This is a genomic window from Streptomyces sp. NEAU-W12 (genome assembly GCF_026242095.1).
GTDB lineage: Bacteria > Actinomycetota > Actinomycetes > Streptomycetales > Streptomycetaceae > Streptomyces.
The window spans coordinates 113,300-169,589 of the sequence record NZ_JAPJDM010000008.1 but is presented as its reverse complement, the minus strand read 5'-3'; the positions used below and the strand labels follow the sequence as shown (position 1 = coordinate 169,589).

Sequence of the window (56,290 nt, the reverse complement as noted above, 5' to 3'; positions counted from 1 at the left end):
CTGGATCTGGACCGATCTCCTGGAGCCCAGTGCGGGTTGTGAACTGCCGGACTTCGTGCGGAAGAACCCCTCCTACCGGAAGGCGGCCCTGCTGAGTCAGGAATTCGCCGCCTGGTACAACGACCTCTGCTCACTCCCGAAGGAACTGGCGGGCAATGAGGTGCACAACCTCGGAATCAGCCTCATCGCCCATGAAGGGCTGACTCTCGAAGAGGCGGCCGCCGATGTGAGGCGCCGGGTCGAGGAATGCGTCACGGAATTCCTCGACGTCGAACAGGAAGCCTTACGCTTCGCCGACGGTCTCGACGACCGCACGGTGGGAGGAAAGGAGCGGGCTGCGGCCGTGCGCGCCTGTCTCGGAAACATGCGGAACTGGTTCAGTTCCGTCTACTGGTTCCACCACGAGTCCGGCCGGTACAGGGTGGACAGCTGGGACGACCGGTCCACGCCCCCGTACGTCAACAACGAAGCGACAGGTGAGAAATGACCGTCGAATCGGTGACTCCCGACGCACCGGACGCATCCGGAGCATCCGCAACGACCGCGGCATCCGCAACGACCGCGGCATCCGCAACGACCGCAGCGTCCGACGAGGCGGCCCGGGTGAGGCCCGACGCGACCGGGCCGCGCGTGGCACCGGTGGCCGGCGGAGGCATCCCCGGCCTCGGTCACGGCCTCACACTGGTCCGCGATCCGCTCGCCTTCATGTCCCGGCTGCGCGACCACGGCGACATCGTGCGGCTCAAGCTCGGCCCCAAGACCGTGTACGCCGTCACCACGCCCGCCCTCACCGGGGCGCTGGCCCTCAGCGCCGACTACATCATCTCCGGCCCCCTGTGGGAGTCGATGGAGGACCTGCTCGGAAAGGAGGGCGTGGCCACGGCCAACGGCCCGCTGCACCGGCGCCAGCGGCGCACCATCCAGCCCGCCTTCCGGCTCGACGCGATCCCCGCCTACGGTCCGGTCATCGAGGAGGAGGCCCACGCACTGACCGAGCGCTGGGTGCCGGGGGAGCCGGTCGACTGCACCACCGAGGCGTTCCGGGTCGCCGTGCGCATCGCCGCCCGCTGTCTCCTGCGCGGCGGTTACACGGACGAGCGGGCAGACCGGCTGTGCGCCGCGCTCTCCACCGTCTTCCGCGGCATGTACCGGCGGATGGTGCTGCCGCTCGGCCCGCTGTACAAGCTGCCGCTTCCGGCCAATCGCGAATTCAACCGGGCCTTGGCCGATTTGCATCGTGTGGTCGACGAGATCGTTCTTGAGCGCCGTGCGTCCGGTCAAAAGCCGGACGATTTGCTGACGGCATTGCTGGAGGCGAAGGACGACAATGGCGATCCGATCGGGGAGCAGGAGATCCACGACCAGGTGCTCGCGATCCTCACACCCGGCGGTGAAACGATCGGTTCCACGATCATGTGGTTGCTGCAGGCACTTGCCACGCATCCGGAACACGGCGACAGGATGCGCGACGAGGTTCTCGCCGTTACCGGAGGCCGCCCGGTGGCATTCGAGGACATCCACAAGCTCACGCACACCAACAATGTCGTCGTCGAGGCCATGCGTTTGCGTCCCGCTGTCTGGATATTGACCCGCAGGGCGGTCAGGGACACGGAGCTCGGTGGCTATCGCATTCCGGCCGGAGCGGACATCATCTACAGTCCGTTCGCAATCCAGCGCGATCCGAAGTCGTACGAGCGCAACCTGGAGTTCGACCCGGACCGCTGGCTTCCGGAGCGTGCGAAGCACGTTCCGAAATACGCCATGAGTCCGTTCAGCGTGGGCAACCGCAAGTGCCCGAGCGATCACTTCTCGATGGCCCAGCTCAGCCTGATCGCGGCCGCGCTGGCGACGAAGTTCCGCTTCGAGCACGTGCCCGGCTCGGACGGCACCACCCGCGTGGGCATCACCCTGCGCCCGAACCGGCTGATGCTGAGGCCGGTCACCCGCTGAACCGCCGCAGCCGGCGGAACGGTCACCTCCGGCGGGCGTTCACGCGGCCTCGGGGCCGCGGAACGTCCGCCGGTAGGCGTTCGGGGTCGTTCCCGTGACGCGTACGAAGTGGCGGCGCAGCGCGGCCGTGGTGTCGAAGCCCGTACGGCCCGCGACCGCGTCCACCGTCCCGTCGGTCCCCTCCGGCGGACGCTGGGCGAGCAGCACGCGCCGGCGCAGGATCCAGCGGTACGGCGTGGTGCCGGTCTCCTGCTGGAAGCGGCGGGCGAAGGTGCGCGGGGACACGGGGGCGCGGGCCGCGGGCTGTTCGACGGTGGCCTCCTCGTCGAGATGCCGCTCCCTCCACACCAGCACCTCGGCCACGCTGTCGCCGCCGGGCAGCGGCAGCGGGCGCTCGGTGTACTGGGCCTGGCCTCCGTCCCGGTGCGGGGGCACCACCGTGCGCCGGGTGATCCGGCCGGCGACCTCGGGGCCCTGCTCCTTGCGCACGAGATGCGGACAGGCGTCGATCCCGGCGGCGGTGCCCGCGGAGGTGATCACGGGGTCCTCGCCGAGTTCGGCGAGGAGTGTCCGGCGCCGCAGTGGTGTCCATGAAGACGACACAGGGGGAAGCGCTGATCGGAATCCTGACCGTTCTCGGTCTGCTCGTCCGGAGGGTCCTCCCCGCCGCCGTCGGTATCGCACACGACCGGAGGATCGACCGGCAGCTGAAACAGGCCGGGACCGGCCGCGCCGCCGCCGAGCGGCGCCACGCCCCCGCGCGGAGCGCCGCCCCGCACCGCACCGCACGCGCGGCATGAGACGGGGCGGAACCCGGGCCCGACGGGCCGGGGCCCGTGGCGGAAGGGGCGCCTGCCGCGCGGCGCCCGGCACGTGCTCCCGCCGCACCGCCCGAAAGCCCGGGTACGGCCCGGTACGTGGGCTTCCGGGCGGCACGCCGGGAACAGGCTCCCCCGAGCTCTCGGCTTCGCCCGAGCAGGGGGACCTCCACGACGCCGCGCGACCGGCCTCCGGGCGACGACGCCACCTCCGCGGCAGACCCTAGAAGTCCTCGTCCAGGTCGACCGTGCCCTCCACGGCGACCTGGTACGCGGACGGACGCCGCTCGAAGAAGTTCGTCAGCTCCTGGACCCCCTGGAGCTCCATGAACGCGAACGGATTGTCCGAGCCGTACACCGGTGCGAAGCCCAGGCGGGTCAGCCGCTGATCGGCCACGCACTCCAGGTACTGCCGCATCGACCCGGTGTTCATGCCCGGCAGTCCGTCACCGCACAGGTCCTGCCCGAACTGCAGCTCCACCTCGACCGCTTCGCGCAGCATGTCCGTCACCTGCTGCCGGAGCTCGTCGTCGAACAGGTCCGGCTCCTCCTCGCGGACGGTGTCGACCACGTCGAAGGCGAAGGACATGTGCATCGTCTCGTCCCGGAACACCCAGTTGGTGCCGGTCGCCAGACCGTGCAGCAGGCCCCGGCTGCGGAACCAGTACACGTAGGCGAACGCCCCGTAGAAGAACAGGCCCTCGATGCACGCGGCGAAGCAGATCAGGTTGAGCAGGAAGCGGCGGCGGTCGGCCCGCGTCTCCAGCCGGTCCAGCTTCTCCACCGAGTCCATCCACCGGAAGCAGAACTCGGCCTTCTCCCGGATGGACGGAATGTTCTCCACCGCCGCGAACGCGGCCGTCCGGTCCTGAGGGTCGGGCAGGTAGGTGTCCAGCAGCGTCAGGTAGAACTGGACGTGCACCGCCTCCTCGAAGAGCTGCCGCGACAGGTACAGCCGCGCCTCCGGGGAGTTGATGTGCTTGTAGAGGGTGAGCACGAGGTTGTTGGCCACGATCGAGTCGCCGGTGGCGAAGAACGCCACCAGGCGGCCGATCAGATGCTGTTCCGCGGGGCTCAGTCTCGCGAGGTCGGCGACGTCCGAGTGGAGGTCGACCTCCTCCACGGTCCAGGTGTTCCTGATCGCGTCCCGGTAGCGCTCGTAGAAGTCGGGGTAGCGCATGGGGCGCAGGGTGAGCTCGAAACCCGGGTCGAGGAGGTTCTGGGTCCGGGCGGTGTCCGTGGTGCTGGTCATCACTGGCAGGCCTCGCAGGACTCGGGGTTCTCAAGGGAGCAGGCGACGGCCTCGGGGCCGTCGGCCGGCTGCCGGGCGGGGGTGGGGGTGGGAACGGGGGCGGTGGCGGCGGTGGTCTGCGCCTGGGCCGCGCGGGCGATGCGGGTCGCCGGACGCGAGCGCAGGTAGTACGTGGTCTTCAGGCCCCGCTTCCAGGCGTAGGCGTACATCGAGGAGAGCCTGCCGATGGTCGGCGTCTCCATGAACAGGTTCAGTGACTGCGACTGGTCCAGGAACGGAGTGCGGTCGGCGGCCATGTCGATCAGACCGCGCTGCGGGATCTCCCACGCGGTCCGGTACAGCTCGCGCACCTCCTCGGGGATCCAGGCGACCTCCTGGACCGAGCCGCCGGCCTCGCGCAGCGCCTCGCGGGTCCGCGCGTCCCACATGCCCAGCCGCTTCAGATCGTTCACCAGGTACGAGTTGACCTGGAGGAACTCGCCGGACAGCGTCTCGCGCTTGAACAGGTTGGACACCTGCGGCTCGATGCACTCGTACACCCCGGCGATGGACGCGATGGTGGCCGTCGGCGCGATCGCCAGCAGCAGCGCGTTGCGCAGGCCGACCGACGCGATGCGCTCGCGCAGCGCCGACCACCGCTCGGGCCAGGCGAGTGCGGTGTCGTAGTGGTCGGGGTGCAGCACGCCCCGGGCGGTCCGTGTGTGCTCCCAGGCAGGCAGCACACCGTCGCGTTCGGCCAGGTCGGCGGAGGTCTCGTACGCGGCGAGCATGATCCGCTCCGCGATCCGGGCGGAGAGCCGCCGGGCCCGGGGCGAGTCGAAGGGCAGGCGCAGGGCGAAGAAGACGTCCTGGAGGCCCATCACGCCCAGCCCCACCGGGCGCCAGCGCGCGTTGGAGCGGCCCGCCTGCTCGGTCGGGTAGAAGTTGATGTCCACGACCCGGTCGAGGAAGGTGACGGCCGTGCGCACGGTCTCGTCCAGCCGCACCCAGTCCAGGTCGTCGGCGTCCCGGTCGACGAACGCGCCGAGGTTGACCGAGCCCAGGTTGCAGACCGCGGTCTCCCCGTCGCCGGTGACCTCCAGGATCTCCGTGCACAGGTTGGACGAGTGGACGACGTGGCCGGGCTCGGCGGTCTGGTTGGCGGTGCGGTTGGCGGCGTCCTTGAACGTCATCCAGCCGTTGCCGGTCTGGGCGAGGGTCCGCATCATGCGCCCGTACAGCTCCCGCGCGGGGATCGTCCTGCGTGCCAGGCCCGCGTCCTCGGCGGCCCGGTAGGCGGCGTCGAACTCCTCGCCCCACAGGTCGACCAGGTCCGGGACGTCGGACGGGGAGAACAGCGACCAGGGCGCGTCGGCGCTCACCCGGCGCATGAACTCGTCCGGCACCCAGTGCGCGAGGTTCAGGTTGTGCGTACGGCGGGCGTCCTCACCGGTGTTGTCGCGCAGTTCCAGGAACTCCTCGACGTCCGAGTGCCAGGTCTCCAGGTAGACCGCCGCCGCGCCCTTGCGCCGGCCGCCCTGGTTCACGGCGGAGACCGAGGCGTCCAGGGTCTTCAGGAACGGGACGATGCCGTTGGAGTGCCCGTTGGTGCCGCGGATCAGTGAACCCCGGGAGCGGACGCGGGAGTAGGACAGGCCGATGCCGCCGGCGTGCTTGGAGAGGCGGGCCACCTGGTGGTAGCGGTCGTAGAGGGAGTCCAGCTCGTCCTTCGGGGAGTCGAGGAGGTAGCAGGACGACATCTGGGGGTGCCGGGTACCGGAGTTGAACAGGGTGGGGGAGGAGGGAAGGTACTCCAGGCGGCTCATCAGGAGGTACAGCGCGGCGACTTCGTCCACCGGACGGACGTCCGCGTTGCCGGCGTCCTTCGCGAGGCCCGCGGCGACCCGCAGCAGGAAGTACTGCGGTGTCTCGACGACCTTGCGGGTCACCGGATGCCGCAGCAGATAGCGGCTGTGCAGGGTGCGCAGCCCGAAGTAGCCGAAGCGGTCGTCGGCCCGCGGGTCGATCAGCGCGTCGAGTCGGTCCGCGTGCCCCAGGACGAACGCGGCCGTCCGGTCCGCGACGAGACCCTCGCGGTGCCCGGTCGCGATCGAGGACGTGAACGACGTGACTCCCTGCGAGGCGGCCTCGGCGCGGATGCCGAGGGTCAGCAGCCGGGCGGCGAGCCGGGAGTAGACGGGATCCTCGGAGATGAGCCCGGCCGCCGCCTCGGTGGCCAGCTCGCGCAGCTCTGCCTCGTCCGCGTGCGCGGACCGGCCGCGCAGCGCGGCGGCGGCGACCCGGCCGGGGTCGGCGCCCTGGAGGTCTGCGGTCAGCCCGGTCAGGGTCCGCAGCAGCGCGGCACCGGGGCCGTCGCTCGTATCGGCCGCTGAAGCAGGATCGGCTGGCGCGATGGTCACGTGGGGCTCTCCCTCGCTCGGCACGGAGCCTCGGCAAGGGCAGGGGGCGGCACACGGGCACGCACACGCGCCGCGCGTCCACCGGCCCATTCCGCGAGGCCCGGACGTCTGGCACCTGGACCGGACGGCCGGGTGCACTGTCGGCAGGTCCTCGGACTCAAGCCCGTGCGGGCACGCGGGAAACGCGAACACGCACAAGTACACCGTTGCGGGACAGTTCCGGATTCGCACCGGATTCCCCTGCGGCGACAGCGAGCATGAGCATACATCTTGTGTCGGGTGCTGTCGGCAGTCCCATATCTTGTGTCCCGGCAGGTGTCGCGGCACAGGGACGCAGGGGCGTCAGAGCGCCGGCTCGTAGGTGAGCAGCGTGGTGTCGTCCAGGTGCGGAACCGGGTTCCAGTCCCGCCCGGGAGAGCGGACGGAACCGAGTCGCTCGTAGACACGGTGGGCCGCACGCATCGTCCGCTGGGTCGACAGCACGACCCGTACGCACCCCTCCGCGGCCCGTGCCCGGTCGGCACAGGCGCGGACGAGGGCCTCCCCGGCACCCTGGCGCCGGGCGGCACGGGCGACCGCGAGCATCCGGATCTCCGCCTCGCCGGGCCCGGCGATGTCGGCCATCGGCCCGCCGCGCGGTACGAACGTCACCCCGCCCGGCACTCTCCCCGCACCGCCCGCCTTCGCCCCGGCGAGCGCCCCGGTCCCCTCCACGGCGACCGGTATCTCGGCGGCCATCGGCCCGCCCGGCGACGTCCCTGAGCTCACCGAGGTACGCGTCGCTCTCCCCGAAGTCGACCAGCCCGTCGCGCGGACAGGCCTGCGCGGTGATCTCACCGAGTTCCTCGAACTCGTACGGCCCCACCGGCCGGATGGCGATGTCCGTGGGGCGAGTGTGCCCCACGGGTACGGCAGGGGGTCACCGGAGACATCCGGTGACCCCCCGCCGTACCGCGTACCGCGTGCCGCGTCAGTGTGTGCCCTCGGCGGCCGTATCGACCTTGTCGGCCGGGTCCAGGGGCAGCTCGGTGCTGACCCCCGGGTCGCCCGCGTCCGCCGTGTAGTCCTGCGGCCGGGTCTCGTCGACGCCCTCGGGAGCCTTGGCCGCCCTCAGGACGAAGGTCAGGGCGATCGTGACCAGAGCGTTGATCACGAAGGCGGTGAGGCCGATGTAGCCGATCTCGCCGATGCCCGGGATCTCCTGTGACGAACCACCGAAGTGCTTCTGCGTCGGCGAGGCCACCCCGTACGCCGCGACCGTGCCGTAGACCATGCCGACCGCCCAGCCCGCGAGCAGCGCCCAGCGGTGGAACCAGCGGGTGAACAGACCGCCCACCAGCGCCGGGAAGGTCTGCAGGATCCAGATGCCGCCGAGGAGCTGGAAGTTGATGGCGACCGTCTTGTCCATGGTGAGGACGAAGGCCAGCGCCCCCACCTTCACCAGGAGCGAGACCACCTTGGAGACCTTGGTCTCCTGCGCCGGCGTAGCGTCCGGTTTGATGAAGTCCTTGTAGATGTTGCGGGTGAACAGGTTCGCGGCCGCGATCGACATGATCGCCGCCGGCACCAGGGCCCCGATGCCGATGGCCGCGAAGGCCACGCCGGCGAACCAGGCCGGGAACATGTTCTCGAACAACTGCGGGATCGCCAGCTGCCCGTTGCTGACGTCGACCCCGGCCGCGATCGCCATGAAACCGAGCAGCGCCAGCAGGCCCAGCATCAGCGAGTACAGCGGCAGGATCGTGGTGTTGCGGCGGATCACCTCACGGCTGCGCGAGGACAGCGTCGCGGTGATCGAGTGCGGGTACATGAACAGCGCGAGCGCCGAGCCCAGCGCCAGCGTGGCGTACGTCCACTGGCCCGCCTCGGCCGGCACCAGCGAACCGCGCGGCGCGCCGGTGGCCGGGTTGGTCTCGCCGTACGCCTCGCTCGCCCTGGCGAAGATGTCGTCGAAGCCACCCAGCTTGATCGGGATGTAGATGATCGCCACCGCGATCACGAGGTAGATCAGCGTGTCCTTCACGAACGCGATCAGCGCCGGGGCCCGCAGACCCGACGAGTAGGTGTACGCCGCCAGCACACCGAAGGCGATCAGCAGCGGCAGGTCCTTGACGAACCAGTTGGTGTCCTCGCCGCCGCCGACGCCCATCACGTCCAGTACGGCCTGGATGCCGACCAGCTGGAGCGCGATGTACGGCATGGTCGCCAGGATGCCGGTGAGCGCCACCGCCAGCGACAGCCCCTTCGAGCCGAACCGGCCGCGCACGAAGTCGGAGGTCGTCACATAGCCGTGCTTGTGCGACACCGACCACAGCCGGGGCAGGAAGGTGAAGATCAGCGGGTAGACGAGGATGGTGTACGGCACGGCGAAGAAGCCCGCCGCGCCCGCCGCGTAGATCGCCGCCGGTACGGCCACGAAGGTGTACGCGGTGTACAGGTCGCCGCCCAGCAGGAACCAGGTGACCCAGGTGCCGAACGACCGTCCGCCCAGGCCCCATTCGTCGAGGCTGTGCTCGTTGGCGGCCCTGCGCCAGCGGGCGGCCAGGAAACCCATCGCCGTGACGAGGACGAAGAAGAAGATGAAGACGGCGAGTGCCACGCCGTTCACGCCGTCGTTCATCGCCGCGCACCGTCCTTCGCCGCCGCGCGGGCACGCTGGTCACGCTGCCACAGCTTGTAGGCGATCACCGTCAGCGCGGTGGAGATCAGTACCCACAGCATCTGGTACCAGTAGAAGAACGGGATACCGATGAAGGCGGGGTCGGTTCTCGCGTACGAACCGACCCACAGCATGGCCACGAACGGTGCTGCAAGGCAGACGCCGATGACGACGCGCGTGGGCGTCACCACCGGATTTCTGCCGGAACCTGGGGCTTGCGACATCGAACGACTCCGTCCCTTCGCTGATCGCCTGCGCTGCGCAATGCGCAGGAAATCTAGGACAGCGCCGGACCGGGGCGGAACCCCTTGCGGGGATCGCGTACTTAAACTCCACGGAAGGCTGACACACCGGCTCAGTCCTGCGGGCGCTTCAGCCGGGCCACGAACTTGTACCGGTCCCCCCGGTACACCGAACGCACCCACTCCACCGGCTGCCCGCCCCGGTCCAGCGAGTGCCGGGAGAGCATCAGCATCGGCAGCCCCACATCGGTGCCGAGCAGGCCGGCCTCGCGCGGGGTGGCCAGGGAGGTCTCGATGGTCTCCTCGGCCTCCGCCAGACGGACGTCGTACACCTCGGCGAGGGCGGTGTACAGGGACGTGTACTTGACCAGGCTGCGGCGCAGGGCCGGGAAGCGCTTCGCGCTGAGGTGGGTGGTCTCGATGGCCATCGGCTCGCCGTTCGCCATGCGCAGCCGCTCGATGCGCAGCACCCGCCCGCCGGGGGCGATGTCGAGCAGCGAGGCGAGCCCGTCATCGGCGGTGATGTAGCCGACGTCCAGCAGCTGCGAGGTGGGCTCCAGGCCCTGCGCGCGCATGTCCTCGGTGTACGAGGTGAGTTGCAGCGCCTGCGAGACCTTGGGCTTGGCGACGAAGGTGCCCTTGCCCTGGATGCGCTCCAGACGCCCCTCGACCACCAGTTCCTGGAGCGCCTGGCGCACGGTGGTGCGCGAGGTGTCGAACTCCGCCGCCAGGGTGCGCTCGGGCGGGACCGGCGTACCGGGAGGGGCCGTTTCCGTCATGTCGAGCAGATGCTTCTTCAGCCGGTAGTACTTGGGCACGCGCGCCGTACGGACCGTAGTCCCACCCTCGTTCTCCGTACTGCTGACGTCGGTGCTCATGCTCTGCCTTCCCGGCTCCGAGTGCCGAACGACCGACACGCCATCGGCCCCGGCTCACATCGTGGCACGGCCGCGGCCGGGAGTGTCTCCCGTACGCTCCGTGATCCCCTCTGTATACCGCCGGGCCCGGGGTTGGTCTAGTCCACCGCGGCCGCCCGGGGGGTGCGCGGCCCCGGAGCCGCGGCGCGGCGCCCAGGGGGCTTCGGTCAGATCCCCTGCCAGTCCGGCTTGTTGGCGTAGGTGTGCCGGAAGTAGTCCGCGAGCTTGAGTTCGGTCGCGGCGGCCTCGTCGACGACGACCGTGACATGCGGGTGCAGCTGCAGCGCGGACGCCGGGCACACCGCGGCCACCGGGCCCTCGACGGTCGCGGCGACCGCGCCCGCCTTGCCCTCGCCGGTGGCGAGCAGGACCAGGTGGCGAGCCTCCAGGATGGTACCGATGCCCTGGGTGATGACGTGGTGCGGGACCTGGTCGATGTCGTCGTCGAAGAAGCGCGCGTTGTCCACCCGGGTCTGCTCGGTCAGCGTCTTGATCCGGGTGCGCGAGGCGAGCGAGGAGCACGGCTCGTTGAACCCGATGTGCCCGTCCGTCCCGATGCCGAGCAACTGCAGGTCGACGCCGCCGGCCTCGGCCAGTGCCCTGTCGTACGCCGCGCACGCGGCTTGTACGTCTTCGGCCGTGCCGTCGGGCCCCATGAAGGCGTCCATGCCGATGCCGAGCGGCTCCAGGACCTCGCGCCGGAGTACCGACCGGTAGGACTCGGGGTGATCGGTGGGCAGCCCCACGTACTCGTCGAGCTGGGCGATCCTCGCCCGGGAGGTGTCCACGGCGCCGGAGCGCACCCGGGCCGCCAGCGCCTCGTAGACGGGCAGGGGCGTCGAGCCGGTGGCCACGCCGAGCAGGGCGTCGGAGGTGCGCCGCAGGAGATCCGCCATGGCTCCGGCGATGAGTGCGCCGCCCGCCTTGGCGTCCGGAACGATGACAACTTCCACGCTGAGCCTGCCGATCTGGGAGGGGACTCGACTGGGACCGGCCCCGAAGGGGCGCGGGGCGGCCATGTGGTTTAGACCAATCTCAATCTAACAGAGCGGGGGTCACGCTCCCAGGCGGCCGGGTCAGGGGGAGGAGCGGAGGGCGACGGCGCTTTCGGCGAGCGTCCGCCGCCCGCCTCCCCTCAGCCGCCCAGGACGGAACCCGCCTCTCCTCAGCATCCCAGGAGGGAACGGTCGCGGCCCGCCGGCCGAAATGAGTGTGGAATTCCGTTCCCGGGGCGCACCCCCGCGGGATAAGGTGCCTGGTGGACGCCCGAATGTCCGCTTGACCGTCGTCCCGATCGACCGCTGTCCCGGTGGTCGCGTGAGCACGTGATCGCGCGTGCACGGAAAAAGACAACAACGAACAGCCTCCGACACGTGGACACGGGTAGTGGTCTAGTCCACAATGCGTAACAGTGCAGCGCACGCAAGCCTGCCTTCCCCGCACAGGAAGGCGGAACGAGGACCCGGAGCTCTCTGCCCTGACTGCCCCGGATCCTCGTCCCTCGGCCGAACGGGACCGCACACCCCGCGGCCGATGTCGCTCCGGGCTGCGGTGCCGGGAGGGCTGAGGGTCCCTCCCAGGCGCCGCGGCCCGCGGGTGTCTCCGGGGGAGGTGCGACGTGCCGGGTACGCTCGCTGACGTGCCCTCCATGAACGAACTCGTACACCAGCACACCGCTCTCGACGAATCCGATCTCGAGTGGCTTCATCTGCTGGTCTCGGAGTGGCAGCTGCTCTCCGACCTCTCCTTCGCCGACCTGGTCCTGTGGGTCCCCACCCGCGACGGCACCCGCTATGTGTCCGTCGCCCAGATGCGCCCCAACACCGGCCCGACCTCGTACCAGGACGACATGGTCGGTCATCTCGTCCCGCGCGGCCGGCGCCCCATGCTGGACGCGGCCGTGGACGAGGGGCGGATCGTGCGCGAGGGCGACCCGGAGTGGCGCGAGGAGGTCCCGGTCCGCGTCGAGTCCATCCCCGTACGGCGGGAGGGGCGAGTCCTCGGGGTCATCGCGCGCAACACCAACCTGCTCACGGTGCGTACCCCCAGCCGGCTGGAGCTCACCTACCTCCAGAGCGCCTCCGACCTCGCGCAGATGATCGCGGCCGGCTCCTTCCCGTTCGCGAACCAGCAGCTCGACATGGACGCGCTGCCCCGGGTGGGCGACGGGCTGATCCGGCTCGACGCCGAGGGACTCGTCCAGTACGCCTCCCCGAACGCCCTGTCCGCCTACCACCGGATGGGCCTGGCGTCCGACCTGGTCGGCCACCACCTCGGCCGCACCACCGCCGAACTGGCACCTTCCCGCGGGCCGGTGGACGAGGCGCTGGCCAAGGTGGCCAGCGGCTGGGCACCGCGCGAGTTCGAGATCGAGGCGCCCGGCGGGGTGATCCAGTTCCGGGCGATCCCGCTCAAGCCGAAGGGGACCCGCATCGGTTCGCTGGTCCTGCTCCGGGACGTCACCGAACTTCGCCGCCGTGAACGGGAGTTGATCACCAAGGACGCGACCATCCGGGAGATCCACCACCGGGTGAAGAACAACCTCCAGACGGTGGCGGCACTGCTGCGCCTCCAGGCCCGGCGGATCGGCTCCGAGCGGGGCCGCGCGGCGCTGGAGGAGGCGGTGCGCCGGGTCGGTTCCATCGCGATCGTGCACGAGACGCTCTCCCAGAACCTGGACGAGCGGGTGGAGTTCGACGAGATCGCCGACCGCGTCCTGGCGATGGTCGCCGAGATCTCACCGGGCAAGGTCACCGGCCGGCGCACCGGCCGCTTCGGCATACTCGACGCGGAGGTCGCCACCCCGCTGTCCATGGTGCTGACGGAGGTTCTGCAGAACGCCCTGGAGCACGGCTTCCGCGAGGGCGACACGGGCACGGTCGAGGTGGCGGCGGTCCGCGGCGGCACCACCAAGGAGGCCCGCCTGCTGGTCACCGTCCAGGACGACGGCGTCGGCCTGCCCGAGGACTTCGACCCGCACACCGGCGGCAACCTGGGGCTGCACATCGTACGGACCCTGGTCGAGGGTGAGCTGGGCGGCACCTTCGACATGGTCCCGGCCCCGGACGGGGGGACACGGGTGATCCTGGATGTGCCGGTGGCCGTGGACAAGTGACGGCGAGTGCCGACGAGCGGCGTACGTGATGCGGGTGAGCAGCCAAGAGCCCCGGACGGTCGGCCGTCCGGGGCTCTTGCGTGACTGATGGGTTCCCCTCCGGCTCGAAGTGAGCCGAGAACTCGGGGGAGCACCGGGGAACTGCGTGCTGCGGCTCGGGGGCGGGAGATGCGTACGCGCTGTACGCGCCGCCAAGCTCAGGCTGTCAGCAGGGGTGGGTTGTCAGGCGGAGGCCTGACGGGCCCGGTTGCGGGCGGCGCGGCGCTTCATCGCACGGCGCTCGTCCTCGCTGAGACCACCCCAGACGCCGGAGTCCTGACCGGACTCGAGTGCCCACTGAAGGCAGCTCTCGATCACCGGGCAGCGACGGCAGACGGCCTTGGCTTCCTCGATCTGCAGCAGCGCAGGACCGGTGTTGCCGATGGGGAAGAAGAGCTCGGGGTCTTCCTCGCGGCAAACGGCGTTGTGACGCCAGTCCATGGCTGCTACCTCTCCTTGGTATGAACTACATGTGGCTTGTGAATGTGAACGCTTTCACGAAACCCTCAACAAGGGAAGGGCCGAACGCCAGGTCTCCTGGCGTGGTCCTTGGGTTCGAAGAGGGGTTCCGGTGATCTGTGGAGGCCGGTGTTGCGGGCCGTCCCGATCGCCATGTAGAGACTCGCAAACCTCGGCGGCGGATACAACCCCTACCGGAAAGTTTTTTTTGATTCATCGGTGTCGACTAGGTCACAGCCGTACTTCCATGGGGTGGATCCTGGTCTAAACGTTCGAGTGAAAGGACTTTAGCGTTTTCCGCTCACACAATCACACGCAGTGCACGGCGAACGCCTGTGAACGTCACGCTGGTTCGCAGTCCGAGGTGGTCGCCGTCCATCTGGAGGGGCAGTGGCACCTTCGAATGCAAGGTGAACTGGGTCAGATCGTGCCCCGCGACCACATGCCTGCCCAGGGGTCCGCGCTCGGGGGACGAAGTGAGCAACTGGGTGCCATACCGGGCAACGGCGAGGGTGGACAGCCGTTTCAGACCGAAGATGTCGAGCCCGGTATCGAACGAGGCCTTAGGTGACGCGTAGATCGGGCGATTGCCGAGAAACGTCCACGGGGAAGCGTTCGAAACTATGGAGAGAACCAGATCGGTGACCGGTTCCTCACCCGGCTGCTCGAGCGTTATCACGCCGCTGTGGCGATGGGGCTCACCGATCAGCTGACGCACGACCTGACGCATGTACAGCGCGTGAGTGGACTTCCTGCCGCGCTCCCGGTGCTGCTCCACCCGGCCGACCACACCGGCGTCGAAACCCAGCCCCGCGTTGAAGGTGAACCAACGGGGCGGCACGCCCTCGTCCTCCGTCCCCGGTGTGCCCGACGTCAGGCCCAGGCCGACGGTGCGTTCACGGCCCTCGCGCAGCGCGTCCAGGAGGGCACCGGTGGCCTCCACGGGGTGGTTGGGCAGATCCAGGGCGCGGGCGAAGACGTTGGTGGAGCCGCCGGGGACCACGGCGAAGCCGGGCAGGTGCTCCGGGTCGGGGCCGGCGTGCAGCAGGCCGTTGACGACCTCGTTGACCGTGCCGTCACCGCCGAGGGCCACCACCAGGTCGATGTCGTCGCTCTCCGCCGCCTGCCGGCCCAGGTCGCGCGCGTGGCCGCGGTACTCGGTGGTGACCGCCTCCAGCTTCATCTCGCTGGCGAGGGCGTGGATCAGCACATCGCGCGTGCGCGCACTCGTGGTGGTTGCCGCCGGATTGACCACGAGAAGTGCACGCATGCGATGCAGGGTACCTACTGGGTGGTACCAAGGCCCAGGCCGAGGCGGGGGCGTGAGCGGGGCCAGGGGTGGGGCCAGGGGCGTGACCAGGGACGGAGCCGGGACGGAGCCGGGACGGGGGCAGGGTCGGTACGGGCGCGGGAGGGGGCGTGAACCTCCGCACGGGGCGCGCGGGGCGAGGGCTACCCTTCAGGGGTGAGCAGCGAGCAGACCCCCACCACCACCCCGGACGCCGCCGGGCCCCGCCCGCGCCGCCTGACGTACGCCGCGGGGCTCGCCGCCCTGGAAGGGCTGGCCCTGCTGGTCGGCGGGGTCTGGATGCTGGTCCTCGGGCTCACGGGCGAACCGGACGACCGGCAGCAGGCCGTCACCGGCGGAGTGACGATCGCGGTCCTCGCCCTGGTGCCGCTGCTCGCCGCGCGCGGGCTGCTCGGCCGCCGCGGCTGGAGCCGGGGCCCGGCCGTCATCACCCAGCTCCTGGCCCTGCCGGTGGCCTACAACCTGCTGCAGTCCGACAGCGTGGCCATCCCGGCGGGGATCGTGCTCGCGGTGGTCGCCGTCACGGCCCTGGTGCTGCTGCTGAACCCCGAGACGACCCGGGCCCTCGGCATCCGGGGCCCCGGGAACGCCGGGAAGTAACGTCGCGCGTTCCACGGCCCCGGGCCGCGGTTCACCGCCCGGGCGCGTTTCCCGGTCCGGGCCGCCTCCCGGGCCTCACTCCTCCACGAGCAGCTTCTCCCGCAGCTGGGCCAGCGTGCGGGCCAGCAGCCGGGAGACGTGCATCTGCGAGATGCCGACCTCCTGGGCGATCTGCGACTGGGTCATGTTGCCGAAGAAGCGCAGCAGCAGAATCCGCTTCTCGCGCGGAGGCAGGTCCTCGAGCAGTGGCTTCAGCGACTCGCGGTACTCCACGCCCTCCAGCGCCTCGTCCTCCGCGCCCAGGGTGTCCGCGACCGCCGGGGACTCGTCGTCGGTGTCGGGAACGTCCAGGGAGAGCGTGGAGTACGCGTTGGCGGACTCCAGACCCTCCAGGACCTCCTCCTCCGAGATCGCCAGCTTCTCGGCGAGCTCGTGGACGGTGGGGGAGCGGCCGTGCTGCTGGGAGAGCTCGGCCGTGGCCGTCGTCAGCGCCAGCCGCAGCTCCTGCAGCCTGCGCGGCACGCGTACCGCCCAGCCCTTGTCCCGGAAGTGCCGCTTGATCTCGCCGACCACCGTCGGGGTCGCGTACGTCGAGAACTCCACGCCACGGTCCGGGTCGAAGCGGTCGACCGACTTGATCAGGCCGATGGTGGCGACCTGCGTCAGGTCGTCCAGCGGTTCCCCGCGGTTGCGGAAACGGCGCGCGAGGTGCTCGACCAGCGGCAGGTGCATGCGGACCAGCCGGTTGCGCAGTTCCGCGTACTCCGGACTGCCGTCCGGCAGCGTGCGCAGCTCGAGGAACAAGGCACGCGCCCCGCTGCGGTCCTGCGGGTCACGCTGTGCGCCGGAGCCGTGCGCCCCGGGGGTGTCCGGTGCCCGCCGGGCGCCCTCCGCGCCCCGAGTCCGCGGCACCTCGCTCTCGGCGTGTCGCTCGTGCTCGTTCATCGTCCCGCCCGTCGCCCTTCCCCGAGCGCTCGCCTCGTCCCCCGTCGCCGGCTTCGCATGCACGCCGTCTTCCTCGCGGCCGGGGGAGACGGCGGGCCGACCGGCCTGAGGCATGCTCCGCGCGGCGGCGTCGTGCTGCTGCCCGCCGTCCGGAGCGCCGGCCACCGCGGAGTCGTCCTCCGGATGCGGCCGTGCCTGTTCCGGGATGGCGTCGATGCCGTCGATGCCGCCCTGCACCCGCTCGGCCGGCAGTTCGCGTGTGCCGCGTTCTTCGTCCCGCACCGGCCCGTCCTCGCTCCTCACGCCGGCCCGGGTCCCGCGCCGCGCTGTTTGTAGAGGCTGATCGAAACGGTTCTGTCCTCGTCCACGGCGGAGGAGACCTTGCCCGCGAGAGCGGACAGCACGGTCCACGCGAAGGTGTCGCGCGAAGGCGCGTGACCGTCCGTGGTGGGCGCCGAGACGGTGACCTCGAGCGAGTCGTCGACGAGGCGGAAGACACAACTGAGCACCGAACCCGGCACGGCCTGCTGAAGCAGGATCGCGCAGGCCTCGTCGACCGCGATGCGCAGGTCCTCGATCTCGTCGAGGGTGAAGTCCAAACGGGCCGCGAGGCCGGCCGTGGCCGTACGCAGCACCGACAGGTAGGCACCCGCGGCCGGCAGCCGGACTTCCACGAAGTCCTGGGTCGCGGGCTCGCCTGCGATCTGGGACACCCTCACCTCCAAGGTGGTACAAGCGTTCAGGATCGGGGTCGCCCCCGGACAACGCGATATGTGGTTCAGCGGTGACGCTACCGCGCTACGGATGGTCCTGTCCCAGGGACCCCGACCCCATGCCGTTACTCATAGTAAACCTACGGATACGCTCCGTGGCTAGGGGTCTGCGGGTCCGAATGGGAAGAGCGCGCGCCGCATTGACGTACCCAGGCGTCAGACGGTCGAACCGTCCGGTACCGGAGTCCTCTCGGGTCGCGCCGGAAGGCACCGGGGCGCCCTTGTCCACGCGCCCCTGCTCACGGGAAGGGGCGCCCGGTGAGCACGGCCGCGACAGTGCTTCCGCGCGGGAACGCGTTCTCCTCCACCAGGGCGACAAGGGCGTAAAGCAACTTGGCGACATAGACGCGTTCGACGGGTACGCCGTGGCGGTGCTCGAAGTCCGCGGCGAACGCGTGGAGTTCCGGGGTCGTACGGGCGTAGCCGCCGAAGTGGAAGCGGTCGTCCAGGCTCCAGACGCCGCGCGGACCACCGAACGCCTCGGCCTGCAGCCCCCGTATTCCGGAGGTCAGGAAGCCGCCCTTGAGGACCGGAACGCCCAGGGCGCGCTCGCCGGAGCCGAGTCCGGCGGCCAGTCCGGCGAGCGTCCCGCCGGTGCCGCACGCCACCGCGACCACGTCCGCCCACCCCGCCAGTTCCTCTCCGAGCGCACGACAGCCGCGCACGGCGGCGGCGTTGCTGCCGCCCTCGGGGACGACGTACGCGTCCTCGGCGTCCGCGTCACGCAGCACGGCGGCGAGCGTCTCCGGCGTGGTTTTGCGGCGGTAGGCCGCCCGGTCGACGAAGTGCAGCCGCATGCCGTCGGCCGCGCACCGGGCCAGCGAGGCGTTGAGGGGGCGGCCGGCGAGTTCCTGGCCGCGCACCACGCCGACCGTGGGAAGCCCGAGCAGGCGTCCGGCGGCGGCGGTGGCCCGCAGGTGGTTGGAGTAGGCGCCGCCGAAGGTGAGCACCGTTCGTCCGCTCGCCGCCGACAGATTCGGCGCGAGTTTGCGCCATTTGTTTCCGATCAGCTCCGGGTGGATCAGATCGTCCCGCTTCAGCAGCAGCCGGACGCCGCGCCGCTCGAACCGCTCGTCCACGACGTCCTGCACCGGCGAGGGCAGCCGGGGGCGCAGACCCGCGAGACCTCCGGGGCCGGGGGGAGCCGCGAAGGTCACGGAGGTCGGGGCGGTGGAGGCCACGGCGGCGGAGGCGGCGGGCTCGGGGCGGGGGTGGGCACCTGGCGTCGGGCCGGAGTGCGGGTCGGGGGTCTCCGGGCTGGTCACCGGACCATTGTCGCCCGGCCGGGGAGACCGGGCGCCGGGCAGGTCGGGCACCGGGCGGGCGGAGTGAGCATGGCTGGATTCCGCCGTCGCCGACCGGGCCTCGACCGAACGCGTGGCCGACGTGCACCGTCAGCCCGGACTGCTGCTCGGGGCCGGCGCCGGTGCGGTGCCCGCGCCGTCGGCGCCGGACAGGAGGGCCGGGCGGCAGCTTCCGGCGGATTGCCGCCCGGCCCGGTCCCGGCCCTCTTCCTCGCGCCGCGTGTGCCCGCGTGCGTCACTTGAGCCGGTCGCGGATCCGCTCCCGCATCGATGCCATCGTGAACCCGCGCGGGTCCACCTTTCCGGGCTGCCACTCCAGATGCCCGATCACCGACCGCTCGTTCCAGCCGTGGCGGCGGCAGACCGCGGCGGCGGCCCTCTCGACGGCCTCCAGCTGCGCCGCGGGCCAGGGGTCCTTCCCGTCGCCCAGGTTCTCGCACTCGAAGCCGTAGAAGTACCGGTTGCCGTCGGTGTTCCGTTCGTTGTCCGCGGGCAGCCGCCTCTCCGCGATCACCGCGCGCAGGACGTCGTCGTCACCCAGGCCGGCGTGGTTGGCGCGGCCGTAGCCGACGAGGTGGACCCTGCCGTCCTTGGTGATGACGCCGTGGCACAGCGGTCCCGGCAGGCCCGAGTAGCCCTTGCGGCACAGCTCCACGGTCCGGGCGCTGCCCCGGGTGACCGTGTGATGGATCATCACGCCGTGCACCGGCCCCCACGGGCCCTTGTGGTTGCGGTTGTGGTTGCGCCAGTCGCCGACCTCGACGACCGTGAGGCCCTCCGCCTTCAGAGAGCCCAGGAACGCGCTCGCGGACATGGGTGGGGCCATGGCCGCCCCCCTTCTCGCAGCGCGACGGCCGCCGGTCGCAACCGCCTCGTACCGGTGGTTGTACCTAAACGGAGCAAGCGCAACCGGTTGTTCGGACCTTGTACGAGCCGATCCGGACATGGGCCGGCCACGGGGCCTCCGCTGAGCGGAACCCCCATGGATGCCCACACAGGTGAAGATCCATTCCCGCTCATTCGGGTAATACCGCGGACACGTTCCGTAAGGAAGGGTGTGCCGCGGAGACCGACGCCCGGCACGGATGGGCGCCGGTCACAACTGGGAGGGCAATTCCTTATGTCGGTAGGCGAAGAGGTCCGCACCGAGCAGACCCGGCAGCAGCAGAGTCTCGGCACGGCCGCGGCGCGGAACCTGGCCACCACCACCAAGTCCGTACCGCAGATGCAGGAGATCAGCTCGCGCTGGCTGCTGCGCATGCTGCCCTGGGTGGACGTGCAGGGCGGTACGTACCGGGTGAACCGGCGGCTGACGTACGCCGTCGGCGACGGACGCGTGACGTTCGTGAAGACCGGCGACCGCGTCGAGGTCATCCCGACCGAGCTGGGCGAGCTGCCGGCCCTGCGGTCGTACGAGGACGAGGAGGTGCTCTCGGAGCTGGCCTCCCGCTGCCGGCAGCGGGAGATCGAGGCAGGCCAGGTGATCGCCTCGTTCGGCAGCCCGGCCGACGAGGTGTTCCTGCTGGCGCACGGCAGGGTCGAGAAGGTCGGCACCGGCCCCTACGGCGGCGACGAGTCCCTCGGAGTCCTCGCCGACGGCGCCTACTTCGGCGACCAGGCGCTGCTGGACGACGACGCCATCTGGGAGTACACCACCCGCACCCTGACCGCCTGCACCGTGCTCGTGCTGCCGCGTGAGGCCGTCCGGCAGGTCGCGGAACGGGCCGGGACACTGGGCGAACACCTCCGAGAGCAGCGCTCGGCCCCCAGCAGGCGCACCAACAAGTACGGCGAGCAGGAGATCGACCTCGCGGCCGACCACAGCGGCGAACCCGACATCCCGCACACCTTCGTCGACTACGAGGCCAAGCCACGCGAGTACGAACTGAGCGTCGCCCAGACCGTGCTGCGCATCCACTCCCGCGTGGCCGACCTCTACAACCAGCCCATGAACCAGACGGAGCAGCAGATCCGGCTGACCGTCGAGGCGTTGAAGGAGCGCCAGGAGCACGAACTCGTCAACAACCGCGGTTTCGGCCTGCTGCACAACTGCGAGTACGACCAGCGGATCCAGCCGCACCACGGCGTACCCACCCCCGACGACCTGGACGAACTGCTCAGCAGGCGGCGCGGCACCAAGCTGCTCCTCGCCCATCCGCGCGCGATCTCGGCCATCGGCCGCGAGCTCAACAAGCGCGGGCTGGTGCCGGAGACCATCGACATGGCCGGCAACCGCATTCCCACCTGGCGCGGCGTCCCCATCTTCCCGTGCAACAAGATCCCGGTGACCGAGGAACGCACGACCTCCATCATCGCCCTGCGTACCGGTGAGGAGGACCAGGGCGTCATCGGCCTGCGGGCCTCCGGCATCCCCGACGAGATCGAGCCGAGCCTGTCGGTGCGGTTCATGGGCATCAACGAACAGGCCATCGTCAAGTATCTCGTCACGGCCTACTACTCGGCCGCGGTCCTGGTGCCGGACGCGCTCGGCGTCCTGGAGAACGTCGAGATCGGCCGCTGGCGGTGACCTTCCGGGACCTCTCGGCCCACCCGCCGTGTCCTCGCCCACCCGGACGGGTACACCCTGGGGGCGCACGCGCGACACCGGCGGAAGCGCCCTCTGCGCTCCTCCTCCGGGACGGGTCCGGAGACGAGTCCACGACCGAACCCGAGACGGAGACCGAAGAGGTGCGCCCTCCCGTCGAGGGCCACGAGGCGGCGATTCTGCTCGAGCGGGCGCGGGCCGAGGTCGATCCGGTGCTGCGGGCCGCCGTCGGCTCGCTGCCCGGCCCGCTGCGCCGGATCGCCCGCTACCACTTCGGATGGGAGCGCGCGGACGGCACCCCGGCCGCCGGCGGTTCGGGCAAGGCGATCCGCCCCGCGCTGGTGCTCGCCGCGGCCTCCGCCCTCGGCGGCCCCCCGGCCCGGGCGGCGGCCGTCCGGGCGGCCGCCGCGGTGGAACTGGTCCACAACTTCACGTTGCTGCACGACGACGTGATGGACCGGGACACCACCCGGCGCCACCGGCCCACCGCATGGACCGTGTTCGGCGACGCCGACGCGATCCTCGCCGGGGACGCCCTGCACGCCCTCGCCCTGCGGCTGCTCGCGGAGGATCCGCACCCGTCGGCCCCGGCCGCGGTGGCCCGGCTCGCGGACTGCGTCGTGGAACTGTGCGCGGGGCAACAGGTGGACACGGCCATGGAAGGACGCGCTCCCGGCGAGGTCACCCTTGACGAGACGCTGTCCATGGCCGAGGCGAAAACGGGCGCGCTGCTCGGCTGCGCCTGTGCGCTCGGTGCGCTGTACACGGATGCCGGGGCGGCGGATGTGGCGGCACTGGACGCGTTCGGCCGTGAGGCGGGGCTGGCCTTCCAGCTGATCGACGACGTGATCGGCATATGGGGAGACCCGCGGCGTACCGGCAAGCCGGCCGGTGCGGATCTGGCCGCCCGCAAGAAGTCCCTGCCCGTGGTCGCCGCGCTCACCTCCGGCACCCCGGCGGCCTTCGAACTCGCCGCGCTGTACGCGGCCCCGCACGCCGAGGAGGACCTGGAGCGCATCGCCCTGACCGTGGAACGGGCGGGCGGCCGCGACTGGGCGCAGGCCCAGGCTGCCGACCGCATGGCCCGGGTGATGCAGGAACTGGCCCGCGCGGTGCCGGACCCGGAGGCGGCGGGCGGACTGCTGGCCCTCGCCGAGTTCGTGACACGGCGCACCACATAGGCAGGACCGCTCAGGAGCGGCTCGGGACACCGGGGCACCGGTGCCGTGCGGGACCCACCCGTACGGCGGCCGTGGTTTTGGCCCGGCGGGCCCCGCACTTCCCCAAGGTGTGCGGGGCCCGCCGTCCCCGCCGCGCTCCTGTCCTTGCCCTCCCGTCGGGCATCGCCGTCCCGATAGGGTCAACCCCCGTACGAGAGGCGAGGGTTGAGACGAGGGGGCGGACATGGGTGTGGCGATCCGGACGGCTGGGGGCGGGGACCGGGAGCTGCTGGTCCGGCTCCTGGACGAGGCGTTCCAGGACGACCCGGTGAGTGGCTGGGTCTTCCCGGGCGTCGAGTACCGCCGTACGACGCACCACAGGCTGATGGGAGCCTTCACCGACATCGTGCTTGCCGAGGGACGCGTCGATGTCACGGAGGACGGCTCGGCGTGCGCGCTGTGGATGTCGATGCCGGCCGACCGCCACGGCGACGGGGACCCGGCGGACGACGAGGGTCCCGCACGGGTACGCCGGGCCGTCGACCCGGAGAACGAGCGGGTGGAGATGATCGGCCGCCTGACGGCGGGCGTCCATCCCACCGGGCGGGCCCACGAGTACCTGTGGATGATCGGCGTGACGCCCGGCCGGCAGGGCGAGGGGATCGGCACCGCGCTCGTCGGTTCGGTCCTCGACCGCTGCGACCGCGAGGGGCGGCCGGCCTATCTGGAGGCGAGCAGCGTCCGCAGCCGCCTGCTGTACGAACGTCTCGGCTTCGCCCCGGTCGGCGAGCCCCTGCCGCTCCCGGGCGGCCCCCGCCTGTGGCCGATGTGGCGCGAACCCCGCACCCCGTGACCGGTCTGCGCCCCGCGCACGTCCGGCCGGGCCCGACCGAACCCGGTCGGGCCGGTTCTCCGTCCCGGCAGGGACGTTCGGCCCTGGCTGCCGGCCCGCGTCCCCGCTTCACTGGCCTCGCAAGGGCCGGTCGGTGAGGACTGTCAGGGGCGGCATGAGCACAGCGGCGCGTGACCACAGGTCGGCAGGTGGCCCGGGAGCGGACGGCGAGGCGGGGGGCAGGGAGATCGCGGCGGTCGGGCATGCCGATCTGACCGCGGACACGCTCGCGCTGGTGGAGGCCGCGTTCCGGGAGCGGCTGGGGCAACCGGGCCGGCTGGAGGGGTTCGTCGAGCGGGGGCGGCCGGTCATGGTGCGCTGCGGGGCGGGAGCGCCGCTGGCGTTCGGCCGGGCGGCGCGAGCGTCGGGCCGCCGCCTGGTTGTGGCCGTCCCCACGCGCAACGGTGTCCCCGCCCCGCCGCCCCGGCACGACCGGGTGGCCGCCGGTGAACTGCTGAACCTCGCCGAGCAGGCGCGGCTCCTGCCGTACGACCCGAATCACCGGGACTCCTGTGTCGGCGCGGACGAGCGGATGATCGCCACCAGCGGCCTGCTCCTGGCGGTCTGGGACGGGACACCGTCCAACGGCAGGGACGCCACCGCCCACTTGGTGGCGTACGCCCGCGCCCGGGGCGTCCCCGTGGAGATCGTGTGGCCCGCGGGCGCCGAACGCAGGACCGGAGCGGCCCCGCCCGCCGTGCCCTCCTGGCCGCTCGCCGGGGAGCCCGCGCTCCGGGACGGGACCCGACGATGACGACGCCCGCCGCCCGCTACTCCTGAGCCCGTTCCTCCGCCTCCTCCGGCACGATCGTCGCCACGATCCGCTCCACGAGCCCGTCCGGCACGTTCACCCCGGGCACTACGCCGTCCAGGACGCCCGGCAGCGTCAGGTGCTCCAGGATCAGTCCGAGCATGGCCAGGTACAGGACCGCCACGGTCTCGTCGCCGCCCGGAAGCCCGGCGGCCCGCTGGAACTCCATGCCCTCCACGAGGTCGCCACGGACCGAGGCGGTGTAGGAGGCGAGCAGTCCGGGGCGCCGGGTGGCCTCCAGCCGCATCTCCAGCAGGGCCAGCCAGCCCGTGCGGTCACCGGTCGCGCGCGCCATCAGGTCGTGCATGAACGCGGCGACGAGCGAGCGGTCCCGCGGCCGGGTCAGCAGTTCGGCGACGACCGCCGGGTCGGGTGCGAGCCGTATGTGCAGCCGGGAGTCGATCTGGCGCAGCAGGTCGTCCCGGCCGCCGAAGTAGTTGGAGGCGGTGCCCACCGGCACCCCGGCCTGCGCGTCCACCGCGCGGAACGTCAGCCCCCGGGCCCCTTCGCGGGCGAGCACCTCGACCCCGGCGTCGACCAGGGCCGTGCGGCGTTCAGGGTTGGCGGCCATGCGGAATCCCCTTTCCCACGTGTCTCGATCTCCGGTCCGCGTCCGTGGAGCCCTTGCAACCACTACAAGTGAAGTACTACAAATGGAGTGGTTCATGGACGAGGCAGCCTACGGAAAGAGACCGCGTTGCGAAAGCTCACCTACTTCATCGCCTGCTCCATCGACGGCTTCATCGGGGATCCGGAGGGCGACGCGTCGGCGATGATGCGCCTCGTCGACGAGGAGCTCTTCGCCTTCATCAAGGCGGAGTACCCGGAGACCCTCCCCACCCACGGCCGCCGCCCGCTCGGCATCGACGACCTGCCGAACCGGCGGTTCGACACGGTCGTCCAGGGCCGCGCAAGCTATGACATCGCCCTGAAGGAGGGCGTCACCAGCCCGTACGCCCACCTGCGCGAGTACGTCGCCTCGCGCACGCTGAAGGAATCACCCGACCCGAACGTCGAGATCATCGGCGACGACCTGGTGGGCCGGGTCCGGGAGCTGAAGGCCGAGGACGGCGAGCTCGGCATCTACCTGTGCGGGGGCTCCGCGCTCGCCGGTGAACTGCTCGGTGAGATCGACGAGCTGGTCATCAAGACGTACCCGATCGTGCAGGGCGCCGGCATGCCGATGTTCGGCGCGGGCTTCTCGGTGGCGGAGTTCGCCCTCGAGTCGGTGCGCACGTTCGGGAACGGGGTGCTGGTGCGCACGTACAGCAGGGAGCGCTGAACCGGCGCCGGGCCGGTGCGGGGCTTTCCCCGAGAGGGAGCGAAGTCGCCACGACCGGTCCGCCGGGCACCAGGCACACCGGCAGGATCCGTACGCGTGTCACGGCGGCGCGGACTGCCGGCGGGCGGGCGGCCGTGCGGGCGGCTCCCGCCCCTGCCCGCCGCCTCCGAAGGCGCCCGCACCCGGCCGTCGGGGCGCCGGGTGGCGGCCTGCGGGCCGGGTGCGGACAGGGATACCGGGCGACCAGGGAAATCGCAGGTCGAACGGCGTGATCGAGGATCAGGCCTTCTTGGTCTCCCAGAAGATCTTGTCGATCTGGGCGATGTGGTCCAGCGCCTTCTGGCCGGTGGCCGGGTCGGTCGAACCCTTGGCGGCCGACAGGGCCTTGAGGGTGTCGTTGACCAGCTGGTGCAGCTCCGGGTACTTCTCGAAGTGCGGGGGCTTGAAGTAGTCGCTCCACAGGACGGAGACGTGGTGCTTCGCCAGTTCGGCGCGCTGCTCCTTGATGACCGTGGCGCGGGCCTGGAAGTGGGCGTCGTCGTTGCCGGCCATCTTCTCCTGGACGGCCTTCACCGACTCCGCCTCGATGCGGGCCTGGGCCGGGTCGTACACGCCGCAGGGCAGGTCGCAGTGGGCGCTGACCTTGACCTTGGGGGCAAACAGGCGGGAAAGCATGGAGCAATCCTTCCTCGTGATCGTCTTCTCACAGGGGACATTACTCCGTGGAGGAGTGGTTTTCTCGGGTGCCCCCGGGGGCTTAGGACAAAAGTCCGGGTTCAGACTGGGACTGGTGGAGGAAGAACCGGGGAGGTGCCGGGTGATGCCGGAGCTGTCGCAGGACGCCGGGCGGGCGGGAGCGCCGCTGCCCTTCGGGGTGGCCGAGGTGACGGGGCCGTCCATGGTGCCCACGCTGCACCACGGGGACCGGCTCCTGGTGCACTACGGAGCCCCGGTCAGGCCGGGGTGCGTAGTCGTGCTGCGGCACCCGTTCCAGCAGGATCTGCTCGTGGTCAAGCGGGCCGCCGAGCGGCGCGAGGGCGGCTGGTGGGTCCTGGGGGACAACCGGTACGCCGGCGGTGACAGCACCGACTACGGGGTGGTGCCCGACGAACTGGTGCTCGGCCGGGTCCGCCTGCGCTACCGGCCGCGCAGGCCGGCTCAGCGCTCGCCGCTGGCCGTGCTGGGCTGGGCGCTGTCGGCGGCCCGGCCGGTGTTCTCCGTCCGCTCGGCCTCCAGGCGCTTGCGGGCGCGGTAGGCGGCCACGTTGGCGCGGGTGGCGCAGCGGTCCGAGCAGTAGCGCCGGGAGCGGTTGGTCGAGGTGTCGAGATAGGCGTTGCGGCAGGGCGGCGCCTCGCACAGGCCGAGGCGGTCCACGCCGTACTCGGTGAGGTGGAAGGCCAGACCCATCGCGGCGATGGCGGCGTAGCCGGCGGTCGGGTTGGACGGGTGGTCCGCCAGGTGCATGTGCCACAGCGGGCGGCCGTCGTCGTCACGGTGGTCGTGCCCGGAGATCTGCGGGCTCACCGGGAACTCCAGCAGCAGCGAGTTCAGCAGGTCGACGCCGAGGGTCTCGTCGCCCGCGTCCGCCGCCTCGAAGACCGCGCGCAGCCTGGCCCGGACGGAACGGAACCGGGTCACGTCCGCCTCGGTCGCGCGCCGCGCCGCGGACTGGTTGGCACCGAACAAATCACGGACGGCGTCCACCGAGGTCAGGGTGTCCGTGCCGCGGGCAGGCTCCTCGGTGTTGACGAGACGCAGGGCGTAGTCCGAGTAATAGGCCAGTTCCACTTGTAGTCCTTACGCGGGAGGTCTATGGTCGTGCCTGCGGTCAAGTAACAGGTGATTGCGCTTAAAGGGTATTACGTTTCACGGATGAGGGAGGGCTGCATGACGGACGTGAACACCAGTGCGACGACCGCCGGGGCCGTGGCGACAGCCGACTGGCAGGCCTGGCAGGAGAGCTGGGACCGCCAGCAGGAGTGGTACATGCCCGACCGCGAGGAGCGGTTCCGGATCATGCTCGACATGGTGGAGGCCCTCGCCGGCACCTCCCCGCGCGTCCTGGACCTCGCCTGCGGCACGGGGACCATCACCGCCCGGCTGTTCGCCCGGTTCCCGGAGGCCACCAGCACCGGCGTCGACCTGGACCCGGCGCTGCTCACCATCGCCGGGGGCACCTTCGCGGACGACGAGCGGGTCACCTTCGTCACGGCCGACCTCAAGGACCCCGACTGGCCCGCCCGGCTTCCCCACGACTCCTACGACGCCGTACTGACCGCGACCGCCCTCCACTGGCTGCACGGCGAACCCCTCGCGGACCTCTACGGACAGGTCGCGGAGCTGGTCCGCGACGGCGGTGTCTTCATGAACGCGGACCACATGATCGACGAGACGACCCCCCGGATCAACGCGGCCGAGCGCGCCCAGCGCCACGCGCGCATGGATCGGGCCAGGCGCAGCGGCGCCCTCGACTGGGCCGCATGGTGGAAGGCCGCGGCCGAGGACCCCGCCCTGGCCGAGCCCACCGCCCGCCGCTTCGAGATCTACGGCGAGCACGCCGACGGCGACACGCCGTCCGCCGCGTGGCACGCGCGCGTGCTGCGCGAGAAGGGTTTCGCCGAGGCCCGCCCGGTGTGGTGCTCGCCCTCGGACACCCTGCTGCTCGCGGTGAAGTAGGGCTCGCCGCACGAGGCGCACGAGGCGCACGAGGCGCACGAGGCGCACGAGGCGCACGGCGGAGGGGCGGTACGGAGACCATCCGTACCGCCCCTCCGTCCTTGCGTGTCCCCGTGGGCCGTCAGAGCACCTTGGACAGGAACGACTTCGTCCGCTCGTGCTGCGGGTCGGTCAGCACGTCCCGCGGGCGGCCGGACTCGACCACCACACCGCCGTCCATGAAGACCAGGCTGTCACCCACCTCGCGGGCGAAGCCCATCTCGTGGGTGACGACGACCATCGTCATGCCCGACTCGGCCAGGTCACGCATGACGTCGAGGACGTCACCGACCAGCTCCGGGTCGAGGGCCGAGGTCGGCTCGTCGAACAGCATCAGCTTCGGGTCCATGGCGAGCGCTCGCGCGATCGCCACCCGCTGCTGCTGGCCGCCGGAGAGCTGCGAGGGGTAGCCGTCGGCCTTGTCGGCCAGGCCCACGCGCTCCAGCAGCTGCCCCGCGCGCTCCCTGGCCTGCGCCCTGCTCACTCCCTTGACCTGCACCGGCGCCTCCATGACGTTCTCCAGCGCCGTCATGTGCGGGAACAGGTTGAAGCGCTGGAAGACCATGCCGATGTCCCGGCGCTTCAGCGCGACCTCGCTGTCCTTGAGCTCGTACAGCTTGTCGCCCTTCTGGCGGTAGCCGACCAGCTCGCCGTCGACGTACAGTCGCCCGGCGTTGATCTTCTCGAGGTGGTTGATACACCTCAGGAAGGTGGACTTGCCGGAGCCGGAAGGGCCGATGAGGCAGAACACCTCACCCGTCCTGACCTCGAGGTCGATGCCCTTGAGGACCTCCACGAGACCGAAGGACTTGTGAACGCCCTCCGCCTTGACCATGGGAACGGAGGGGCTCTTCACCGGTGTGTCCGTCGCGCTCGCCTTCACCTGGTCGGTCATGCCGCGCCTCCCTTCGGGCGGCCGAGGGACAGCATGTTCGCCCTCACCTTCTGCCACGGCGTCGCCGGCAGCTGCCGGGTGGAGCCGCGGGCGTAGTAACGCTCCAGGTAGTACTGGCCGACGCTGAAGACCGAGGTCAGCAGCAGGTACCAGGCCGCCGCCAGGAACAGCATCTCCGCGGGGGCACCGGAGGTCTGCCCGATGTCCTGGGCCACCCTGAACAACTCGGAGTACTGGACGACGGACACCAGCGAGGTCGTCTTCAGCATGTTGATGACCTCGTTGCCCGTGGGCGGCACGATGACGCGCATCGCCTGCGGGATGACGATGCGGCGCAGCGTCTTGGGGTGGCTCATGCCCAGCGCGTGCGACGCCTCCGTCTGGCCCTCGTCGACCGAGAGCAGACCTGCCCGGCAGATCTCCGCCATGTACGCGGCCTCGTTGAGGCCGAGGCCGAGCAGCGCGGTCAGGAACGGGGTCATGAAGTCGGACCACTCGTCCCGGTAGAACGGCCCGAGGTTGATGTACTCGAAGACCAGCCCCAGGTTGAACCAGACCACCAGCTGCACCAGGACCGGGGTGCCGCGGAAGAACCAGATGTAGAACCACGCGATCGCCGAGGTCACCGGGTTCTTCGACAGCCGCATGACGGCCAGCACGATGCCGCCGACGATGCCCATGGTCATGGCCAGGACGGTCATCAGGAGCGTCTTGCCCACACCGCTGAGGACGCGGTCGTCGAAGAAGTAGTCCGGGATCGCGTTCCAGTTGATCCTGCCCTGGGAGAAGGCGTAGACGACCGTGCCGAACAGGGCGAGAGCGATCACGGCTGTGACGTACCGGCCGTAGTGACGGACCGGGATGGCCTTGATGGCCTCCGGGCCGGCCGGGGGGGTGTCGGCCGGCCCCGTCGTCTTGTCGATGTCAACAGTCACGGGTGTTGCCTTTCAGTGCCGCGAGGCCCGCGGTCACTTGCCGCCGTTGACGGTGGCCTCGTCGACGGCGCCTTCCGCGACGCCCCACTTGTCCATGATCTTCTGGTACTCGCCGTTCTCGATCAAGGCCTCCAGCGCCGCCTGGAGGGCGTCCCGCAGCTCGGTGTTGTTCTTGGCGACCGCGATGCCGTACGGGGCGGCCTCGACCTGCTCGCCGACCAGCTCGAAGTCCTTGCCGCCGCCGGAGGTCTTCACGGCGTACGCGGCGACCGGGAAGTCGGACGAGCCGGCGTCGGCGCCGCCGGCCCGCAGGCGGGTCTGGGCCTGCTGGTCGTTGTCGAAGGACTCGATGCTGAGCTTCTGGTCCGCCGGGCACTTCTCGGCCTCGGCCTTGGCGAGGTCCTCGGAGACGGTGCCGCGCTGCAGCACGATCTTCTTGCCGCACAGGTCGGACCATGTCTTGATGCCCTGGTCGTCACCCTTCTTGGTGTAGATCGACACACCGGCCGTGAAGTAGTCGACGAAGTCGACGCCCTCGCCGACCTTCTTGCCGGTCTCGGAGTCGATGCCTTCCTGGCGGTCCTTGGTGTCGGTCATCGCGGACATCGCGATGTCGTACCGCTTGGAGCGCAGGCCTGTGATCAGGGTGTCGAAGGTGCCGTTCTCGAACTCGAACGTCACGCCGAGCTGCTTGCCCATGGCGTCGGCGAGGTCGGGGTCGATGCCGACCGTCTCGCCGGAGTCGTCCTTGAACTCGACCGGGGCGTACGCGATGTCCGAGCCGACCTTGATGACGCCCTTGTCGCGGATCGCCTGCGGCAGCTCGTCGGCCAGCGGGGCGGCGCTGCCGGCCGCGGTGTCGCCGCTGTCCGATCCGTTGCCGTTGTCCTTGGTCTGGTCACCGCAGCCGGTGACGAGCAGGGCGCCTGCGACCGCGATCGCGCCAACCGCTGCCAGTCGGGACTTGGCGGCGGGGGTACGACGGGTGATGCGTGCGGTCATGGTGTTCCTCCGGCGGAAGGGTGGGGTGCCGATGGGGTCGGCCACGGCCGATGGGAATCGGCGGTGCCGCGAGTCGACGGAAGCACACGTCTTCGAGTGTCGCGACTCTGTGTGATGACCGCATCTTGCCATTCGGACTGCGCCGTTCAGTGGGCTCGCCATGTCAAAATCGGATAACAGGTGACGCTCGAACCGCACTGCTCCGCTCCACCACGGCCGGACAGCCTGCTGGTTTACGCCATCGTGGCCGGAAGATCTCCGGTCTTCGATGAGGTAAAGGGCGTTCGGCCGTCGGATTTGTTACGGCTCGAGCGCTTGCCGAGTCTTCGTCCGGGCCTTGTCCTGAAATGGGTCGATGGGTCCCGGCGCCCGCATGTGACCTTTGCGTTATGGACTCGTCGCCGAAGGCGTCGGTCCGGTAAGAAGGTGCTTTACACCCCTCATCCGGGGATCAGGGCGCGTGTGCGGCGCGCCCGTCGTGTCTGAGCCCGACGCATCAACCCCCCGGGCCCGGCACGGTCCCGCCCGCTCCTCACCCGGAGCGGAAACCCTCAAACCATGAACGATTAAGGGGTAAAACCAAGTGGCAGCGGAGATTGTCAATCCTCGCAGCGACAGCGAAAGCCGGACCGGTCATGAGGAGCAGGACGGGAGGGCGGAGCCCCTCGAGTCCTTCGACCCGGCATTCGCGCTGCACCGCGGCGGCAAGATGGCTGTGCAGGCCACCGTGCCGCTCCGGGACAAGGACGACCTGTCCCTGGCGTACACACCCGGCGTCGCGAAGGTGTGCAGCGCGATCGCCGAGCAGCCGGACCTCGTCCACGACTACACCTGGAAGTCCTCGGTCGTCGCCGTCGTCACGGACGGCACGGCCGTGCTGGGGCTCGGTGACATCGGCCCCGGGGCCTCCCTCCCCGTGATGGAGGGCAAGGCGATCCTCTTCAAGCAGTTCGGCGGCGTGGACGCGGTTCCGCTCGCCCTGGACTGCACCGACGTGGACGAGATCGTCGAGACCGTGGTCCGGCTCGCCCCGTCCTTCGGCGGCGTGAACCTGGAGGACATCTCGGCGCCCCGGTGCTTCGAGATCGAGCAGCGGCTCCAGGAACTGCTGGACATCCCGGTCTTCCACGACGACCAGCACGGCACCGCGGTCGTGTCGCTGGCGGCGCTGCGCAACGCGGCGCGGCTGAGCGGGCGGTCCCTGGGCGAGCTGCGGGTCGTGATCTCGGGCGCGGGCGCGGCCGGTGTGGCCATCGCGAAGATGCTCGTCGAGGCCGGTATCGGCGATGTCGCGGTGGCCGACCGCAAGGGCGTCGTCTCGCGGGACCGCGAGGACCTCACGCCGATCAAGCGGGAGGTGGCGCAGTTCACCAACAAGGCCGGCCTCGCCGGATCGCTGGAGGACGCGCTCGCCGGGGCCGACGTCTTCATCGGCGTCTCCGGCGGCACGGTCGCGGAGCCGGCGGTGGCGTCGATGGCCGAGGGAGCCTTCGTCTTCGCCATGGCCAACCCCGAACCCGAGGTGCGCCCGGAGATCGCCCACAAGTACGCGGCTGTCGTGGCCACCGGGCGGTCGGACTTCCCGAACCAGATCAACAACGTGCTGGCGTTCCCGGGGATCTTCGCCGGGGCGCTGCAGGTGCGGGCCTCGCGGATCACCGAGGGGATGAAGCTGGCGGCGGCCGAGGCGCTGGCGGCCGTGGTCGGGGACGATCTCGCCCCCGACTACGTCATCCCGTCCCCGTTCGACGAGCGGGTCGCGCCGGCGGTGACCGCGGCGGTCGCCGCGGCGGCCCGCGCGGAGGGCGTCGCCCGCCGCTGAGGCGTGCGAAGGTGTGCCGGCCCCGCTCACAGGTGGGCGGGGCCGACTCGCCTGTGCGGTCCGAAGCGCGGTGGCAAGAAGGCGTGTCTCACAGCGACGCCTTGTTCCGTCAGGGGGACGGGCGACCTATCGTCAAGGTCATGTTCGCTGTCTACGCCGCCCGAATCGACCGTGACCAGCCGCTTTCCGGTCTGGAGCTGGGGGAGCGCCCGGCTCCCGAGGTCCGCCCCGGCTGGAGCACCGTGACCGTGAAGGCCGCCTCCCTCAATCACCATGACCTGTGGTCCCTGCGGGGCGTCGGCCTTCCGGAGGACCGACTGCCGATGATCCTCGGCTGCGACGCCGCCGGGATCGACGAGGACGGCAACGAGGTCGTCCTGCACTCCGTGATCGGACAGACCGGCCACGGGGTGGGCCCCGGAGAACCCCGGTCGATCCTGACGGAGCGCTACCCCGGCACGTTCGCCGAGCAGGTCGCCGTGCCCACCTGGAACGTCCTGCCCAAGCCGAAGGAACTGTCCTTCGAGGAGGCGGCCTGCCTGCCCACGGCCTGGCTGACCGCGTACCGGATGCTGTTCACCAACGCCGGAGTGCGGCCCGGCGACTCCGTACTGGTGCAGGGCGCCGGCGGAGGCGTCGCCACCGCCGCGATCGTGCTCGGCAGGGCCGCGGGACTGCGGGTGTTCGCCACCAGCCGCGACGAGGCGAAGCGGAAGCGGGCCCTGGAGCTGGGCGCCGTGGAGGCGCTGGAACCCGGGGCGCGGCTGCCGCAGCGGGTCGACGCGGTCGTCGAGACGGTGGGGGCCGCCACCTGGTCCCACTCGGTGAAGTCCCTGCGGCCCGGCGGCACGCTGGTGATCTCCGGCGCCACCAGCGGAGACCGGCCCTCGCACGCCGAGCTGACCCGGATCTTCTTCCTGGAGCTCAGGGTCGTCGGGTCGACGATGGGCGGCAAGGACGAGCTGGAGGACCTGCTCGCCTTCTGCGCCGCCGCCGGCGTGCGTCCCGTCATCGACGAGGTGCTGCCCATGGACCGGGCCCGGGAGGGGTTCGAGCGCATGGAGACGGGCGGGCAGTTCGGAAAGATCGTGCTCACCGCCCCGTAGTCGCGCGGCGGTACGCCGCCCGGGCCTGCCGCCTCTCGCGGTGGGTGCTCACGGCCGGTCCGGTTTCCGGGCCGGCCGCCGGCATGTCAACTGGGGTTGACGTGCGCGAGCTTGTCAACGTATGTTGACGCCATGACCGAGGCAACCGATCTTGCCGAGCGGGCGGGTGACGGTGATCCACGGGTCGGCCTGCGGGCCGTCGCCGCGCTGCGCAGGCTGCTGGAGCAGTTGGAGGCCGTGCAGGTGCGCAACGCGCGCGATCGCGGCTGGTCGTGGCAGGAGATCGCCAACGAGCTCGGAGTGAGCAGGCAGGCCGTGCACAAGAAGTACGGGAGGCATTGATGTTCGAGCGGTTCACGAAGGATGCCCGAGCCGTGGTGAAGGGGGCGGGCGAGCAGGCCGAGAGGGCGGGGGCACGGTATGTCGGCGCCGACCACCTGCTGCTGGCCCTGATCGACCGGGAGGGCGGCCGGGGTTCGTTCGCGCTGGCCGCTCTCGGACTCGCCGGGCGACGGGACTCGGTGCGGGCCGCGGTGGGGGAGGCGCGCCGGAGGGCCGGGCTGACCCAGGCCGAGACCGACGCGCTGGCCGGGCTGGGCATCGACGTCACGGAGATCGTCACCAGGGTGGAGAACGTGCACGGCCCCGGAGCCATGTCCCGTGACGGGAGGAGTACCGGCCGGTGGCGCTCGGGGCACCGGCCCTTCACCCGGGAGGCCAAGGACACCCTGGTGGGCGCCCTGCGTGTCGCCACCGACCGCCGCCACCGCCACATCGGCGACGAACACCTCCTGCTGGCCCTGACCGTCCGCCCCGGCGTCCCGGCAGAAGTCCTCGCGGATCACGGCGTCACGTACCAGTCCCTGGTGAGGGTCCTGTACGGCGACGGGGAGGCCAGGGCGGGCTGAGCGACCGTGGGAGCCGGACGCCCGGTCGGGCCCCGGCCGTCCGCCGGGGTGCCTGCACGGGCTCTGCCGAGGGCGGGTGGCGGGCGGCGCAAAGCCGGTCGGGGGACGCCGGGGCCGGGGACCGCATGATGCGGGCCGCGTGCGGTCGCGGGCCGAGGGGGACCGGGCCTGCCGGGGGCTCAGGGCTTCGGGGCGTGCAGGAGGGCTCCGATCCGGGCTGCGGCCGTGGACAGGTGGTGGCGGGCTTCGCGGAGCTGGTCCGGGGTGACACCGTGGTCGCGGGTCGCGTCGCGGATGTCGTCCCGGAAGCGGTCCAGCAGGCGGTCCAGGTCGCGCGCGGGGTCACCGGCGGAGTCCGTGGCGCCCTCGTGCGCCCATGCCGGGGTGTAGTCGGCGGGGAAGTCCTCCGGTGTCCGGGAGTACGACGGTCCGGGCGCCGGGGCGCCGCTCTGCGTGCCGGTACGGCCGAAGCCGAAGTCCTTGCCGAACTCGCCCACCTCCTTGACCAGCTCACCCAGGCCCTCGCGCAGGCCCGTCGGCCAGTCGCCCCGTGAGAAGTGGTCCTGCACCTGCTCCTGGACCCGCCGGGCGATGCGCTGCACCTCCTCCTGGGCCTGGGCGGCGGCCCGGTCCTGGGCCTCCTTGGCCTGACGGCGGGCACGCTGCGCCTCGTCGCGGGCGCGGCGGCTCTCGTCCTTCGCGCGCCGGGCCTGTTCCTTCCACTCCTGCTTGGCGCGGCGCATCTCCTCCTTCGCGGCGCGCCAGGCCTCGTTGTCGCCGAGGCCCGTGAAGTCACCGCCGGAGGCAGAGCCGGTGCCGGCCCCGCCCGGTGCCTCCGCGTCACGGCCGCCCTCGCGGGCCTGGCCGGCGGCGGCACGCATCTCGCGGCGCAGGTCGCCCGCCGCACCGCGGACGTCGGCGCGGATCTCGGCGGCCAGCTCGGCGACCGACTCCCGGATCTCCAGCTCCAGGTCGATCAGCTCGCCGCTGCGGTCGGTCAGTTCGGCACGGCCGGCGTCCGTGATCGAGTACACCTTGCGGCCGCCCTCGGTGGTGTGGGTGACCAGGCCCTCGGCCTCCAGTTTGGCCAGGCGCGGGTAGACCGTGCCCGCCGACGGCGCGTAGAGCCCCTGGAAACGCTCCTCGAGCAGACGGATCACCTCGTAGCCGTGGCGCGGGGCCTCGTCCAGCAGCTTCAGCAGGTAGAGGCGGAGACGGCCGTGGGCGAAGACGGGGGCCATGTCAGAGCACCTTCTTGTCGGTCGGGCCCTCGGCGGGGCCGTCGGGTGCGGCGCCGGTGGGGCCGGGGCCCGGAGCAGGGACGGAAGGGTCCCCCGAGCCCTCCCACGGCCCGCTCTCCTCCGCGTGGGGCGGGCGGCGCAGCAGGGCAATGGAGCCGGAGACGGTGGTGGCCCGCAGCTTGCCGGTGCCCGCGCCCAGCCGGCCGGTTATCTTGTGGGCGCCCCACTGGCCGTGCACCCGGAGGCCGTCGAAAGCGTTGGAGACGGCGCCGCTCGCCGTGTTGGCCTCGACCTCGGCATCCGCCGGATCGGGCAGCCGGATCGCGATCTCGCCGGAGACGCTGGTCAGCCGGATGTCGGTGGGACCGTCGGCGGCGAGGTCCACGATCATGGAGCCGCTGACCGAGTCCGCCCGCACGGTGGAGCCGGAGCCGTCGACCACGGTGAGGTCGCCGGAGACGGAGTGGAAGCGGATGTCGCCGGTGACGGACTGGGCTTCGACGTTCCCGGACACGGTGTCCGCGCGGACCGGGCCGGCGAGGGCGACCAGGGTCGCGTCGCCCGTGACGCCCTGCAGCACGGACGGCCCCTTGACCCCGGAGACGACGGCGGCGGCGCCGACCACTCCCACCTCGACCCGCGTGTGTGCCGGAACGGCCAGGGAGACCACCGCGCTGCGGCGCCAGCCCTTGCTGTCCAGCCACTTGAGGAAGCCCTTCCAGGGCAGGTCCTCGTAGGCCACCGTCAGGACGCCGTCCCGCTGGGTCACCACCAGAGGCGGTCCCTCGATCTCGGAGACCTCCAGCCGGGCGGATCCCTCGTCCGTGCCCACCACGTTCACCGTCCCGTTGACGAGACGGACGTTGAGCTCGGTCACCGGATCGTCGAAAGTGATCTTCTCGGGCCCCGAGACGGACCTTTCGGACATGGTGGAACCTCCTGGGGCGGGTTGCCGGACTGTCTGGACGACGGAGAGCGGCGGAGAGCGACGGAGGGCGAAACGGTGCAACGGGAGGTGCGGTGCATGGTCGCACGCGCACCACGACGCGCCATATCGCGTCTCACGTAATTCACGATATATCGCGGACGGGGAAAGTCAAGACACTCGTTCCGGCGAGTGGCGGCCATGCGAAAAGGAGGAATTGTCCTACGGTATGACCATGTCGACGGAACAGTCCCAGGTCGCGGGCCGGGCCCGTCCCGTACCGGGAGCCCTGCTCCTGTGCCGTGCGGAGGCCGGATCCGTCGCCTCCGCCGCCCGGCTGCTGCACGAACGCATGCTGCTCGCCCGAGCCGGTGACGAATGGAGCGTGCTCGTCCCCGAGGGCGGGCCCTGGCGGTCCGGCACGGACCCGGTGGACCGGGTGGTCCACGGCTGGGCCATCGCGCTCACCGTCGGTGTCTCCTGGCCGGTGCTGGCCCTGTGGTGGGACGGAGAGCGGGCCGGGATCACCCTTGCCGCCGGCTTCCGCAGTCCGGTCGGCTACGTGTGGCTGGCCGACGGCACGCCGGCCGGCATGGAGGAGGCCATGCGCACCTTCGCGGGCCGGCTCGGCCTCGACCCGGTCCTGGACATGCGGGCCCTGGACGAGCTGACCCGACCCGATTCCGCCGCCGACGCCTCCGCGCGGCTGAGCGGCGTCCTCGCCGTCCTCACCCGTGCGGGCGTATTCCTGCCCCCGGGACTCGTCCCCGGCGAGAACGCCGACGGACTGCTCGAAGCGGCCCGGCTCCAGCCGGACACCCGTCGGATCGAGGAGGACGGGAGCGTTGAGGAGGACGGGAGCGGTAGGAGCGCTACGGACCGGCCGGACGGCATCACCGACGCCCGGCGCCCCGCACCCCGGCGCCCCCTACTCCGGCCCTCCCGCGCGGGCGGCCCGCCGTCCGTGCCCGCCGTCGTGTGCGTCCCGGCCCTCGTCCAGATGGCCGCGGGCCTGCCGCTGGCCGTCTGGGGCCTACGCCACCGCAGCGGCGGCTGGATCGTGGCGGGGGCGCTCCTGTTCGCCCACGGCGCCGTCGCGCTGGCCGACCACACCCTCACCCATCCACGCGACTGAACCCACGCGACTGAACCCGTGCGACTGAACCCACGCGACTGATCCCGCGCGACCAGGGCCAGGCCCTCCTCCTACTCCTCGTCCTCGTCGTCGTCCAGCCGGGCCAGCCATGTCGCCAGGCGTTCCACCGGCACCTCGAAGTCGGGGTTGAGGTCGACGAACGTCCGCAGCTGCTCGGCGAGCCACTCGAAGGTGACCTCCTCCTCGCCGCGCCGCTTCTCCAGTTCCTCGATGCCACGGTCCGTGAAGTACATGAGGACAAGAATATGTGCGCCCACACGGACGGGGCCGCACCCCCACAGTGGGGGTGCGGCCCGGTCACGTACGGCCTGCGACCCATGCCGGGGCCGCTCAGGAGTCCGTCAGGCGTCGAACACCTCACGCACCAGCTGCTCCTGCTCGGCCTGGTGCCGCTTCGCGGAACCGACGGCAGGGGACGAGCCGTGCGGGCGCGAGATGCGGCGCAGACGCTCGCCGTGCGGGACGTCGGCGCCGACCGCCAGGTCGAGGTGGTCGATCAGGTTGAGCGCGATGAACGGCCAGGCCCCCTGGTTCGCCGGCTCCTCCTGGGTCCACAGGTACTTCTCGGCGTTCGGGTACTTCTTGATCTCCGCCTGGAGCTCGGCACCCGGCAGCGGGTACAGGCGCTCGATGCGCAGGATCGCCGTGTCCGTCACGCCGCGCTTCTTCCGCTCGGCCTCGAGGTCGTAGTAGACCTTGCCGGCGCAGAAGACGACCTTCTTGACCGCGGCCGGGTCGACCGAGTCGTCGCCGATCACCGGGCGGAACTGGCCCGTGGTGAACTCCTCCGCCTTCGAGGCCGCGGCCTTCAGGCGCAGCATCGACTTCGGCGTGAAGACGACCAGCGGCTTGTGGTGCGGGTTGTGCACCTGCCACCGCAGGAGGTGGAAGTAGTTCGACGGGAGGGTCGGCATCGCGACCGTCATGTTGTTCTGTGCGCAGAGCTGCAGGAACCGCTCAGGACGGGCCGAGGAGTGGTCCGGGCCCTGGCCCTCGTAGCCGTGCGGCAGGAGCAGGGTCACACCGGAGGTCTGGTTCCACTTCTGCTCGGCCGACGAGATGAACTCGTCCACGACCGTCTGCGCGCCGTTGACGAAGTCGCCGAACTGCGCCTCCCACATCACCAGCGCGTCGGGGCGGGCCAGCGAGTAGCCGTACTCGAAGCCCATCACCGCGTATTCGGACAGCAGGGAGTTGTAGACGTTGTACCGGGCCTGGTCCTCGGACAGGTACAGCAGCGGCGTGTGCTCCTCGCCGGTCTCCCGGTTGATGATCACCGCGTGCCGCTGGCCGAAGGTGCCGCGCTGCGAGTCCTGGCCGGACAGCCGGACCGGGACGCCCTCCAGGAGCAGCGAGCCGACCGCGAGGGTCTCGCCCATGCCCCAGTCGATGGTGCCGTCCTCGACCATCGATGCCCGGCGCTGCAGCTGCGGCAGCAGACGCGGGTGGACGGTGATGTGGTCGGGGATGTTGACCTGGGACTCGGCGATCCGCTTGACGACCTCGGAGGTGACCGCCGTGTTCACGGCCACCGGGAACTGGGCCTGCGGCTCCGAGGGCTCGACGGCCGTCGGCTGGGACGCCGCCTCGCGGACCTCGGTGAAGACCTTCTCCAGCTGGCCCTGGTAGTCCTGCAGCGCCTGCTCGGCTTCCTCCAGGGTGATGTCGCCGCGACCGATGAGGGACTCGGTGTACAGCTTGCGCACCGAGCGCTTCTTGTCGATCAGGTCGTACATCAAAGGCTGGGTGAAGGCCGGGTTGTCGGTCTCGTTGTGACCGCGGCGGCGGTAGCAGATGAGGTCGATCACCACGTCCTTGTTGAAGGCCTGGCGGAACTCGAAGGCCAGCCGCGCCACGCGGACGCACGCCTCCGGGTCGTCGCCGTTCACGTGGAAGATCGGGGCCTCGATCATGCGGGCCACGTCCGTCGCGTACATCGACGAGCGCGAGGACTCGGGCGCGGCGGTGAAGCCGACCTGGTTGTTGATGACGACGTGGACCGTGCCACCGGTGCGGTAGCCGCGCAACTGGGACATGTTCAGGGTCTCGGCCACCACGCCCTGGCCCGCGAAGGCCGCGTCGCCGTGGATCGCCACCGGCAGGACGGTGAAGTCCGTGCCGCCCTTGTTGATGATGTCCTGCTTGGCGCGCGCGACGCCCTCCAGGACCGGGTCCACCGCCTCCAGGTGGGAGGGGTTGGCGACCAGGGAGACCTTGATCTGCTCGCCGTCGAGACCGGTGAAGGTGCCCTCGGCGCCCAGGTGGTACTTCACGTCGCCGGAGCCGTGCATCGACTTCGGGTCGAGGTTGCCCTCGAACTCGCGGAAGATCTGTGCGTACGACTTGCCCACGACGTTGGCCAGCACGTTCAGCCGGCCGCGGTGGGCCATGCCGACGACGACCTCGTCGAGACGGGACTCGGCGGCCGAGTCCAGCACGGCGTCGAGCAGCGGGATGACGGACTCGCCGCCCTCCAGGGAGAAGCGCTTCTGGCCGACGTACTTGGTCTGCAGGAAGGTCTCGAAGGCCTCCGCCGCGTTCAGCCGGCGCAGGATGCGCAGCTGCTCCTCGCGCTCCAGGTTGGAGTGCGAGCGCTCCACGCGGTCCTGGATCCACTTGCGCTGCTTCGGATCCTGGATGTGCATGAACTCGATGCCGGTGGTGCGGCAGTACGAGTCGCGGAGCACGCCGAGGATGTCGCGCAGCTTCATCAGGCTCTTGCCCGAGAAACCGCCGACCGCGAACTCGCGCTCCAGGTCCCACAGGGTGAGCCCGTGCTCGGTGATGTCCAGGTCGGGGTGCTTGCGCTGGCGGTACTCCAGCGGGTCGGTGTCGGCCATGACGTGGCCGCGGACCCGGTAGGAGTGGATCAGCTCGAAGACGCGGGCGGCCTTGGTGACGTCGTCGTCGTGGGACGCGTCGATGTCCTTGAGCCAGCGGACCGGCTCGTAGGGGATGCGCAGCGCCTCGAAGATGTCGTCGTAGAAGCCGTTCTCGCCCAGCAGCAGGTTCGCCACGGCGCGCAGGAACTCGCCGGAGGCGGCGCCCTGGATCACCCGGTGGTCGTAGGTCGACGTGAGCGTCATGACCTTCGAGATGCCGAGCTTGTTCAGGGTGTCCTGACTGGTGCCCTGGAACTCCGCCGGGTAGTCCATGGAGCCGACGCCCAGGATCACCGACTGGTTCGGCATCAGGCGCGGCACCGAGTGGACGGTGCCGAGGCCGCCGGGGTTGGTCAGCGAGACGGTGACTCCGCTGAAGTCGTCCATCGTCAGCTTGTTGTCGCGGGCGCGACGGACGATGTCCTCGTAGGCCTGCCAGAACTCGAAGAAGTTCAGCGTCTCGGCCTTCTTGATGCCCGCGACGACCAGCTGGCGGTCGCCGTTCGGCTTGACCAGGTCGATGGCGAGGCCGAACTTGACGTGCTCCGGCTTCACCAGGGTGGGCTTGCCGTCCACCTTCGCGTAGTGCCAGTTCATCGACGGCATCGCCTTGATGGCCTGGACCATCGCGTAGCCGATGAGGTGCGTGAAGGAGATCTTCCCGCCGCGGGCACGCTTGAGGTGGTTGTTGATGACGATGCGGTTGTCGAACAGGAGCTTCACCGGGAGTGCGCGCACGGACGTGGCCGTGGGCACCTCCAGGGAGGCGTCCATGTTCTTCGCGACGGCCGCGGACGGGCCGCGCAGCGTCAGCTGCTCGGGGCCCTGCTTGGCCTCGTCGGCGGGCTTCGCCTGGGGGGCCTGGGACTTCGCGGCGGCCGGCTTGGCGGGGGCCGGAGCGGCCTTCGCCGGAGCGGGCGCCGAGGCCTTCGCCGCCGGCTGGGCGGCCGGCGGCGAAGGGGCGGGCTGCGGGGCAGCCGGTGCGGGCGTGGCGGCGGGCCGGGCCGGAGTGGCCGGCGCGGCCGTCGTCGTGCCTGCGGTCCCCGACGCCGCGTTGTTCACCGGAGCCGGGCCCTGAGGGGCGCCCGGCTTGTAGTCGGCGAAGAAGTCCCACCAGGCCCGGTCGACCGAGTTCGGGTCCTGGAGGTACTGCTGGTAGATCTCGTCGACGAGCCACTCGTTGGCACCGAAGGCCGCGGCGGGGTTCTTGCCCGCTTGGTCGGTGTCGGTCGAGATGCTCGAGTTATTGGGGGACTGTGGCGACACGGCGTCAACCGCCCTCTTCCGCTTCACAAGATGATGGACAGCGGAAATTAAGGCTACGCCTCCCCGACCGAGAAGGTCAGTCCGGGCCGTCCAACGTCGTGCAAGTCACATCTCGGAGGGTGTTTCGGCGCAGGAAATGGCGGGAAACAAGCGTGGTTCCGCGCTGTCGGGGTGCGCCGGGTACGGGTCGGCCGCGACCCGGCGCGCTCGCCGCACGGGCCTGTGCCTGATCACACGTGTCCGTCAGCGCGAACGTATGTGGATCTTGTGGCTCCGCTGGGCACCCTACGTCAACCTGACGAGGGAGAGGCCCCCGGAAGGGTGATGAGAATGCGGCAGCCCCGCTCGGATTCGGCCACTCCGATGCGTCCGCCGTGCAGATCGACGGCCCAGCGGGCGATCGCCAGGCCGAGACCGGTGCCCCCGTCGCTGCCCGGACCGTGCGGCAGGTTGACGCTGCCGCGGTTGAACCGCTCGAAGACGCGGTGCCACTCGGTCCGCGGAATGCCGGGTCCCTCGTCCAAGATCTCCAGCTGGAGCGAGTCCGGCTGCGGTCCGGGCCGGGCCTTGACCGTCACCCGGCCGTGCGGCGGACTGTGCTTGACCGCGTTGTCGATCAGGTTGGCGACGACCTGGTGGATGCGCTCCGGATCGAGGTGCGCGGTGAGCTCCGGGGGCGAGACGTCGAGGCTCAGATGGACGTCCTTGCGCGTGTGGCCGCCGGAGCCGGTGGTCATGCCGGCGCGGGCGGAGGCGACCATGTTGGCCTCCTTGAGCACACCGGAGAGATACGGCCACACCTCGAACCGCTGCCGCCGCAGCGGGACGACCCCGTTGTCCAGACGGGACAGGTCCAGGAGCGTCTCCACGAGGCGTCCCAGCCGCTCGGTCTGCTTCAACGCCGTGCGCATGGTCTCGGGGTCGGCCTCGGTGACGCCGTCGACGATGTTCTCCAGCACCGCGCGCAGACCCGCGATGGGGGTGCGCAGTTCGTGCGAGACGTTGGCCACCAGTTCCTTGCGCTGGTGGTCCTGGGCCTCCAGCTCGTCGGCCATGACGTTGATGGTCCGGGCCAGGTCGCCCAGCTCGTCCCAGCGGTTCTCGCGCACCCGGCGGGTGTAGTCGCCGTGCGAGATGGACCGGGCCACCGCGTTCATGTCGTCCAGCGGCGCCGTCAGGGAGTGCGCCACGAACTGCGTGATGAGCAGGGTGGCGATCATCGAGAAGACCGTGATGAAGCGCAGCTCCGTCTTGGTGTGCACCGCGATCATCGACAGCCCGGTGGTGATCAGCACGGAGATGACGACCAGCGCACCCAGCTTGGTCTTGATGGAGAACGGGCGGACACCGCCCCAGGGACCGGGGTCCCCGGGGCCTCTCCGTGCGGCCGGCCCGTCGCTCATGGCGTCGGCGTCTCCAGGGCGTAGCCCACGCCGTGCACGGTACGGATGCGCTCGGCGCCGATCTTCCGGCGCAGCGCCTTGATGTGGCTGTCGACGGTCCGGGTGCCGGAGGCGTCCGCCCAGTCCCAGACCTCGGCCAGCAGCTGCTCACGGGAGAGCACCGCGCGGGGCGTGTTGGCCAGGCACACCAGGAGGTCGAACTCGGTGGGCGTCAGATGGACGTCCTCGCCGCGCACCCGGACCCTGCGCTGCGCGTGGTCGATCTCCAGTTCGCCCAGGCGCAGGATGCCGCTGCGCGGGGTGCTGGCCGCCAGGGCCGCCCGCTCCATGCGGCGCAGCAGCACATGCACGCGCGCCGCGAGCTCCCGCATGGAGAACGGCTTGGTCATGTAGTCGTCGGCGCCGACGCCCAGCCCGACCAGCATGTCGGTCTCGTCGTCGCGCGCGGTCAGCATCATCACCGGCACCGGCCGCCGCGCCTGCACGCGCCGGCAGACCTCCAGGCCGTCGAAGCCGGGCAGCATGACGTCGAGGATCAGCAGGTCGGGCTGCCAGGCCTCCGCCGTGTCGACGGCGGACGGACCGTCACCCGCCGTCTGCACCAGGAATCCCTCGGCGCGAAGGCGGGTCGCGATGGCGTCCACGATCGTCGCGTCGTCCTCGACCACCAGGACCCGGCGCTGCGCCCCCGGAGTGGTCGCCGCCGTGCCGTTGTGGGAGGTGTGTGTCTGCTCCATCGCCCGCCCCTGAAGTGTGCTTCCCGGAATCCGTGGGGTGAATCCGTCTCTGCGCATGACTGCGATTGACGCTTGAATGATCGGCGTCAGTGCAGCAGCGTACGGGGACTCGGCGCGGCTTTGCTATCCAGGGCGGACGCCGAGGTGCACGACGTCCGGTACGCCCCGGGCAACCGTGATCTCTTCGGTACGCACCTGCCTGAACCCGGCATTCCGCAAGGTTCCTTCGAAACTCTCCGACGGCTGCGCGGACCACACCGCGAGCACTCCGCCCGGCCTCAACACCCTTGCGCAGTCCATGAGTCCGGTGGGGGAGTAGAGTCCCCCGTTGTCCTCGGTGACGGTCCAGTCGGGGCCGTTGTCGATGTCGAGGCACAGCGCGTCGAACGTGTCGGACGTCTTATGGACGTACGCCACCAGGTCGGCCTCGACGATCTCCGTGCGCGGGTCGGCGAGGGCGCTCGCGGAGAGCCCGGCCAAAGGACCCGCGCGGTGCCAGTCGATGACGGCGGGCTCGCGCTCCACCACCGTGATGCGGCCCCAGCGGGGTGCGGCGGCGGCGTGCGCGAGTGAGAAGCCGACGCCGAGTCCGCCGATGAGGACGTGCGGGTCCCGTCGCGGACCGTGCCCCGCGCGGGTGTCGGCGGCGTCGAGCGCGGCCAGGGCGGCGTCGACCAGCCGGCGCTCCGAGCGGCCGTCGGAGGTGTCCATCAGGAAGCACCCGTTCGCGATGATCTGCAGCAGGTTCCCGTGCCGGCGGAGCACCACCTCCCCGTACGGGCCCTCGCGGCGGTCCAGGACTTCGGGGACTTCGGGAATGTCGTAGGGGGTGGACATGCGTTCATCCTGGCAGTACTCCCCGTTCGGCGGAGCACCTCCGCCGTTCCGCGTCGTCCACGGCGGGTCCCGGCGGTCCCGGGCGGACCTCTGCGGTCCCGGGCGGCTCCGGTCCTTCCAGGGTGGCGCGGCGGGTGATCGCTGAGAGCGAACGCGGACGGGCGCGGTCCGGGAACAATCACGGGCTCAGGAGCATTGAGTCGGCATAACTCAACTTGACTGCCGAAGGGGAGATCATGGCTGCTGAGTCCACACCGCTCGCCCTGCCTGTGCTGCCGCTCGACAACGAGGTCGTGCTGCCCGGGATGGTGGTCCCGCTGGACCTGAGCGATTCCGAGGTGCGCGCCGCGGTGGAGGCCGCCCAGGCCGCCGCCACGTCGGAGACCGGGAAGCCCAGGGTCCTGCTGGTGCCACGCATCGACGGGACCTACGCCGCCACCGGCGTCCTGGGCACGGTCGAACAGGTCGGCAGGCTGGCCGACGGCGACCCGGGCGCCCTGATCCGGGGCCGGGACCGGGTGCGGATCGGTGCCGGGACGACCGGGCCGGGCGCCGCGCTGTGGGTGGAGGGCACCCGGGTCGAGGAGACCGTACCGGAGCCTTCCCCGAGTTCTCAGCTTCGTTCGAACGGGGGAGACCCCTATCCCGGACAGGTGACCGAACTGGTCACCGAGTACAAGGCGCTCGCCACCGCCTGGCTGCGCAAGCGCGGCGCCTGGCAGGTCGTCGACCGCGTCCAGGCCATCGACGACGTCTCCACCCTCGCCGACAACTCCGGATACTCACCGTTCTTGACCACCGAGCAGAAGGTGGCCCTGCTGGAGGCCACCGATCCGGTGGCCCGGCTGAAGCTGGCCACCCAGCAGCTGCGCGACCACCTCGCCGAGCAGGACGTCGCCGAGTCCATCGCCAAGGACGTCCAGGACGGCGTCGACAAGCAGCAGCGCGAGTTCCTGCTGCGCCGCCAGCTGGAAGCCGTACGCAAGGAACTGCGCGAGCTGAACGGTGATCAGGAGGGTGAGGAGTCCGACGACTACCGCAGCCGCGTCGAGGCCGCCGACCTGCCGGAGAAGGTGCGCGAGGCCGCGCTCAAGGAGGTCGACAAGCTGGAGCGCTCCTCCGACCAGTCGCCCGAGGGCTCGTGGATCCGCACCTGGCTCGACACGGTCCTGGAGATGCCGTGGAGCGAGCGTACCGAGGACGCGTACGACATCCAGGGCGCCCGGGCGGTGCTCGACGCCGAGCACGCCGGCCTGACGGACGTGAAGGAGCGCATCACCGAGTACCTGGCGGTGCGCAAGCGGCGTGCCGAGCGCGGGCTCGGCGTCGTCGGCGGCCGCCGCGGCGGTGCCGTGCTCGCCCTCGTGGGCCCGCCCGGCGTCGGCAAGACGAGCCTCGGCGAGTCCGTCGCCCACGCGATGGGCCGCAGGTTCGTCCGGGTCGCCCTCGGCGGCGTCCGCGACGAGGCCGAGATCCGCGGCCACCGGCGTACGTACGTCGGCGCGCTGCCCGGCCGGATCGTACGGGCGATCAAGGAGGCCGGGTCGATGAACCCGGTGGTGCTGCTCGACGAGATCGACAAGGTGGGCTCCGACTTCCGGGGCGACCCGGCCGCAGCCCTCCTCGAAGTCCTGGACCCGGCGCAGAACCACACCTTCCGCGACCACTACCTGGAGGTCGAGCTGGACCTCTCGGACGTGGTCTTCCTCGCCACCGCCAACGTCCTGGAGGCCGTCCCGGAGGCGCTGGCGGACCGGATGGACATCGTCCGCCTGGACGGCTACACCGAGGACGAGAAGGTCGTCATCGCACGCGACCACCTGCTCCCGCGCCAGCTGGAGCGCGCCGGACTCGCCACCGACGAGGTCGCCCTCGACGACGGCGCGCTGCGCAGGCTGGCCGGCGAGTACACGCGTGAGGCGGGCGTGCGCACCCTGGAGCGGTCCATCGCGCGGCTGCTGCGCAAGGTCGCGGCCCAGCACGAACTGGGCGAGCGGGAGCTGCCGTTCACCGTCGCGGACGGGGACCTGCGCGCACTGCTCGGCCGGCCGCGCCACGTGCCCGAGTCCGCCCAGGACCCGGCCGAGCGCCGCACCGCCGTCCCCGGTGTCGCCACCGGGCTCGCGGTGACCGGCGCGGGCGGTGACGTCCTCTACGTGGAGGCGTCCCTGGCCGACCCGGAGACGGGCGCCGCCGGACTGACCCTGACCGGGCAGCTGGGCGACGTGATGAAGGAGTCGGCGCAGATCGCGCTGAGCTTCCTGCGCTCCCACGGCGCCGAACTGGAGCTTCCGGTCGGCGACCTGAAGGAGCGGGGCGCGCACATCCACTTCCCGGCGGGCGCGGTGCCCAAGGACGGCCCCAGCGCCGGCGTCACGATGACCACCGCCCTGGCCTCGCTGCTGTCCGGGCGCCTGGTCCGCACGGACGTGGCCATGACCGGAGAGGTCTCGCTGACCGGGCGGGTGCTGCCGATCGGCGGGGTGAAGCAGAAGCTGCTCGCGGCGCACCGGGCGGGGGTCACCACCGTGATCATCCCCAAGCGCAACGAGCCCGACCTGGACGACGTCCCCGCCGAGGTGCTGGACGGGCTCGACGTCCACGCCGTGACCGACGTCCGCCAGGTCCTGGAACTGGCACTCTCGCCTGCGGCGAACGGCGCGGTACCGGAGGTTCCGGTGGCGGTGTGACGGCGTCACCGAAGGCGCGGCGGCCCGGATCCCGTGAGGGGCCCGGGCCGCCGCAGTGCGGCAGCGCGAACGGTGAGGCCGTGGCCGCCGGCCGCCGGGCCGGTCGCGGTGTGCTGCCGCGCCCCACGTCTGCGAAATACTGGCGGAGCCCCAGCGGCGTCGCCATCTGGCGGAAACACGGACGACCGGGAAGAGCGAGGCAGGGACCGACGTGCACGAAGGCGGAAACGGCGACGGCGGGGACACCTCGCCCCAGACGCCCGACAGCGGTGTGAAACAGCCCGGATACCTCGCCCTGGAAAGGGAGTTGACCGTGCTGCTGCGCCGCGCCAGGGCCAGCCAGGGTGAGATGTCCCGCGCGGTCCACCCGGACCTGGAGCCGTCCGCGTACGGGCTGCTCGTGCGTCTGGACGAGTGCGGCAAGCAGCGGGCCACCGAACTCGCCGCCTTCATCGGCGTCGGCAAGGCGACCATGTCGCGCCAGCTGCACGCCCTGGAGGAACTCGGGCTCGTCACCCGCGAACCGGACCCCGCCGACGGCCGTGCCTGGCTGGTCGCCCTCACCCCGGAGGGCCGGAGCCGGATGAGCAGGGTCCGCGAGGCCCGCCGGGAGCGCTACGCCCGCGGCCTCGCCGACTGGGACCCGGGGGAGGTCACGGAACTCGCCCGGCTGCTGCACCAGCTGAACCGGGGCATGGAGAAGTAGCGGGGCCCCGCCGGTACCCGGAACCCGCGGGGCTCAGAACTCCACGTACACGACCGTCGCGTCGTCGTGCGTCTTGCTCCGGCCGAGCGCCACCCCTTCCGTGTCCGCCCGCTCCAGTGCCCGGACACGGTCCACCAGCGCCTGCGCCCCCTCCTTGCGGACGAGGGCGAGACAGCCGGACCAGTCGCCCTCGCCGAATTTCTCGACCCAGCGGGCCGCTCCGTCCGTCAGCGCGGCCAGGGCGCGCACCTCGGCGCGCGGCAGCGTCCCGGTGACCGCGCGCACCGCGACCGACGGATCGGCCGCCGCGGTGAAGAAGCCGCCCTCCCTGTTCCGCACGGTGGAGTCCACCAGCGCGTCCGTGGCCAGCGCCGAGCGGGGCAGCCGGGCCAGCCGGTCGTCCAGCAGCGCGGTGACCGTGCCGTCGGGCGACTCGACCAGCAGGGCGGAGTCCGAGAGGACCAGGTAGTCGACCGACTCCGGTGACCAGCGCGCCAGCACCACCGTCGCCTGCGGCGTTCGCGGGTGAGAAAGGTCACAGGTTTCGGCGTGCGCCCCGGCGGTACGGGAAACGGCCCGGGACAGCAGGTCCGCCAGGGGGACATCCGGGAGGGAAACGGTCAGTTCGGCCAGCGCCCCGCCGAGCCGCGCGGTGAACCAGGGGACCGTGTGCCGGCAGCCCGTGCCGTCGCGCGGCGGCGTGACACCGTCCAGTACGACCAGCGAACCGCCCTGCCCGGAGGCCGGAAGCCCGACGCTCGCGAAGTCCTCGTTGGGGCGGTCCGCGTCACCCGGCTCCGAGACGAGTTCCGTACGCATCCGGCCAGTCTGCACGACGCCTCCACAAGGGTTCCAGGAGACCGCCACCGTTGCCCGAATACCGGCGGTCGTGCAGGTCAGGCGCCGCGTTTGGGCGGGATTGCAGTGCTCCGTCGACGCGTGGCGGCGAATCCTGCCACCGGCCGCCGCAGACGTCCAACCGACCTGCCGTGGAGGGCTGCTGCGCGAGGTCGCGTGACTTGCTCCTCAACTCGACTCCGGGGTTCACTCCTTCGAGTGGCGGGTCAGGTGATGCGCGTGCGGTGCCCGTGGGCACTGGGAGGGTCGGGGAGCGACGGGGGCGTCTCGCTGCCCGAGCGCGACCGGCCGTCCGCCAGGGCGTACACGCCCGGCACGGGCAGGGCGCAGGCGCCTGTTGACGGAACGTCACCCCGACCCACGGGTACACGAGTCAGGAATGCGAGCACCGGTGCAGAAGACGCGGCCTCGTCGCACAGGCAAGCAGACGCCCCCCACGGAGGACGCTGAGCAGCAGCCCACCGTAGGCAGGGGTCGCCCCACCCACGTGCGCAACCGGCTCATCGTGGCCGTCGCGGTCGTGGCCGCGGCGATCGCCGCCGCCGGGACACCGTCCCTGCTCACCGCCTCCGGGCAGCTGAGCGACTCCCAGAACCTGGTGACCCACGCCGAGCTGACCCAGGACGCCCTCGCCCTCGCGCACTCGCTCGCCGACGAGCGGGACGACGTCACGTCCTACGTCGCGGCCGGCCGCGACGAGGGCAAGGCGCCCACCGAGCAGCACAGCACCCGCGTCGACCGGCAGGTCGAGGAACTGCGCGCCGACACCGGCACCCCCGAGGCACTCCGTGAGGACCTCGACGCCATCGCGGCCCTGCGCAGGGCCGCGCTCACCGGCAGGAGCAGCCCGCTCGAGGCGCACCAGGCGTACTCCACCGCCATCACCCAGCTGCACCGGCTCGCCGAGCAGCTCGCGGAGCAGACCCCGCCCCGGGCCGGGTCCGGCTCCTACGCGCTCGCCGAGCTGGACACCGCCGTCCAGCAGGCCGCCGCCGCCCGGGGACTGCTGCTCGCCGCGCTCAACGTGCCGAGCAGCACCCAGACCGTGATCGACCCCCTCACCGGTCTGCCCGCCACGTCCACCTCCACCTCGGACGCCGACGCCGAGCGGCGCGACGCGCTGACCGCCGCCGCCCTCCAGGCCCGCCTGCGCTCCGACGCCGCGCTCGCCGACTTCCGCGAGACGGCCCCCAAGGCCCCCCGCGCCTCGTACGACTCCACGGTCACCGGCCCCGAGGTCGACGCCGCCGAGAAGTACCTCGAGAACCTCACCGACGAGCCGACCCTCACCGACGGGGAACTCTCCACCGACACCAAGAAGCTGGCGGCCGCGCTCACCGCCCGCGTCGAGGCGATGCGCGGAGTCGAGTCCGCCCTCTTCGACCAGCGCACCAAGGACCTCGCCCAGCTGCGCGACGACGACGTCACCGCGCTGGAGATCCGCGTCGCCCTCCTCGGCGCCCTCATGCTGCTCACGGTCGGTGTCGCCACGGCCATGGCCCGCACCCTCACCCGTCCGCTGTCCGTGCTGCGCCGCGGTTCCGCCCGGCTCGCCGGCGCCGAGGACCCCGGCAGCGAGGAGCCGGTCGCGTTCACCGGGCGCAACGACGAGTTCGCCCAGGTCGTCCGCTCCGTCAACGCCCTGCACGCGCACGCAGCGCAGCTCACCGGGCGGATCACCACGCTGGAGGCCGACCGCAAGCACCTCGTCGCGCAGCGGCAGCGGATGGCCGACGCCCGCGAGGAGCTGCGCACCCAGGTCACCGAGTCCGCCGCCCACCTGGAGCAGCTGCGCAGCACCATCGGTGGCACCTTCGTCAGCCTGGCGCTGCGCACCCTCGGCCTGGTCGAGCGGCAACTCGGTGTCATCGAGGGCCTGGAGGAGCGCGAGGACGACCCGGAACGCCTGGCCACCCTGTTCAAGCTCGACCACTTCGCCACGGTGATGCGCCGGCACAGCGAGAACCTCCTCGTCCTCGCCGGCACCGAGCACGTCCAGCACGCGGCCGGTCCGGTGCCGCTCGTCGACGTCGCACGGGCCGCGGTCAGCGAGATCGAGCGCTACGAGCGGGTCCGCATCGCCGCACTGCCGCCGCACGCGCACATCGCCGGGTTCGCCGCGGACGACCTCAGCCATCTGCTCGCCGAACTCCTGGAGAACGCCACCTCGTTCTGCCCGCCCGACCTGCCCGTCGAGGTCTCCGGCTGGCTCCTCGAGAGCGGTGAGGTCGTGCTCTCCGTGCAGGACGAGGGCATCGGCATGACCGGGGAGCGGCTGGAGCGGCTCAATGCCCGCCTGTCCGACTTCGACCCCAAGGCGCCCTACGAGCACGAGGGCGAGGACGGCCTCGGGCTCGGCCTGTACGTCGTCGCCCGGCTCGCCCAGCGGCACGGGGTACGGGTGCAGCTGCGGGAGCAGAAGCAGGGCGGCGTCGCCGCGGTCGTGATCCTGCCCACGGCCCTGCTGGCCGCCGCCGCCCCGGACGCCGTACCGGCCTCCGGACCCGTCGCCGACAATTCCTCCCGTGTCACCCTGCCCGGCGCCGCCGCGGAGGCCAACTCCAACGTCCTGCACGGCCGTACGGAAGGCGGCGACCCGTTGGTCGCCCTGGCGGAACAGGCGGTACAGCGGCAGGAGGAGCCCACGGCGGAGGAACCCGCCGCTGCCGGGCCCGCCGGGAAGCCCGCTGCCGAGCCGGGGGCTCCGGCGGTCGACGGTTCTGAGGTGAGCGGTGGCGTCGAGGGTGCCGGTGAGTCCGCGGAGGTGTCTGCCGGGGGGCAGGCCGGGGAGTCCGCGCGGGACGGTGTCTCGGGGCCGGGGGCTCCGGCGGCCGACGGTTCTGAGGTGAGCGGTGGCGTCGAGGGTGCCGGTGAGTCCGCGGAGGTGTCTGCCGGGGGGCAGGCCGGGGAGTCCGCGCGGGACGGTGCCTCGGAGCCGGGGGCCGGGGCGGTCGACGGGTCCGGGGCCGCCGACGACGTCGACGGCGCCGGCGAGTCCGTGGACGCGACGCACGAGCGGCCCGCCGAGACCACCATGGAGCTGCTGATCCCGGCGCCCGCGCAGCCGGCCGACGACCGGGCCGCACGGTCGGCCACCGGGCCCGCCGGGACGTCCGGCGCCGATACTCCGGCCGCCCACCCCGGCCACCCGGTCGACGACGTCCCTGCGGCCGTCGACCTCACGGCCGACCCGCAGGCCGCCCCCGCCCCCGCCCCCGCGCCGGCGGCCAGGCCCGCGCCCGTGGGTGACTCCGCTCCGGCTCCCGCCCCCGTCGCCGAGGACACGCGTGCGACCGACGGCCCGGCGGCGGAGCGAACGGCGCAACAGGAGTCGGATCCGGAGTCGGATCCGGAGTCGGAGTCGGAGCAGGGGCCGGAGGCGTCGGAACCGCTCACCGACAAGGGCCTGCCCAAGCGCACGCCGAAGATCTCCGCACCCGTCGGGGCGCCCCGACGGCGCACCGGCTCGGTGGACGCCGACGCCCTGCGCCGCCGCCTCGGCGGCTTCCGCCGGGGGGCGGAAGCCGGGCGCAGGGACGTCGAGGTGGAGATCGCCGAGAAGAGGGGACCGCACCGGCCGCCGTCCACCGCGTCCACCGCACCGCCCGAAGAAGCCACGGGGGGCACTGTCGAGGAGGCAACGAGTTGACCGCGCCGAGTACCTTCGGACCGAGCAGTGAAGCCCGCAACCTGCACTGGCTGCTGACCAATCTCGTCGAGGAGGTCCCCGGCATCCTCTCGGTCGCCGTGGTCTCCTCCGACGGCCTGCTGCTGCTCTCCTCGGATCCCGATCTCGCGATGGCCCGGACGGACTCGCCCGAGGGCGCCCGCACCGTCGGGGCGTCCGGGGCGCGGGCCGAAAAGCGCACCGGCCCGCGCGGCTCCGCCGCCGATCTGGCCACCGTCGTCTCCGGCATCGGCAGCCTCACCATCGGCGCCGCCAAGCTGATGGACTACGGCCCGGTCCGGCACACCATGGTGGCGATGGACGAGGGCAGCCTGTTCGTGATGTCGATCAGCGACGGTTCGCTGCTCGGTGTGCACGGCTCCGCGGACTGCGACATGAGCGTGGTGGCGTACCACATGGCCCTGTTCGTGGGCCGGGCCGGCCATGTGCTGACCCCCGAACTCCGCAGCGAGCTGCGCCAGTCCATGGAGAACAAGGCCCTGGAGAGCGAGTCCACCGGGAGCCCCCGTTGAGCGGTGAGTCCAGGAAGAGCCTCCCGGTCCGCGGCGCTGACCGCAAACCCGCCAGGGTCCGCCCCTACTCGCTCACCGGTGGCCGTACCCGCTCCGGGCATGTGCTCCTCGTCGAGACGTTCGTGGTGGGCACCGCCGAGCTGGAGGCCGCCGAGGAGCGCAAGGAGCTGCCCAAGGGCTCGCTGAAGTCGACGGTGATGCCGGAACTGCGGGCCATCGTCGAACTGTGCCGCCGTATGCGGACGGTGGCCGAGATCTCCGCGCTGCTGAAGATGCCGCTCGGTGTGGTCCGCGTGCTCCTGAGCGACCTCGCGGACCAGGGAAAGATCCGTGTCCATGGAACGGGGACCGGCCACGGCACGGGCCGCCCGGACCGCGCGTTGCTGGAAAGGGTGCTGAGTGGACTCCGCCGTCTCTGACGCCGCTCGAGGCGTCACCTCGCTCGTCGAGGGCGACGAGCCGTTGCTGCCCTGGCAGACGGACCGTACCCGCGCCCCGGTCGCCACGAAGATAGTGGTGGCCGGCGGGTTCGGCGTCGGCAAGACCACGCTGGTCACCACCGTTTCGGAGATCAGGCCTCTGGAGACCGAGGCGCTGATGACCGAGGCGAGCGCCGGGACCGACGACCTCAGCGCCACGCCGGAGAAGCTCACCACCACCGTGGCCCTGGACTTCGGCCGGATCACGCTCGACGACGACCTGGTGCTCTACGTCTTCGGCACCCCCGGTCAGCAGCGCTTCTGGTTCATGTGGGACGACCTGGTGCGCGGCGCGATCGGCGCGGTCGTCATGGCCGACACCCGCCGGCTGAAGGACTGCTTCCCGGCGCTCGACTACTTCGAGAGCTGCGGACTGCCGTACGTCGTCGCGGTCAACCACTTCGACGAGACCGAGCTGTTCGAGCCGGACGACGTGCGGGAGGCGCTCACCATCCCCGCCCACATACCTGTCATGATCATGGACGCTCGGCGCCGGATCTCGGTCATCGAGACCCTCCTGTCCCTGGTGGCTCACGCACTCGAGGAGACCCCGGAGTAACCCGGAAGCCCCTGCTCGGCTGCCCGAAGCCCTCGTCCAGCTGGGAGAACCCGCATGCGGAGGATACTCGTCGTCGGAGCCGGCCAGTCCGGTCTCCAGCTCGCCCTCGGCCTCCAGTCGCACGGGTACGAGGTCACCCTGATGTCCAACCGGACCGCGGACGAGATCCGCACCGGGCGGGTGATGTCGACGCAGTGCATGTTCCACACGGCCCTGCAGCACGAGCGTGATCTCCAGTTGAACTTCTGGGAGTCCCAGGCCCCGAGGATCCAGGGGCTCGGCGTCTCGGTCGCGGCCCCCGGCTCGCACGACCCGGGTCCGACGCAGCGCGCGATCGACTGGCTGGGCAGGCTCGACGGGTTCGCGCAGTCGGTCGACCAGCGGGTGAAGACGGCGGGCTGGATGGAGGCGTTCGCCCAGCGCGGCGGCCAGCTGGTCATCCACGGCGCGGCCGTCGGTGACCTGGACTACCTCTCCCGTACGTACGACCTCGTGCTCGTCTCCGCCGGCAAGGGCGAGCTCGTGCGGATGTTCGCCCGGGACGCCTCGCGCTCCCCGTACGCCGAGCCGCAGCGCGCCCTCGCGGTGGCCTACGTCCACGGGCTCGCCCCGCGTCCGGAGCACCCGGACACGGAGGCCGTCCGCTGCAACCTCGTCCCCGGGGTCGGCGAGATGTTCGTCATGCCGACGCTCACCACCTCGGGCCGCGCCGACATCCTGTTCTGGGAGGGCGTACCCGGCGGTCCGCTGGACGTCTTCAAGGACGTCAGGGACCCGGCGGAGCACCTCTCCCTGACCCTGGAACTCATGGAGACGTTCCTCCCCTGGGAGTACGCGCGGGCCACCAAGGCCGAACTGACCGACGCCGGCGGCACCCTCGCCGGCCGCTGCGCCCCGACCGTCCGCCACCCCGTCGGCACCCTGCCCGGCGGCGGCAAGGCCCTCGGCGTCGCCGACGTGGTCGTGGCCAACGACCCGATCACCGGCCAGGGCTCCAACTCCGCGTCCAAGTGCGCGGCCTCCTATCTCGCCTCCATCGTCGAGCACGGCGAGGCGCCGTTCGACGAGGAGTGGATGCGGGGAGCCTTCGACCGCACTGGGACACCGCCCAGCACGTCACCAAGTGGACCAACGCCATGCTGGCCCCGCCGCCCGGGCACGTCCTCGACATCCTCGGTGCCGCCGGCGGCCTCCAGCCCGTCGCCGACCGGTTCGCCAACGCTTTCGACAACCCGGCCGACTTCGAGAACTTCTTCTACGACCCCCGGAAGGCCGGCGCCTACCTGGCGGAGGTCTCGGGGGCCGTGGGGGCGTAGGGCAGGTCCTGGCCCCGGTTCTGGCCCTGGCCCCTGACCCGGTCCTGGTCCTGGTCCGGGTCGTATCCCTCGTCGGGTCCCTCCGTCGCTCCCGCGGGGAGTTCGGGCGGTACATGGTGCCGCAGGGGCTCCCCGTCCGGGTCCGGGCGTACGGCGCCCAGGACCGGGTTGGCCGCGATCG

Annotated in this window: 50 protein-coding genes, 3 pseudogenes and 1 riboswitch (2 of these 54 cut by a window edge); of the genes and pseudogenes, 24 read left to right on the top strand and 29 right to left on the bottom strand. The window is 71.4% G+C overall.

Going from position 1 to position 56,290, the window contains the following annotated elements; genetic code table 11:
• Positions 1-487, top strand: the 3' portion of a protein-coding gene (cyc1, locus tag ORI94_RS12265) for an epi-isozizaene synthase (RefSeq protein ID WP_266074553.1). It extends 599 nt beyond the left edge of the window; 487 of the gene's 1,086 nt are visible here — the last part of the coding sequence; its start codon lies beyond the left edge, outside the window; the stop codon is at positions 485-487.
• Positions 484-1,950, top strand: coding sequence for a cytochrome P450 (locus tag ORI94_RS12260; protein WP_266074552.1), 1,467 nt, complete (start codon positions 484-486; stop codon positions 1,948-1,950). Before cyc1 ends, ORI94_RS12260 begins: the two co-directional genes overlap by 4 nt.
• 39 nt (positions 1,951-1,989) lie before the next feature.
• Here the strand turns inward: ORI94_RS12260 and ORI94_RS12255 are convergent.
• A pseudogene (locus tag ORI94_RS12255) lies at positions 1,990-2,499 on the bottom strand (helix-turn-helix domain-containing protein); the annotation flags it as partial.
• A 41-nt stretch (positions 2,500-2,540) separates the two neighbouring features.
• Between ORI94_RS12255 and ORI94_RS12250 the strand changes: the two are divergent.
• Entirely contained in the window at positions 2,541-2,750 is a 210-nt protein-coding gene (locus ORI94_RS12250; protein WP_266074551.1) for a hypothetical protein, read from the top strand.
• A gap of 241 nt (positions 2,751-2,991) precedes the next feature.
• On the opposite strand, the gene ORI94_RS12245 is transcribed toward ORI94_RS12250, so the two are convergent.
• The 7 genes and pseudogenes from ORI94_RS12245 to nagB form a co-directional block, all read right to left on the bottom strand.
• Complete coding sequence (locus ORI94_RS12245) at positions 2,992-4,020, bottom strand: ribonucleotide-diphosphate reductase subunit beta (RefSeq protein WP_266074550.1); 1,029 nt, start codon at positions 4,018-4,020, stop codon at positions 2,992-2,994.
• Complete coding sequence (locus ORI94_RS12240) at positions 4,020-6,419, bottom strand: ribonucleoside-diphosphate reductase subunit alpha (RefSeq protein WP_266074549.1); 2,400 nt, start codon at positions 6,417-6,419, stop codon at positions 4,020-4,022. The genes ORI94_RS12245 and ORI94_RS12240 overlap by 1 nt, the downstream gene beginning before the upstream one ends.
• A 146-nt stretch (positions 6,420-6,565) precedes the next feature.
• Positions 6,566-6,659: riboswitch (cobalamin riboswitch) on the bottom strand.
• Between the two features lie 102 nt (positions 6,660-6,761).
• Positions 6,762-7,323, bottom strand: a pseudogene (locus ORI94_RS12235) (GNAT family N-acetyltransferase).
• 66 nt (positions 7,324-7,389) lie between these two features.
• A complete protein-coding gene (gene mctP / locus ORI94_RS12230; RefSeq protein ID WP_266074548.1) occupies positions 7,390-9,039 on the bottom strand; it encodes a monocarboxylate uptake permease MctP in 1,650 nt (549 codons plus the stop codon).
• Positions 9,036-9,302: a DUF3311 domain-containing protein gene (locus ORI94_RS12225; protein WP_266074547.1), complete on the bottom strand. Its 267-nt coding sequence runs from the start codon at positions 9,300-9,302 to the stop codon at positions 9,036-9,038. The genes mctP and ORI94_RS12225 overlap by 4 nt, the downstream gene beginning before the upstream one ends.
• A 131-nt stretch (positions 9,303-9,433) precedes the next feature.
• Entirely contained in the window at positions 9,434-10,198 is a 765-nt protein-coding gene (locus ORI94_RS12220; RefSeq protein ID WP_266074546.1) for a GntR family transcriptional regulator, read from the bottom strand.
• Between the two features lie 206 nt (positions 10,199-10,404).
• Positions 10,405-11,190 (bottom strand): glucosamine-6-phosphate deaminase, encoded by a 786-nt coding sequence (nagB, locus tag ORI94_RS12215; RefSeq protein WP_266074545.1) that lies wholly within the window; start codon positions 11,188-11,190, stop codon positions 10,405-10,407.
• 695 nt (positions 11,191-11,885) lie between these two features.
• Between nagB and ORI94_RS12210 the strand changes: the two genes are divergently transcribed.
• On the top strand, positions 11,886-13,352 hold the full coding sequence (locus tag ORI94_RS12210) for a sensor histidine kinase (RefSeq protein WP_266074657.1): 1,467 nt from the start codon (positions 11,886-11,888) through the stop codon (positions 13,350-13,352).
• A gap of 222 nt (positions 13,353-13,574) precedes the next feature.
• Here ORI94_RS12210 and ORI94_RS12205 read toward each other — a convergent pair whose 3' ends face one another.
• Together ORI94_RS12205 and ORI94_RS12200 are read right to left on the bottom strand one after the other, a co-directional pair.
• Complete coding sequence (locus ORI94_RS12205; protein WP_030219886.1) at positions 13,575-13,832, bottom strand: WhiB family transcriptional regulator; 258 nt, start codon at positions 13,830-13,832, stop codon at positions 13,575-13,577.
• A 319-nt stretch (positions 13,833-14,151) separates the two neighbouring features.
• On the bottom strand, positions 14,152-15,120 hold the full coding sequence (locus ORI94_RS12200) for a diacylglycerol/lipid kinase family protein (RefSeq protein ID WP_042167323.1): 969 nt from the start codon (positions 15,118-15,120) through the stop codon (positions 14,152-14,154).
• 195 nt (positions 15,121-15,315) lie between these two features.
• Between ORI94_RS12200 and ORI94_RS12195 the strand changes: the two genes are divergently transcribed.
• A complete protein-coding gene (locus tag ORI94_RS12195) occupies positions 15,316-15,759 on the top strand; it encodes a hypothetical protein (protein WP_266074544.1) in 444 nt (147 codons plus the stop codon).
• Positions 15,760-15,834: 75 nt separating this feature from the next.
• On the opposite strand, the gene ORI94_RS12190 is transcribed toward ORI94_RS12195, so the two are convergent.
• The 4 genes from ORI94_RS12190 to ORI94_RS12175 all read right to left on the bottom strand — a co-directional run bounded on the left by ORI94_RS12190 (position 15,835) and on the right by ORI94_RS12175 (position 19,595).
• Complete coding sequence (locus ORI94_RS12190) at positions 15,835-16,986, bottom strand: RNA polymerase sigma factor SigF (RefSeq protein WP_266074543.1); 1,152 nt, start codon at positions 16,984-16,986, stop codon at positions 15,835-15,837.
• A gap of 17 nt (positions 16,987-17,003) precedes the next feature.
• Positions 17,004-17,417 carry an anti-sigma factor gene (locus ORI94_RS12185; RefSeq protein WP_006136266.1) on the bottom strand — a complete coding sequence of 138 codons (414 nt, stop codon included), beginning with the start codon at positions 17,415-17,417 and terminating at the stop codon, positions 17,004-17,006.
• 299 nt (positions 17,418-17,716) lie between these two features.
• The gene (locus ORI94_RS12180; RefSeq protein WP_266074656.1) at positions 17,717-18,634 is read right to left on the bottom strand and encodes a 1-aminocyclopropane-1-carboxylate deaminase/D-cysteine desulfhydrase; all 918 of its coding nucleotides are present in this window, start codon (positions 18,632-18,634) and stop codon (positions 17,717-17,719) included.
• Between the two features lie 382 nt (positions 18,635-19,016).
• On the bottom strand, positions 19,017-19,595 hold the full coding sequence (locus tag ORI94_RS12175; RefSeq protein ID WP_266074655.1) for an N-acetylmuramoyl-L-alanine amidase: 579 nt from the start codon (positions 19,593-19,595) through the stop codon (positions 19,017-19,019).
• Between the two features lie 306 nt (positions 19,596-19,901).
• On the opposite strand from ORI94_RS12175, the gene ORI94_RS12170 reads away from it, so the two are divergent.
• The 4 genes from ORI94_RS12170 (at position 19,902) to ORI94_RS12155 (ending at position 24,132) form a co-directional block, all read left to right on the top strand.
• Positions 19,902-21,308: a family 2B encapsulin nanocompartment shell protein gene (locus ORI94_RS12170; RefSeq protein ID WP_266074542.1), complete on the top strand. Its 1,407-nt coding sequence runs from the start codon at positions 19,902-19,904 to the stop codon at positions 21,306-21,308.
• A gap of 161 nt (positions 21,309-21,469) precedes the next feature.
• Positions 21,470-22,507, top strand: a complete 1,038-nt coding sequence (locus ORI94_RS12165) for a family 2 encapsulin nanocompartment cargo protein polyprenyl transferase (protein ID WP_266074541.1) — start codon at positions 21,470-21,472, stop codon at positions 22,505-22,507.
• Positions 22,508-22,730: 223 nt separating this feature from the next.
• Positions 22,731-23,339 carry a GNAT family N-acetyltransferase gene (locus ORI94_RS12160; protein ID WP_266074540.1) on the top strand — a complete coding sequence of 203 codons (609 nt, stop codon included), beginning with the start codon at positions 22,731-22,733 and terminating at the stop codon, positions 23,337-23,339.
• 154 nt (positions 23,340-23,493) lie between these two features.
• Positions 23,494-24,132, top strand: coding sequence for a hypothetical protein (locus ORI94_RS12155; protein WP_266074539.1), 639 nt, complete (start codon positions 23,494-23,496; stop codon positions 24,130-24,132).
• A 16-nt stretch (positions 24,133-24,148) separates the two neighbouring features.
• Here the strand turns inward: ORI94_RS12155 and ORI94_RS12150 are convergent, their stop codons facing one another.
• Positions 24,149-24,760, bottom strand: coding sequence for a TetR/AcrR family transcriptional regulator (locus tag ORI94_RS12150; RefSeq protein WP_266074538.1), 612 nt, complete (start codon positions 24,758-24,760; stop codon positions 24,149-24,151).
• Positions 24,761-24,886: 126 nt separating this feature from the next.
• Between ORI94_RS12150 and ORI94_RS12145 the strand changes: the two genes are divergently transcribed.
• A complete protein-coding gene (locus ORI94_RS12145; RefSeq protein WP_266074537.1) occupies positions 24,887-25,471 on the top strand; it encodes a dihydrofolate reductase family protein in 585 nt (194 codons plus the stop codon).
• A 279-nt stretch (positions 25,472-25,750) separates the two neighbouring features.
• On the opposite strand, the gene sodN is transcribed toward ORI94_RS12145, so the two are convergent.
• Positions 25,751-26,146 (bottom strand): superoxide dismutase, Ni, encoded by a 396-nt coding sequence (gene sodN, locus ORI94_RS12140; RefSeq protein WP_257847708.1) that lies wholly within the window; start codon positions 26,144-26,146, stop codon positions 25,751-25,753.
• 145 nt (positions 26,147-26,291) lie between these two features.
• On the opposite strand from sodN, the gene sodX reads away from it, so the two are divergent.
• Complete coding sequence (sodX, locus tag ORI94_RS12135) at positions 26,292-26,726, top strand: nickel-type superoxide dismutase maturation protease (RefSeq protein ID WP_266074536.1); 435 nt, start codon at positions 26,292-26,294, stop codon at positions 26,724-26,726.
• Here sodX and ORI94_RS12130 read toward each other — a convergent pair.
• On the bottom strand, positions 26,630-27,259 hold the full coding sequence (locus ORI94_RS12130; RefSeq protein ID WP_042167347.1) for a CGNR zinc finger domain-containing protein: 630 nt from the start codon (positions 27,257-27,259) through the stop codon (positions 26,630-26,632). The two genes, sodX and ORI94_RS12130, sit on opposite strands and share 97 nt — an antisense overlap.
• Positions 27,260-27,358: 99 nt before the next feature.
• Between ORI94_RS12130 and ORI94_RS12125 the strand changes: the two genes are divergently transcribed.
• On the top strand, positions 27,359-28,147 hold the full coding sequence (locus ORI94_RS12125; protein ID WP_266074535.1) for a class I SAM-dependent methyltransferase: 789 nt from the start codon (positions 27,359-27,361) through the stop codon (positions 28,145-28,147).
• 121 nt (positions 28,148-28,268) lie between these two features.
• On the opposite strand, the gene ORI94_RS12120 is transcribed toward ORI94_RS12125, so the two are convergent.
• Genes ORI94_RS12120 through ORI94_RS12110 form a run of 3 tightly spaced genes read right to left on the bottom strand, consistent with a single transcriptional unit; the run spans position 28,269 to position 31,018 of the window.
• Positions 28,269-29,021 (bottom strand): amino acid ABC transporter ATP-binding protein, encoded by a 753-nt coding sequence (locus tag ORI94_RS12120; protein ID WP_266074654.1) that lies wholly within the window; start codon positions 29,019-29,021, stop codon positions 28,269-28,271.
• Between the two features lie 56 nt (positions 29,022-29,077).
• Positions 29,078-30,016 carry an amino acid ABC transporter permease gene (locus ORI94_RS12115; protein ID WP_266074534.1) on the bottom strand — a complete coding sequence of 313 codons (939 nt, stop codon included), beginning with the start codon at positions 30,014-30,016 and terminating at the stop codon, positions 29,078-29,080.
• Positions 30,017-30,049: 33 nt separating this feature from the next.
• Positions 30,050-31,018, bottom strand: coding sequence for an ABC transporter substrate-binding protein (locus tag ORI94_RS12110; RefSeq protein WP_266074533.1), 969 nt, complete (start codon positions 31,016-31,018; stop codon positions 30,050-30,052).
• 583 nt (positions 31,019-31,601) lie between these two features.
• Here ORI94_RS12110 and ORI94_RS12105 point away from each other — a divergent pair.
• The 4 genes from ORI94_RS12105 (at position 31,602) to ORI94_RS12090 (ending at position 34,854) form a co-directional block, all read left to right on the top strand.
• Positions 31,602-32,840: an NAD(P)-dependent malic enzyme gene (locus ORI94_RS12105; RefSeq protein WP_266074532.1), complete on the top strand. Its 1,239-nt coding sequence runs from the start codon at positions 31,602-31,604 to the stop codon at positions 32,838-32,840.
• Between the two features lie 140 nt (positions 32,841-32,980).
• Positions 32,981-33,946: a zinc-binding dehydrogenase gene (locus ORI94_RS12100; RefSeq protein ID WP_266074531.1), complete on the top strand. Its 966-nt coding sequence runs from the start codon at positions 32,981-32,983 to the stop codon at positions 33,944-33,946.
• Positions 33,947-34,078: 132 nt separating this feature from the next.
• Positions 34,079-34,288 (top strand): HTH domain-containing protein, encoded by a 210-nt coding sequence (locus tag ORI94_RS12095; protein ID WP_266074530.1) that lies wholly within the window; start codon positions 34,079-34,081, stop codon positions 34,286-34,288.
• Positions 34,288-34,854 (top strand): Clp protease N-terminal domain-containing protein, encoded by a 567-nt coding sequence (locus ORI94_RS12090; RefSeq protein WP_266074528.1) that lies wholly within the window; start codon positions 34,288-34,290, stop codon positions 34,852-34,854. Before ORI94_RS12095 ends, ORI94_RS12090 begins: the two co-directional genes overlap by 1 nt.
• A 179-nt stretch (positions 34,855-35,033) precedes the next feature.
• On the opposite strand, the gene ORI94_RS12085 is transcribed toward ORI94_RS12090, so the two are convergent.
• Both ORI94_RS12085 and ORI94_RS12080 read right to left on the bottom strand, forming a co-directional pair.
• On the bottom strand, positions 35,034-36,095 hold the full coding sequence (locus ORI94_RS12085) for a PadR family transcriptional regulator (RefSeq protein WP_266074526.1): 1,062 nt from the start codon (positions 36,093-36,095) through the stop codon (positions 35,034-35,036).
• A 1-nt stretch (position 36,096) separates the two neighbouring features.
• Positions 36,097-37,023, bottom strand: coding sequence for a DUF4097 family beta strand repeat-containing protein (locus tag ORI94_RS12080; protein WP_266074524.1), 927 nt, complete (start codon positions 37,021-37,023; stop codon positions 36,097-36,099).
• Positions 37,024-37,255: 232 nt separating this feature from the next.
• Between ORI94_RS12080 and ORI94_RS12075 the strand changes: the two genes are divergently transcribed.
• Positions 37,256-38,155, top strand: a complete 900-nt coding sequence (locus ORI94_RS12075) for a hypothetical protein (protein WP_266074523.1) — start codon at positions 37,256-37,258, stop codon at positions 38,153-38,155.
• Positions 38,156-38,226: 71 nt separating this feature from the next.
• On the opposite strand, the gene ORI94_RS12070 is transcribed toward ORI94_RS12075, so the two are convergent.
• The 5 genes from ORI94_RS12070 to ORI94_RS12050 form a co-directional block, all read right to left on the bottom strand.
• Positions 38,227-38,409, bottom strand: a complete 183-nt coding sequence (locus tag ORI94_RS12070; RefSeq protein WP_018571400.1) for a DUF6104 family protein — start codon at positions 38,407-38,409, stop codon at positions 38,227-38,229.
• A 108-nt stretch (positions 38,410-38,517) separates the two neighbouring features.
• Positions 38,518-42,324 (bottom strand): multifunctional oxoglutarate decarboxylase/oxoglutarate dehydrogenase thiamine pyrophosphate-binding subunit/dihydrolipoyllysine-residue succinyltransferase subunit, encoded by a 3,807-nt coding sequence (locus tag ORI94_RS12065; RefSeq protein ID WP_266074521.1) that lies wholly within the window; start codon positions 42,322-42,324, stop codon positions 38,518-38,520.
• A 290-nt stretch (positions 42,325-42,614) separates the two neighbouring features.
• The gene (locus tag ORI94_RS12060; RefSeq protein ID WP_266074520.1) at positions 42,615-43,727 is read right to left on the bottom strand and encodes a HAMP domain-containing sensor histidine kinase; all 1,113 of its coding nucleotides are present in this window, start codon (positions 43,725-43,727) and stop codon (positions 42,615-42,617) included.
• Positions 43,724-44,464: a response regulator transcription factor gene (locus tag ORI94_RS12055; RefSeq protein WP_266074519.1), complete on the bottom strand. Its 741-nt coding sequence runs from the start codon at positions 44,462-44,464 to the stop codon at positions 43,724-43,726. The genes ORI94_RS12060 and ORI94_RS12055 overlap by 4 nt, the downstream gene beginning before the upstream one ends.
• Positions 44,465-44,587: 123 nt before the next feature.
• Positions 44,588-45,301 (bottom strand): spermidine synthase, encoded by a 714-nt coding sequence (locus tag ORI94_RS12050; protein ID WP_266074518.1) that lies wholly within the window; start codon positions 45,299-45,301, stop codon positions 44,588-44,590.
• A 236-nt stretch (positions 45,302-45,537) separates the two neighbouring features.
• Here ORI94_RS12050 and lon point away from each other — a divergent pair, with 236 nt between their 5' ends.
• Both lon and ORI94_RS12040 read left to right on the top strand, forming a co-directional pair.
• The gene (gene lon / locus ORI94_RS12045) at positions 45,538-47,991 is read left to right on the top strand and encodes an endopeptidase La (protein ID WP_266074517.1); all 2,454 of its coding nucleotides are present in this window, start codon (positions 45,538-45,540) and stop codon (positions 47,989-47,991) included.
• A 211-nt stretch (positions 47,992-48,202) separates the two neighbouring features.
• Positions 48,203-48,697 (top strand): MarR family winged helix-turn-helix transcriptional regulator, encoded by a 495-nt coding sequence (locus ORI94_RS12040; protein ID WP_416237807.1) that lies wholly within the window; start codon positions 48,203-48,205, stop codon positions 48,695-48,697.
• Between the two features lie 33 nt (positions 48,698-48,730).
• Here the strand turns inward: ORI94_RS12040 and ORI94_RS12035 are convergent, their stop codons facing one another.
• A complete protein-coding gene (locus ORI94_RS12035; protein WP_266074515.1) occupies positions 48,731-49,516 on the bottom strand; it encodes a protein phosphatase 2C domain-containing protein in 786 nt (261 codons plus the stop codon).
• A gap of 418 nt (positions 49,517-49,934) precedes the next feature.
• On the opposite strand from ORI94_RS12035, the gene ORI94_RS12030 reads away from it, so the two are divergent.
• The 5 genes and pseudogenes from ORI94_RS12030 (at position 49,935) to ORI94_RS12010 (ending at position 56,109) form a co-directional block, all read left to right on the top strand.
• Positions 49,935-53,204, top strand: a complete 3,270-nt coding sequence (locus ORI94_RS12030; RefSeq protein ID WP_323056042.1) for a nitrate- and nitrite sensing domain-containing protein — start codon at positions 49,935-49,937, stop codon at positions 53,202-53,204.
• A complete protein-coding gene (locus tag ORI94_RS12025; protein WP_266074513.1) occupies positions 53,201-53,755 on the top strand; it encodes a roadblock/LC7 domain-containing protein in 555 nt (184 codons plus the stop codon). The genes ORI94_RS12030 and ORI94_RS12025 overlap by 4 nt, the downstream gene beginning before the upstream one ends.
• Positions 53,752-54,174: a DUF742 domain-containing protein gene (locus tag ORI94_RS12020; RefSeq protein ID WP_266074511.1), complete on the top strand. Its 423-nt coding sequence runs from the start codon at positions 53,752-53,754 to the stop codon at positions 54,172-54,174. The genes ORI94_RS12025 and ORI94_RS12020 overlap by 4 nt, the downstream gene beginning before the upstream one ends.
• Entirely contained in the window at positions 54,155-54,793 is a 639-nt protein-coding gene (locus ORI94_RS12015) for a GTP-binding protein (protein WP_266074510.1), read from the top strand. Before ORI94_RS12020 ends, ORI94_RS12015 begins: the two co-directional genes overlap by 20 nt.
• A 54-nt stretch (positions 54,794-54,847) precedes the next feature.
• Positions 54,848-56,109 (top strand): annotated as a pseudogene (locus tag ORI94_RS12010) (styrene monooxygenase/indole monooxygenase family protein).
• On the opposite strand, the gene ORI94_RS12005 reads toward ORI94_RS12010, so the two are convergent.
• On the bottom strand, positions 56,073-56,290 hold the final stretch of the coding sequence (locus ORI94_RS12005) for a C40 family peptidase (protein WP_266074508.1). Its footprint extends 1,081 nt past the window's final position; 218 of the gene's 1,299 nt are visible here — the last part of the coding sequence; the start codon falls outside the window, past its right edge — the gene reads right to left on this strand; it ends in the stop codon at positions 56,073-56,075. The pseudogene ORI94_RS12010 and the gene ORI94_RS12005 overlap by 37 nt on opposite strands.

Bases quoted from the DNA above. Each gene is read 5' to 3' on its own strand.
- ORI94_RS12050 (WP_266074518.1), bottom strand. From the start codon at position 45,301: ATGTCCACCCCCTACGACATTCCCGAAGTCCCCGAAGTCCTGGACCGC.
- ORI94_RS12090 (WP_266074528.1), top strand. From the start codon at position 34,288: ATGTTCGAGCGGTTCACGAAGGATGCCCGAGCCGTGGTGAAGGGGGCG.
- ORI94_RS12080 (WP_266074524.1), bottom strand. From the start codon at position 37,023: ATGTCCGAAAGGTCCGTCTCGGGGCCCGAGAAGATCACTTTCGACGAT.
- ORI94_RS12205 (WP_030219886.1), bottom strand. From the start codon at position 13,832: ATGGACTGGCGTCACAACGCCGTTTGCCGCGAGGAAGACCCCGAGCTC.
- ORI94_RS12095 (WP_266074530.1), top strand. From the start codon at position 34,079: ATGACCGAGGCAACCGATCTTGCCGAGCGGGCGGGTGACGGTGATCCA.
- ORI94_RS12175 (WP_266074655.1), bottom strand. From the start codon at position 19,595: ATGTCCGCGAGCGCGTTCCTGGGCTCTCTGAAGGCGGAGGGCCTCACG.
- ORI94_RS12055 (WP_266074519.1), bottom strand. From the start codon at position 44,464: ATGGAGCAGACACACACCTCCCACAACGGCACGGCGGCGACCACTCCG.
- ORI94_RS12225 (WP_266074547.1), bottom strand. From the start codon at position 9,302: ATGTCGCAAGCCCCAGGTTCCGGCAGAAATCCGGTGGTGACGCCCACG.
- ORI94_RS12250 (WP_266074551.1), top strand. From the start codon at position 2,541: ATGAAGACGACACAGGGGGAAGCGCTGATCGGAATCCTGACCGTTCTC.
- sodN (WP_257847708.1), bottom strand. From the start codon at position 26,146: ATGCTTTCCCGCCTGTTTGCCCCCAAGGTCAAGGTCAGCGCCCACTGC.
- ORI94_RS12075 (WP_266074523.1), top strand. From the start codon at position 37,256: ATGTCGACGGAACAGTCCCAGGTCGCGGGCCGGGCCCGTCCCGTACCG.
- ORI94_RS12155 (WP_266074539.1), top strand. From the start codon at position 23,494: ATGAGCACAGCGGCGCGTGACCACAGGTCGGCAGGTGGCCCGGGAGCG.
- ORI94_RS12245 (WP_266074550.1), bottom strand. From the start codon at position 4,020: ATGACCAGCACCACGGACACCGCCCGGACCCAGAACCTCCTCGACCCG.
- ORI94_RS12260 (WP_266074552.1), top strand. From the start codon at position 484: ATGACCGTCGAATCGGTGACTCCCGACGCACCGGACGCATCCGGAGCA.
- sodX (WP_266074536.1), top strand. From the start codon at position 26,292: ATGCCGGAGCTGTCGCAGGACGCCGGGCGGGCGGGAGCGCCGCTGCCC.
- lon (WP_266074517.1), top strand. From the start codon at position 45,538: ATGGCTGCTGAGTCCACACCGCTCGCCCTGCCTGTGCTGCCGCTCGAC.
- ORI94_RS12060 (WP_266074520.1), bottom strand. From the start codon at position 43,727: ATGAGCGACGGGCCGGCCGCACGGAGAGGCCCCGGGGACCCCGGTCCC.
- ORI94_RS12210 (WP_266074657.1), top strand. From the start codon at position 11,886: ATGAACGAACTCGTACACCAGCACACCGCTCTCGACGAATCCGATCTC.
- ORI94_RS12200 (WP_042167323.1), bottom strand. From the start codon at position 15,120: ATGCGTGCACTTCTCGTGGTCAATCCGGCGGCAACCACCACGAGTGCG.
- ORI94_RS12030 (WP_323056042.1), top strand. From the start codon at position 49,935: ATGCGAGCACCGGTGCAGAAGACGCGGCCTCGTCGCACAGGCAAGCAG.
- ORI94_RS12160 (WP_266074540.1), top strand. From the start codon at position 22,731: ATGGGTGTGGCGATCCGGACGGCTGGGGGCGGGGACCGGGAGCTGCTG.
- ORI94_RS12100 (WP_266074531.1), top strand. From the start codon at position 32,981: ATGTTCGCTGTCTACGCCGCCCGAATCGACCGTGACCAGCCGCTTTCC.
- ORI94_RS12070 (WP_018571400.1), bottom strand. From the start codon at position 38,409: ATGTACTTCACGGACCGTGGCATCGAGGAACTGGAGAAGCGGCGCGGC.
- ORI94_RS12110 (WP_266074533.1), bottom strand. From the start codon at position 31,018: ATGACCGCACGCATCACCCGTCGTACCCCCGCCGCCAAGTCCCGACTG.
- ORI94_RS12220 (WP_266074546.1), bottom strand. From the start codon at position 10,198: ATGAGCACCGACGTCAGCAGTACGGAGAACGAGGGTGGGACTACGGTC.
- ORI94_RS12125 (WP_266074535.1), top strand. From the start codon at position 27,359: ATGACGGACGTGAACACCAGTGCGACGACCGCCGGGGCCGTGGCGACA.
- ORI94_RS12150 (WP_266074538.1), bottom strand. From the start codon at position 24,760: ATGGCCGCCAACCCTGAACGCCGCACGGCCCTGGTCGACGCCGGGGTC.
- ORI94_RS12170 (WP_266074542.1), top strand. From the start codon at position 19,902: ATGTCGGTAGGCGAAGAGGTCCGCACCGAGCAGACCCGGCAGCAGCAG.
- ORI94_RS12120 (WP_266074654.1), bottom strand. From the start codon at position 29,021: ATGGTCAAGGCGGAGGGCGTTCACAAGTCCTTCGGTCTCGTGGAGGTC.
- mctP (WP_266074548.1), bottom strand. From the start codon at position 9,039: ATGAACGACGGCGTGAACGGCGTGGCACTCGCCGTCTTCATCTTCTTC.
- ORI94_RS12035 (WP_266074515.1), bottom strand. From the start codon at position 49,516: ATGCGTACGGAACTCGTCTCGGAGCCGGGTGACGCGGACCGCCCCAAC.
- ORI94_RS12085 (WP_266074526.1), bottom strand. From the start codon at position 36,095: ATGGCCCCCGTCTTCGCCCACGGCCGTCTCCGCCTCTACCTGCTGAAG.